This window comes from Pseudomonas sp. 31 R 17, assembly GCF_900004915.1.
Taxonomy (GTDB): domain Bacteria; phylum Pseudomonadota; class Gammaproteobacteria; order Pseudomonadales; family Pseudomonadaceae; genus Aquipseudomonas; species Aquipseudomonas orientalis_A.
This window is the reverse complement of the sequence record NZ_CVTN01000065.1, coordinates 735,864-793,534: the sequence shown is the minus strand read 5'-3', so window position 1 is coordinate 793,534 and position 57,671 is coordinate 735,864. Positions and strand designations below refer to the sequence as shown.

Sequence of the window (57,671 nt, the reverse complement as noted above, 5' to 3'; positions counted from 1 at the left end):
CAGGCTCAAGTAAGCGGCAAAGGTGGAAAACACCGTCAACCACACAATCGAAACCAGTACGTCGGTGTCGTGGGGAATGCTCAAGGTATCGGTGTACAGCACAGCGCCGGTGAAACCGATCAGGCTCAGCAGCGATTGGATAAACAGCGGTATGAGCAAACCAACATTCTCACTCTGCACCGAACGACGTTCGTACAGCGTCGCCAGGGTCAGCCCCAGCGCCGAGACCAGTGGCAGCCCATACATGGCCAGGCCTACCTCGGTTGCGCTATTGCTGTACTGCCCGGCGATCACAATTGCCACGCCGGCGAAGCTGATCACGAGCCCCACCCATTGCCAACCGCCGCTGCGTTCGGTGGCGCTGCCCGTCGACAATGCTGCGGTCATCAACGGCTGCATCGCCGCGATGATTGCCGCAATGCCTGGCGGCAAACCGTTCTGGATCGCCACATAGAGGCAGCTCAGGTACAGAAACTGCGACAGGCAACCGATCACCGCGTAGTGGCGGATCTGCGCCCATGAAACCTTCAACAACCTGACGTTCAGGAACAGCCCCAGGCACAACGATACCAACAGGAATCGCCAGAACAGCAGGTTGAACGCACCGCCTTCCTGAGTGCCGAGCTTGGCGCCGATATAGCCCGAACTCCATGACAGGACAAACGCCCCTTGCAACAGCAGCAATCCCAGGGTTGATCGCTTCATGCAGCCCTCCAGCCTTAGTCGATTGACTTCAAGGCTAGGGACAGGAGACTCTTCTGTATATTTGAATAATCTGCACCATCAATCCGCAAAAGTCGAACCATGGCCAAACAGTTGAATATCGATCTACTGCGTACCTTTCATGCCGTCGCGCGCTTTGGTCGCTTCAACGAAGCGGCCGAGCACGTGCACCGCAGCGCTTCCACCGTAACCACACAGATTCAGAAACTGGAAGACCAGGTCGGTCAGCGCCTGTTCAGCCGCAGCAACCAGGGCGTGGACCTGACGCTGTACGGCAGAAAACTGCTGGACGAAACCAGCGAATTTCTCAAAAGCCACGACCGCCTTCTGATCGCCCTCATGCCCCAGCGCATGCAGGGGAAGATCCGCCTGGGTGTGCCCGACACTTACGCGCCCGCCTTCATCCAGGCATTTGTGCCACGACTGATCGCCGACAATCCGCTGCTGGAGCTGGAAATCGAAGCGCGCACCAGTGGCGAACTGCTGAGTCTGTTCACGGCAAACCAACTGGACCTGGCCATCACCGTCAGCGCACGGCCGCTGGCACAGGGTGAGCGCCTGGGCTCGGTGCAACCGCTATGGGTGGCAGCCGAGCGGTTCAGTTCTCCGCCGAACGCGCCGCTACCCATCACCGTGCCCATCGCTGGTTGCCCGTATCGAGCGGCTGCGTTACAAGCGCTGAAAGATCACGGGGTTTACCATCGCGTACTGCTGGAAAGCCCCAATTCATCGGCGGTAGAGGCTTGCGTACGCAGCGGCGTGGCCGTGGGCCTGATGGAGGAAAGCCGCATGGGCGAAGGGCTGAGACACATGACCGAGCTGCCGGCCCTCCCCGCCCAGCATCTGTATCTGCTGTGCGACACCGCTAATGCACTGGCGCTGCATCTGTACGAGCAAGTCAGGCACTTCAGGGTGTGAACGCCGCACACAAAAAAGCCCGCTGACCGTCACCGGTTCAGCGGGCTTTTGCTTAAGCCTTACTTACAGCGCCAGATCAGACGCCGGCTTGCTCGGCTCAGCCGCAGGCTTGGCAGCCTCGGTGGCCTGTGGAGCAGCCAGTTGCGGGATCGCTGGCGGTGGCGTCAGTTGCAGCACACCAGCCGTGTAGGCCCATTCCTTGGCAACCGCTTCAGGGCTTTCGTTCAGCTTGGTGCCGTAGCTTGGCACGATCTGGTGCAGTTTTTCCTGCCAGGCCGGGCTTGCTACCTTGTCCTTGAAGACTTTTTGCAGCACGGTCAGCATGATCGGAGCTGCGGTCGACGCGCCTGGCGAGGCACCCAACAGGCCGGCAATGGAGTTGTCGGCGGAGCTGACTACTTCGGTACCGAGTTTCAGCACGCCGCCCTGCTCTTCATCACGCTTGATGATCTGCACACGCTGGCCGGCTTGCCACAGGCGCCAGTCCGATTGCTTGGCGTTCGGGAAGTATTCCTGCAGCGCCTTGAAGCGGTCGTCATCGGACAGCATCAGTTGACCGGCGAGGTACTCGACCAGTGGGTACTCACGAATACCGACCTTGGTCATCGGCCAGATGTTGTGGGTGGTGGTGCTGGTCAGCAGGTCCAGGTACGAGCCTTCCTTGAGGAACTTGGTCGAGAAGGTGGCGAATGGGCCAAACAGGATCACGCGCTTGCCGTCCAGCACGCGGGTGTCCAGGTGCGGAACCGACATCGGTGGCGAACCTACCGAAGCCTTGCCGTAGGCCTTGGCCAGGTGCTGCTCGGCGACGGTTGGGTTATCGGTCACCAGGAACGAGCCGCCAACCGGGAAGCCGGCGTATTCCTTGGCTTCAGGAATGCCCGACTTTTGCAGCAGGTGCAGGGCACCGCCGCCGGCGCCGATGAACACGAACTTGGCGTCGGTTTCAGTCTTGGTGCCGTCTTTCAGGTTTTTGTAGCTCACACGCCACGAACCGTCGTCGTTGCGGGTGATGTCCTGCACTTCGCTCGACAGTTTCAGGTCGAACTTGGGGGTGGTTTGCAGGTGGGCAACGAACTGGCGGGTGATTTCGCCAAAGTTCACGTCGGTGCCGATCGGGCTCCAGGTGGCCGCGATTTTCTGGTTGGGGTCACGCCCTTCCATCATCAGCGGGACCCATTTGGCGATCTGCGCCGGGTCTTCGGAATACTGCATGCCGGCGAACAGCGGGCTCGCCTTCAGCGCTTCATAACGTTTTTTCAGGAACTTGATGTTGTCATCGCCCCACACAAAGCTCATGTGCGGTGTGGAGTTGATGAACGAACGCGGGTTCTTCAACACGCCCTGCTGGACCTGCCAGGACCAGAACTGACGGGAGATCTGGAACGCTTCGTTGATCTCGACCGCTTTAGGGATCTCAACGTTGCCGTTCTTGTCTTCCGGGGTGTAGTTCAGCTCGGCCAGGGCCGAGTGACCGGTGCCGGCGTTGTTCCAGCCGTTGGAGCTTTCTTCGGCCACGCCATCGAGGCGCTCGACCATCTCCATCGACCAGTCCGGTTCCAGCTCATTGAGCCAGACACCCAGGGTCGCACTCATGATGCCGCCGCCGATCAGCAGCACATCGACTTTCTTTGCCTCTTCCGCGTGAACGGACGTGATCCCCATCGACAAAGCCAGCCCCAGCAGGGCAGTGTTTACTTTTTTAAACATCAGTAGCACCTATGATAAAACGCCATCCGCCCTGCCGCCCCTGATTGTTCAAGGCTGCAGGGTGGGCACACAAGGCCGATGGATCGACCTCACTGTTATGTCCCTTCTGCGCTGACTTCTTATCATTATTGGCTTCAGCTACCTGGGCGAGAGCCAACCGCTGGGACGTATACGGGTGTACGCACCAAGGAAAGCCTAGCTCAAGACGGCGCGCAGAATATCACGCCAAACAGCGTTTATGCGCCGTTTAGCCAATTGACACCGCTAAATCGCGGCTTTTATTGCGCCAGTGTCAAGACTGCCAGCCGCGACCTGGGGTCACAGGCCCGGAACTCTCGTGCTCGAGGCTGTTCTAGACACCTTCACAGTCGCCTGCGTAGCATCGGCGATTGTCTTTCGTGCACCTCAAACAGAGCGATCCATGTCTATCCAGCAAACACCCGGGCACCTGCTGCCCGCGCGCAGTGCCGCCAAAATGGAAGCGGCCATGGCCGTGGGCGCGTTCGCCATCGGCACCGGCGAATTCGCCATCATGGGCTTGATGCCCGACATCGCCCAGAACCTGGGCCTGAGCGAACCCCAAGTCGGCCACGCCATCAGCGCCTACGCCCTCGGCGTGATGGTCGGCGCCCCGCTGCTGGCCATCCTCGGCGCCAAGCTGCTGCGCAAACACATGCTGCTGTTGCTGATGGGCCTCTACGCCCTGGGCAACTTCGCCACCGCCTTCACCCCCACCTTCGGCTCGCTGGTGGCCTTCCGCTTTATCAGCGGCCTGCCCCACGGCGCCTATTTCGGCATCGCCGCCGTGGTCGCCTCCAGCATGGTGCCCACCGACAAACGCGCCGGCGCCGTGGCCCGGGTGATGATGGGCCTGACCCTGGCCATGCTGCTGGGCAACCCCATCGCCACCTTCCTCGGCCAGCACCTGGGCTGGCGCTCGGCGTTCGCCCTGGTCAGCGTGATCGCCCTGCTCACCATCGCCCTGGTCTGGCAATTCGTGCCCCACCGCCACGACGAAGAACGCAGCGACCCGCGCAAAGAACTGCGCGCCTTCACCAAACCCCAGGTCTGGATGGCCCTGTCCATCGGCGCGATTGGCTTTGCCGGGATGTTCTGCGTATTCAGCTACCTGGCGCCGACCATGCTGGAAGTGACCAAAGTGTCGCCGCAGTGGATTCCGTTTGGCCTGGCAGCATTTGGCGTGGGCGGCATCATCGGCAACATTGCCGGCGGCAAGCTGTTTGATCGCCTGCAATTTCGGGCCGTGGGCTTGATATTGGTGTGGTCGATAGCCGTGCTGCTGTTCTTCCCCTTCGCCGCCTCGTCGCTGTGGGGCGTACTGCTGAGCATGGGGTTGGTTGGGACCATGGTCGCATTGGCGGCGCCGTTGCAGATCCGCCTGATGGACATCGCCCACGAAGCCCCGAGCCTGGCGGCGGCGTCCAACCATGCGGCGTTCAACCTGGCGAATGCGCTGGGGCCGTGGTTCGGCGGGATGGCGATTACGGCAGGCCTGGGCTGGACCAGCACCGGCTACATCGGCGCCGCGACAGCCCTGGTCGGCCTGGGCCTCTACCTGATCGCCCGGCGCATGAAAGGCGGCAACTAGGTTTTCTGTAGGAGCGAGCTTGCTCGCGAAAATCGCCAACGATAACGCGGGCATCCTGATTCAACACCGCGCCCTCAAGTTTTTCGCGAGCAAGCTCGCTCCTACACGTCATCACTCAAGCGGGCTGCACAACAGCCCAGCGCGACATCAATCATCACGCAACAACCCCGACCCATACTCCCCGCCCGCTGCCAACAAAATTCATCTTGGCAGCTTTGCCGGGGCTATAGTCGCCAAACGCCTGACCACTGAAGATCAAACTGTGGGAGGGGGCTTGCTCCCGATAGCAATGGGTCAGTCAATACACCACTAACTGCCTCACCACCCCCATCAATCATCATGCAACAACCCCGCCCCATACTCCCCATAACTACTCCCCAACCCACTGCCGCCAAAATTCATCTTGGCGGCTTTGCCGGGGCTGTGGTCGCCGAATGCCTGGCATCCACCTGAAAAGCACGGGTCACTGCTCACAGCTGGTGAAGATGAACAAGCACTCAACATCAACGTGCCGGTGATCATCACAACTTTGACGAGGTTCGAGATCATGGTTTCAGTTCCCAATGGGCTGGAGGCGCTGGGGTCCTCGCTTGCAGGGAATCGTAGACCTCAACGGCGCAGGGAATTATGAAACTTTACTGCGCGACAGCATGAGTTCAGGTTGCCGCCTTTGGGCAAGGCGGCGAAGTTGAATGTCAGGCTTTGACTGAGGCGGTTACAGGCGCAACCTGCTCCTGGGCTCGATCAACGAGCAGCGAACTCAACTCGATCAACTGCTGAATGCCCAGGGCGATGGCACGTTGGGAGTCGTCGAGGTCGAACGCCAGGGTGGCGGCCATTTCGTTGGCGGATGCTAGGTTTTCGGCGGCGTTGGCCAGGAGGGTTTCGGGGTCGAGGGTTGGGTTGACGAGGAATAGGTTGTTGATTGGGTGATCGGCGGGCGCAGCGTCGTCGGATGGGGGCAAGTGATGATTGATTGCTCGCTGGGCTGCGGCTTGAAGCTTGGGATCGACAGACGGCGCCGCTTGATCAAGTGAAGAACTGCGTGTGTTGTTGTGCATGGGCGAAGCTCCAAATATTCACGGGAGTTAAAACGCCTTAGCAGTTCGGACTTCCACCTCCGGCCGCTGGGTTTGCAGCGGCTTGATGAGGTTAGTGATGGAGCGTCTGATGGGCAAGCTGAGAAAGGAGTGAGTAGTTTCCTATGGAGCTTCGTGAACTGACCATGATGTTAAAAGGCACGGGAAAGGGAGATAACACTCCCCCCACGCCCAACCCCTTTAAACCAGTCAATGTGCCATATGATGCGTACCCCCCACCCCCTGCAACGAAGCCCCGCCCACCTGCGCCACTTTCCCCGACGCAGGATTCACCCGAATGATGCTCATCATCCCCAGATCCTCGTGCCCCAGCAGATGGCAGTGAAAGACAAAGTCCCCCACCACCTCGCCGCGAAAATCCATTAACAGCGACACGCTCGGATACGGATCCTGCTTTCTGCCAGACCAAGCCGGCACCTCGATAGTGTCCAGGTATTGCCCCACAATCCCGGGCGCCTGCGGCTCTTTGCCGAAGTTATTCTGCCCCTGCACATAGAAGTGAATTTGATGGATGTGGAACACGTGGTTTTCGGTGCTGCGGTTCTCCACGGACCATTGTTCGACCGAACCCTGCGTGGTGGTAATGCTCGGCGGCTCGTCCGGGTTGAAAACATGGGGCGCCTGACCGTCAACCGTCATGTAGAACTCGCTCTGGTCGGCGTTTTCGGAAAAATACAAATTGCGCTGCGCCGCGATAGCGGCTTGCGCCAGCCCGGCGAAGCGGCGTCCCGCCGCGTCGGAAATCTGCCGCGTAGGCACGCTGGCGACTTTTGCCTCAACGCTGGGTACGGTGTTAAGCGTGATCAACGGACGAGTCGGATTGCAATCGCCATCGGCGCCCGTATTGATGTTAGCGGTCATCAGCCTGGCTTGTTGCACAGTGGCCGCGGGCATAACTGCCACAAACTCAACGCGCGACGCGGGCGGCAAACGGAAATGGTTAACCGCAATGCTCTGACCGGCTGCGCCAGTACCATCTTGCGAGTTGATTGGAACGCCATCAATGGCAATCAGGTTCAGCGTCTGTGGGACATTGTCGTAGACAAGGCTCAGATCAAGTATTGAATCGGCAGAAATATTGGCGACTCGCCAAAATTGTGCCTGTTCGGCCGAGACCGGCAGTACGGCAGGGACAAAAGAAACGCCGTTTTTATCTACGTATGAATTGACCGGAACATTATTCACCGTGACGTCGTGGAACGGCACGGCGACCCCACAGTTACCCTGCCCCTCTTTAAGGTCGTTGAGTTGGCGCTGATCACGCAGTACCAGGATCTGTTGCGGTAGTGCTCCGATTCCCGGAAAAAAACGCTCGATCCCGTCCACAATCAGTGCGCCGGTCGCCCCGCCCATAACCACCGGCTCGGAAATCCCGTGCACGTGAGGGTGATACCAGTACATCCCCGGCGGTTCGTCAGTGGGAAAATCCAGCGTGTAGGTAAAGGTTTCACCGGAATTGATGATGGTCTTGATCACCTCATCCCCGCCGCACGTCGGAGCGGTATTGGTTCCGTGATAGTGCAGGTTCACCGATGTGCTGTTCATGAATTTCGCGCCGCAGTTAGGCGGGTTGAGCGTCATCGGGTTAACGCCTTGAGGCGTATTGTTGGTAACCACCACTGTCAGCTTGTCACCGGGCAGTACGTGCAGCGTAGGATTTTGCAAGCCATTGGGCGTCATAAAGCAGTAAAGCGTACGCCCCTGCGCATCAACACTCTGCTGGTAGGAGAAGCTCACCGCGAGCGCACCGTTCTGACTGTATAGCGCGGGAGGCGTCACCACTTGCGCGCCTTCGGCAAACCTTGGACATCCACCCGGTATAGCCGCGATTGTCGCATCCTTGGACGCTATGGAACCGGATTGTGCCGGTGCAATGCCAGACATGGACAGGAGCGCTATGCATGCCAATGTTGCCAGGGCGTTATTTCTTAAAAGTCCGTTCATATTCACCTCGTCATTGAGGATGCCCGGTGCGGGCCTGCTTCATTTCATTATGAGAATTGAACAACTTTATGAGGTAGAGCGAACGCCAACGACACGGGGGTGCCCCGGCAACGTTCCCTGTCATATCCTGCCAACCCTGAACCAGATTAGTTGAACAGTTGCAGAGGCAATGAGAGTTTAAAGATCGTTAAGTTATAAACACGATAGCAAAATGACATCTTTCAACAATGCTTTATCTTCGAGGTACTGCTAGACCAATGACCTTCCGACCCCAATCTCCCGTCCCTCTCCTACGACCGGACGACACAGATGTGCTTTTCGACGGCACCTGCAAGCTTTGCAACGGCTGGGCACGGTTCATTATTCACCATGACCATGTTCATCGAATTCAGCTCGCAGCGGTTCAATCACCGGAAGGTCAAACACTATTAAAGTGGGCGGGGCTGCCGCAGGACCAATTCAACACCATTGTGCTCATTTCCAATGGCAGAGTGTCCGTGCGTTCCGAGGCGATGTTCGAGATTCTGGCGCGCCTGAGTGCTCAGTGGCGCTGGTTAACGGCTGCGCGAATCATCCCAATAGCACTGCGAGATTGGATGTACGACAAAATCGCGATAAATCGTTATAGGTTGTTTGGGAAGTACGACTCAGCTCGCCTTCCAGTGGAGGAGTGGGCATGATCCTTATGCCTATCTCAAAGATGTGCTGATGCGGCTGCCGACGCAGCGTGCCAGTGAGATCGGCCAACTGCTACCGCATCAATGGATGCCCGTCTGAGTCACGCAAGGTGCCTTCAGCGAGCGCTTATCACCAATGTCGCCTTGCCCCACGATCTCGGAGCCAACCTCAAAACTAGAACGCTATCGGCCAAGCACGCTCTCGAACCAATTGCAGTCCTGAAACTGGGCAGTAAACTCAAGCAGCTCTCGGTTGATCTGGTCAACTGTCCCAACTATCCCGCTCTCAGCCAATGAATAAGCATCTTCGAAATAGCCGCACAGGCTAAGAGCGTCAGGAAAGTCGTAATTCGACCGAGACCAGGATTGGTACAGTCCCTCTGATAAGACCTTTCCAAAATCAGGACCTACAAGGAGTTGTTCATGTGCCTTGGCGAGCACATAGGGCAATACCTCCGCGCGGCTCAAGGAAGGCGTCCCGATTCGAAGTAACTGGCTTGCAACGTCGTACCGATTCGAGTCTTTCATCAGTGCAAGCTCTATCAGTTCGTAGGCCGGATTTTCTCGTGCAATGATCTGATCATCCGCCCATTGCACAATGTCCGAGTCCTCAAGGACGCGTAGCTCTAACGCTTCTCTTAGATAAGCGATCTGGTTATCAACGCTGGGGCTGTAAATGTTCCTTTTCATGCTGCCTTCCCGATTTCCCTACCGGTAACTCTATCCTAATTCAGCGATGAAACCTTGTTGTCTGCTCCGAGAAACCCACGTGATAGAGATTCTAGAGACCGTGCCAACTGGAAGGCCGAAGGTGCACTCTGGTTCATTCCGATACGTCGTCCTGTCGATAAGGTCGCCAAATGACGAGTCCATGAGTAGCCGTCCGGGCAACATAACTTCCTGATGGTCTCCTGAGGATACGGCTCGGGAAGGTGTATTGGCCAGACGGTTAGCTATCAATTAGTGCGCCCATCTTTTAATGAATGTGAAGATCGTTTTCGTCCAACTTAAACTCGTCTTCCATACCGAGCTTCTTCATGATAGCTGGCAATACTTGGTGGATGACTCGCATCCCCACCAAAAGCTCATTCATATAAATATCTGGGTGTATACGTGAAGCATTTAGCCCTAGGCTTTCCGCCTCAGCTACGTGCCCGAGACCATCATGACCTCCGTGAACCAAGTCAAGAAGCTCAGCTCTTAGTGGAGCCCCAACTCGAAATGCTCTCGCCTTTACCAAACCAAGCCACTCTTCATAATCTCTTTCGACTTTATACTTAAAAGCCATAAAGCCAGGTGCAAACTCTGAAGCCATATTAACTTTAGAGGCAGCAAGCGACATGAGACACGGTTCAATATTTTCCGCAGGGGAGTCAAACAGTTCCATATCTTCATTGATCAGATCAGCTACATACGCAACGTAGAACCCGTAAACATCCGTAAAAGCCTTAAAAATATTATATATGGCAGATGAATATTGATTTCTATGAACCGCCTCCCAAAAGCTGTCATCTTCGTCATCATCGCCCCGCAGAATATCGAGTTCAATAGGAAACTCATTAGGAATGCTAACCCCCATCTCACGGAGAGTATCAAAAATATTCCAGCATAATAGACCGTTTTCATCCATTAAAGGCTCGGCCTCATACCCCGTCTCATCGTTAAAACGGGCCATTTCAGCTAAAGAATAGATGAGTTGCTCCCATTTGTTAGCATTTTCGCGAGAACCACTCCATAGAACAAACTCAGGATTCTGGTCACCAATCCCAGAAATCTCCCTTAACTTCTCTTCCATCTCAATAGAAAGGTGTTCTCCTTTTTTCCACTTACTAATCTGTGTAGCGGAGACGCCAAGTCGAAGAGCCAAGTCTTTTTGGGTACATCCAAGCGCTTCCAATGACAACTGAACGAGAGCCTCACTGTACATTTCACACCTATAGGATTTAGTAAAAACTGCCAACGATAAAGTGAATATATCCATTTATTTAGGTCACTGGAAGACATATTTACTAAAAAATGTGAATCTTGATTCAAATCATACGACTGGGAACGAATCACTTCCCGATACAACACTCGACGATCTGCTGGTTCAGGCCAGCGTTCCACGGTGTAAGATGCCCAACATCCGTCCACTATTGAGGCCGCCATGACAGGAATATCCCTAAACCTGCCGGAAGACCTATCCAACTCTCTCGCCGACCTGGCCAAAACCAACGGCCAGACAGTGAGCTACCTGGCAATGGACGTTCTTCGCGACTACATCGAGCACGAAAAAACGCTGACTACTCAGATCGAGTTGGCGATAAAAGACGCCGACGAAGGCAAATTCGCTACCGATGACCAAGTGTCGGCCATGCGCGCTAGGCGCTGGAGCAAGAATGCGGGTTGAGTGGCTTGAAAAAGCACTCAAAAATCTGGAAGACGAAGCGAGCTATATCGCTCTCGAAAATCCAAAAGCCGCTGACGACTTCTCCGATGCCATTTTCGCTAGCGTCGACAAGCTAGCTCAGTTTCCTTCCATGGGCCGTGAAGGTCGGGTAAAACACACCCGAGAATGGGCGGTACCCAACTGGTCCTATCTGATCCCGTATCGAGTACGCGGAGATCGCCTACAAATTCTTGGCATATTCCACACAAGGCAACGTCCGCGCTCGAAGTGGTGAAGGTCACAAAAAAATACGCACCTCCGCCCCTAAGACCCATCCCTGATAAACTGCGCACCATTCGCCTCGTTGACTCAGATCCCCCCATGCCCCTACAAACCGCCCCACTCTCCCGCCGCTTCTCCGTCGCCCCCATGATGGATTGGACCGACCGCCACTGCCGGTTCTTCCTACGCCTGCTCTCCAAACACGCCCTGCTCTACACCGAGATGGTCACCACCGGTGCGATCCTCCATGGCGATCACGAGCGCTTCCTGCGCCACAACGAAGCCGAGCACCCACTGGCCCTCCAACTGGGCGGCAGCGTCCCCGCCGACCTGGCCGCCTGTGCCCGCATGGCCGAGACCGCCGGTTATGACGAAGTGAACCTGAACGTTGGCTGCCCCAGCGACCGGGTGCAGAACAACATGATCGGCGCGATCCTCATGGCGCACCCTGCCCTGGTGGCGGACTGTGTGAAGGCGATGCGCGATGCGGTGTCGATTCCGGTGACGGTGAAGCACCGTATCGGCATCAATGGGCGGGACAGTTATGCCGAGTTGTGTGATTTTGTCGGGACGGTGAAGGACGCCGGTTGCACCAGTTTTACCGTGCATGCGCGCATTGCGATTCTGGAGGGGTTGTCGCCCAAGGAGAACCGGGACATTCCGCCGTTGCGTTATGACGTAGCGGCGCAGTTGACGCGGGAGTTTCCGGCGTTGGAGATCAATCTCAATGGCGGCATCAAGACGTTGGAGCAGTGCGAGGAGCATTTGCAGACGTTTGATGGGGTGATGCTGGGGCGGGAGGCTTATCACAATCCGTATCTGCTGGCGGAGGTGGATCAGCGGTTGTTTGGCAGTGAAGCGCCGGTGATCAGCCGGGCGGAGGCGTTGGCGCAGTTGCGGCCTTATATCGCGGAGCATTTGGCCAGTGGTGGGACGATGCATCACATTACTCGGCATGTGTTGGGGCTGGGCACAGGGTTCCCGGGGGCGCGCAAGTTCAGGCAGTTGTTGTCGGTGGATATTCATAAGGCGGCGGATCCGTTGGCGTTGCTGGATCAGGCTGGGGAGTTGTTGGAGGGGCGGTGACTGGTTGGCTTGCAGGGGGTCAGGTAGTTTTGGGTTGACGGATATATTGCTATCGGGGGCGAGCCCCCTCCCACATTGGGTGCCGTGTGTGTCAGGGGAGGTATCGGTGGCTGTGGAGGCGCTATCGGGCAGTTGGGTTGAACCTGCCATCGATTCTGGCCTCCTATTGAGCAGTACGGCCGGTATTTAACGGCTGTTTTCAGGTTGTTGCCCCGCGCAAACGACCGAACGCATTTGCGCCCTTGAGCGCCTGCCAGCGCTCGGGTAATGTCATCAGACCCACAGGACAGAGCACGCCCATGACTTCCAAGCTGGAACAACTCAAGCAATTCACCACCGTCGTAGCCGATACCGGCGATTTTTCCACCCTCGCCAAGCTCAAGCCGCAAGATGCGACCACCAACCCTTCCCTGTTGCTCAAGGCTGCGTCGATCGCAGGCTATGCCAAGCTGCTGGATGAGTGTGTGCAGGACTGCAATGGCGATGTTGGCCTGGCCAGTGACCGTTTTGCGGTGGCTGTGGGTCAAGAGATTCTTAAAGTTGTGCCGGGCCGTATTTCCACTGAGGTGGATGCCCGTCTGTCGTTCGACGAAGACGCGATTCTCAAGCGTGCGCACCGTCTGATCGATCTGTACGACAAGGCCGGCGTTAGCCGTGACCGTGTGCTGATCAAGATCGCCTCCACCTGGGAAGGCATCCGCGCCGCCGAGAAGCTGGAAAAGGAAGGCATCCAGACCAACCTGACGCTGCTGTTCTCCTTCGCCCAGGCCGTGGCCTGCGCTGAAGCGGGTGTGTTCCTGATTTCGCCGTTCGTGGGCCGTATCTACGATTGGTACAAGAAGGCCAACGGCAACGACTACACCGGTTCCGATGACCCGGGCGTGCAGTCGGTGACGCGCATCTACAACTACTACAAGGCCAACGGCTACAAGACGGTGGTGATGGGTGCGAGCTTCCGTAACCTGAGCCAGATTGAAGAACTGGCCGGGTGTGATCGCCTGACCATCAGCCCGGACTTGCTGGAGAAGCTGGCGGCGGATGAAGGCAAGCTGGAGCGCAAGTTGTCGCCCGGCCATGCCGGTGAGGCGCGCGTGCATATGACTGAAGCGCAGTTCCGTTGGGAATCCAACGAGGATGCGATGGCGACCGAGAAGCTGGCGGAGGGGATTCGTCAGTTCGCGCGGGACCAGGAGAAGCTGGAGGCGTTGCTGTCGGCCAAGCTGTAAAAGCGCAGGCAGCAAAAAGGGCGGCACCTGAGTGGGTGCTGCCCTTTTTTGTGGGCGCCGGTTTCAAGCCTGTCATGGATCAACTGTGGGAGGGGGCTTGCCCCCGATGGCAGGGTGTCAGTCAGCTTATTCATAACTGACACACCGCTATCGGGGGCAAGCCCCCTCCCACATTGGTATCTGTTTCGACAGGGAAGCCGTCAGTGGCGCTCGAGAGCGTTGACAAGATCGTGGAAGGCTTCGCGATTGGACTCGTTGAGGCCCATCAGGATCTTGTGCGCTTCCAGCACCTTGATCCGCACGATTTCCTCGGACTGATCCTGCGACGGCAGGTCGGTCAGGCATTCCGGGCAGGGGATCGGGCGGTCAACGATGTTGAACACCTGGTCAAAACCCATGGACTGCAACAGACGGGTGATGTCTTCGTGGGTGGTGACCACCGTCGGCAACAGGCCGACCTTCTGCCGCGACAGAATAGACAATTTGGCCAGCAGGCCCAGGGTGGTGCTGTCGATGCTGCGGGTTTCGGTCAGATCGATCACGATCGCCGAGAAGTTCAGCGCTGTGAAGATCCGCTCGATCGTCGCATCCAGCGCCGAACACAGGGTCAGGCGCACTTCACCGACAAATTTGAGGACGAAGGTCCCGTCTTGCTCGGCGAATTGGATTCTTCCGGTACTCATCAAAGATTCCTGCTCAACACCAATAGGGCGATATCATCCGGCATCTCCCCTAGCGTGGCCAATCCAAAAACCTGCCGCAGACCATCCAGGCTGCCGCCCGCCGACTTGACCTTTTGGGGCAAGGCGGCTTCTTTCTCTTTGAGTGTAGGCTCTGGAAGAAGGTCCAGGATGCCGTCGGACATCAGCGTCAGGCTGAAGGTCGGCGGCAGTTCCAGGATGTGGTCTTCGTAGGTGGCCTCATTGAACAAGCCCACCGGCAGGCCACGCCCTTCCAGGTAACGCACACTGTCAGGAGTGTATAAAACCGGCATCGGCAGGTGACCGCCAATGCTGTAGGTCAAAAGACCGGTTTCTTCATCGATCACGCCGCCAACCATCGTCACGTGCTTGCCCAGCTTGCAGCTGATCAGGCCCCGGTTGATGTGGCCCAGCACCTCGGAGGGGGTAAACTCCGGCAGGGTGCCATTGCGCTTGGATTCGAACAACAACCGCGTGGTCATGAACTTCAACAACACGGTGACAAACGCAGAGGATGCACCATGGCCGGACACATCGGCCAGATAGAACGCCACGCGCCGCTCATCCACACGGAAATAGTCGACAAAATCCCCCGACAGGTACAACGACGGGATGATCTGGTGCGCGAACTGGAAATCGTCGATGGTCCAGGGGCTCACCGGCAGCATGTTCATCTGCACCTGGCGACCGGCGTTCTGGTCTTCCTGGAGCAGGTTCAGGCTGGCTTCGAGCTCGCGGTTGGCAGTTTCGAGCTTTTCGCGGTAGCGCTGGTTTTCCTGGAGCAGGCGGGCACGGTCCAGGGCGCGACGCACCGAGTGTTCCAGCACCGCCAGGTCTTCCAGGGGCTTGATCAGGTAATCGGCGGCGCCCAGGCGCAAGGCTTCAACGGCGTCATTCATGACCCCGGCACCGGACACGACAATCACCGGTGTCTGCGGAGCACGCTCGGTCACCTGGCGAATCAGTTCGAGGCCGCCCATCTGGGGCATGCGCAGGTCGCAGATCACGAGGTCGGGCTGGTCGCGCTCGAATACCTGGAGACCCTGTTGGCCGTTGCCGGCCTGCAGGACGCTGAAGCCACTGTCTTCCAAATAGGCCGCGAGGCTCGCGCGCACTACTTCGTCGTCATCGATTATCAGCAGCGTGGCACTGGTTTTTTGCATGTGGGCAAACGGCGCCAGAATTAGGTTGGCGTAGGTGGCTCGGCAATGGCCGGGCTCACGTACTGGATTCGCTTTCTAGCCTCTCTGTCCTACAAAGCATTGGGATTTACCCCATGCACAACCGTAAAGCAGAGGTGCCCTTCTAAGGCGCAGACGGTACTCCCATCCGTGAGGGGTTTCAAGCTCATGCCGATGGTCGCCGAACGTCTTTACACGGCAAATCACCGGGAGTTATAAGAACGCTCATGACCACAACCCAAAGTAAGGATGGATGCTGTGAGCGAACATGAGCGCGACTACGCGGAAAAACGCGACTTCATCCGCATGCGGGTGGATGCCGATGTATCCTTGATCCACGCCGGGCAGGAAATTGCAGGGGTCTGCCTGGACCTTTCCAGCTCCGGCATGCAGGTGCAGGCACCTCGCCAGTTCAGCGTCGGTGACTTGCTGACCGTGCGCATCGATTCGGAGCACGCCGCACTCAGGGGTCTTGAGGCTGATACCGAGGTGGTGTGGGCCAAGGCCGTAGGCGATGAGCAGCAGCTGGGCCTGAAGATTTTGAAAATGCGCTGATCCACGCGCACAAAAAAAGGCGACCGTTCAAAGGTCGCCTTTTTCATTTCAAAACGTCACAGCTTAAAAGTCGTCGACAACCTTGCCGTCCTTGACCTTGAACTCACGGTTCTGCAGGTAAGCGTTACGGATAAAGGTGTACTTGTCGCCGCTGATCAGCTTTTCGCTGTCGAGCAGGCTGGCACGGGTGTCGACCACATTCAGGCCAAAGGTGCTGTTGCGCCAGCCGATATCGTTCATGTAGCGGTACGGTTGGGTGTAGCTGTCCACGTATTTGGACGGCGCATCACGCAAGGTGCTTGGGCCCATCAACGGGATCATCACGTAGGGACCGCTGCCGACGCCCCAGTAGCCGAGGGTCTGGCCGAAGTCTTCATCGCTGCGTTGCAGCCCCATTTTGGTGCCGACATCGATAAAGCCCAGCACGCCGAACGTGGTGTTGACCAGCAGGCGGGCCGTGTCGACGCCAGCATTGTGCGGCTTGAGCTGCAACACGTTGTTGGCCAGGTTGCCGACATCGCCGATGTTGCGGAAGAAGTTGTGAATGCCGTCCTGCACCAATTGCGGGGTGACGAACTGATAGCCCTGGGCGATTGGCTTGAGGGCATAGGTATCAACGGTGTCGTTGAAGGTGAAGATCGGGCGGTTGACGCTTTCCCATGGATCATCTTCCGTCGCGGCCTGGGCGGCGAACGGTGCCATTAGGACGGTGGCACACACCGACAACTGAGCGAAGTACTGGCTCCAGCGCATAGCTTTTGCTCCTTGAATAGTCTGTCATGGGCGCTATGCCCTGAATAAGGCGGCCAGTATATGACGGAAGTGTGGATTTAGGCAGCTGCAAGGAAACGACTTTCATAATTTGCACAAAATTCCTACAAATACGCGCCGATGTCATCCACCTGTCATGCCGCCCCGATAGCGTTGCAGCTATTTCAGGGACGTTCAGATGCCACATGCCGAAATCGCCGTCGCCACTGCCCCCGCGTTGACCGCCGTGTTGTTTGGCCTGAGTGGCTGCCTGGTGGATTTCGGTTCCCAGGCCCGGCGCGACTCACCCTCCCCCGACTCCCAGGCCACACCCGGCGCGCTGAAAATCCTGCGCAGCCTGAAGGAGCAAGGCGTGCCCTGCGCCTGGCTGGATGAACTGCCGCCCTCTGTCACTACGCCACTGGCCGCGTCCCTGCCCGCGTGGATCAAGGCCGCCTCACCCTCCACCATCCGCTGGCCGGCGCCCCACGCCTGCTGGCAAGCCTTGATGGAACTGAACATCGATCGCCTGGACGGCTGCGTGCTGGTCAGCGGCGAACCGCGCCTGCTGCAATCGGGCTTGAACGCCGGGCTGTGGACCATCGGCCTGGCCTCCTGCGGCTCGCTGTGCGGCGTGGCGCCGGAGCAATGGCAGGCACTGAGCGAAAAAGAACGCGAGCACAAGCGCGGCAAGGCCACCGTGGCGCTCTATGGATTAGGCGTGCACTCGGTGATCGACCACCTCGGTGAGCTCGACACCTGCCTGGCCGACATCCGCCTGCGCCGCCTCAAAGGCGAGAAGCCCTGACAAGGATCATGCACAGTGGGCGCCGGTGGATTAATCTACACGTCAGTTCGTAGACCTTTCCCGGCGTGCCGCGGTCTATGCCAGTGCCTATCGATAAAAGGAAAGAATGTCATGCCTGATCGCAAAAAACTGGAAGAACAGGTCGAGATCCTGCGCGGGCAGCTGGAACAGGAACCGCCGCTGCCGGAAGAAAAACGCGAAGCGCTGGAAGCCTTGATCGCCAAGTTTGAAGTGCAACTTGAACTGGAGCCGGCTACCCAGTCGCCCAGCATTTCCGACGACGTGAATCAAGCGGCCATAGAGTTCGACGCTGAACACCCGGTCATTTCCGGGACATTGCGCAACATCATGATCACCTTGGGCAACATCGGCATCTAACCTGCCCGCGAGCCTAGCGCAGATCCAAAATGTGGGAGGGGGCTTGCCCCCGATAGCGGAGTGTCAGTCACAGCATCTGTGTCTGAAACCCTGCAATCGGGGGCAAGCCCCCTCCCACATTGGGTTTTGTGTGCAGGCTTATTGACGCGCCAGGCGTACGTTCTGGAACACCACATCCTCGGTGCTGCGATACGGGTTGATGTCCAGCCCACCCCGGCGCACATACCGTGCGTACACGGTCAGTTTCTGCGGCTTGAGCAAGCGCTGCAGGTCGAGGAAGATGCGCTCCACGCACTGTTCGTGGAAGTCCGAGTGCTGACGGAAGCTCACCAGGTAAGCCAACAGGCTGGCGTGATCCAGCGCCGCACCGCGGTACTCCACCACCACACTGCCCCAATCGGGCTGGCTGGTGACCGGGCAGTTGGATTTGAGCAGGTGGCTGTGCACGCTCTCTTCCACCACACGCGAGTCATCACAGCGCAACAGTTCCGGGCGCGGATGTTCGTAGCTGCTGACGTTGATATCCAGGTCATCGATGCATACGCCCGGCAACGCCATCACGCCTTGCGCCTCGATCTCGGCGAGGCTGCGGATGCGCACGCTGACCGGCTTGCCGGCGGCGGCGCTGAGGTCGTTGCGCAGAGTCTCTTTCAGGCCATGGGTGTCGGGGAACGCGGTCTGGTTCAACGAATTGAGGTACAGCTTGAAGGACTTGGACTCGATGATATTCGGCGAGTCGGCCGGGATGCTGAACTCACCGATGGCCACCACCGGCTTACCGGACGGCAGCAACCAGGACAGTTCGAAGCAGTTCCAGAAATCCACACCCTTGTAGGGCAGGGTCTCGGCGCTCAGGCCCAGCTCGGCCCACTTGGCCGCGCGAGGGATCGGGAACAGCAACGAAGGGGTGTACGTGGAGATGTATTCACTGGACTTGCCCAGCGGCGAATGTTCGGCTGCGGGATGCATGGCGGAAACCTGGCTAAATAAACCGCGCCAGTCTACCAGCCTTTGCTCCCGCCCTTAAGGAACGCCTTACTCAACGGTCAGCGTGCCCACCATGCCCGCCTGGTAATGCCCGGGCAGATTGCAGGCGAACTCAAGGCCGGTGGCCTTGCTAAAGGTCCACGTCAGCTCGGCGGTTTTGCCGGGTTCGACCAACACGCTGTTCGGATCATCGTGCTTCATCGCGCCATGCTCCATTTTACTGTGGTCCATGGCCCCCATACCGGTCGCCGTGAGCATGCCGCTGGCCTGCATCTGTAACATTTCCTTCTGGTGTTCGGCGTGCATGGCCGCGTCGCCCAGGTTGAATTCATGCAGCAACCGGCCTTTATTGACCAACACAAAACGGACCGTCTCACCGGCCTTGACGTCGAGGGACTTGGGTGAAAAAGCCATGTCCTGCAAGGTCACTTCGACTGTGCGTGTGGCTTTGTCAGCCGCAGCGGGTTGGCCGAACGCATAGGTGTGGGCCGCATCGGCCATGGCATCGACGCTCAGCGCCAACAGGCAGCCCGCCACAAATAAAGGTGTACGCAACGCCATCTTTCACTCTCCACAATGGGTGACTCGCTGAGGGAGCACTTTAAGATGGCCACGCTGCCAGCCAACTGACTGCTAGATTACAACTTTGTCAGGTTGCCCCCTTACCCTTGAGCCCAAGGTATAAAGCCCGGCGCCCACCGTTGCCACGAGCCGCCCATGAAACTGCTGATCGTCGAAGACCAACCAAAAACCGGCCACTATCTGCGCCAGGGCCTGTCCGAAGCCGGGTTTACCACCGAGTTGGTGGCCGACGGCACCAGCGGCCAGCACCTGGCGCTGACCGGCGACTATGACTTGCTGATCCTCGACGTGATGCTGCCCGGTCGTGATGGCTGGCAAATCCTGCAAGCGGTGCGCAGCGCCGGTCTGGACATGCCGGTGTTGTTTCTTACCGCACGCGACGCGGTGGAGGATCGCGTGCACGGCCTGGAGCTGGGCGCCGACGATTACCTGGTCAAGCCCTTCGCCTTCTCCGAGCTGCTCGCCCGCGTGCGCAGCCTGTTACGGCGTGGTGGCAGCGCGCCGCAGGACACCCACCTGCAACTGGCCGACCTGCGCCTGGACCTGATCCGCCGCCGCGTCGAACGCAGCGGCCAGCGTATCGACCTCACCGCCAAGGAGTTTTCCCTGCTGGAGCTGCTGCTGCGCCGCCAGGGCGAAGTGCTGCCCAAGTCGCTGATCGCCTCGCAGGTGTGGGACATGAATTTCGACAGTGACACCAACATCATCGAAGTGGCGATCCGCCGCCTGCGCCTGAAAGTCGACGATGCCTTTCCCAACAAACTGATCCACACGGTGCGCGGCATGGGCTATGTACTGGAGGAGCGCTTCACGTGATCCAGCGCCTGTCCCTCGCCAGCCGCCTGGCACTGCTGTTTGCCGCGTGCACCGCCGTGGTTTCGCTGCTCGCCGGCGTGTTGTTCAACCACGCCAGCGAGGCGCACTTTATCGAGCTGGACCAGCAGCAATTGGACAGCCGGCTGGTGACGCTGCGCAACACGTTGCAGGGTGTCGACTCGCCGCAAGCCTTCGCCCGGCGCGAACCCCAATTGCGCGCCGACCTCAACCATCAACCCGACCTCACCTTGCGCGTCACCGCGGCCGGCCAGCGCTGGCTGGACCAGGCACCCGGCGTGGCGTTGCCCGAGGCACCCGGCCTGCACAGCCTGCAGCAGGCCGGCACCGCCTATCGCGTGTACAACGCGCCCTTGAGCCCCGGCCAACCTGGCTCAGCGCAGTTGACCCTGATACTCGACATCACCCACCACCAACATTTTCTGCAACGCATGCAGCGCTTGATCTGGCTGACCGTCGGCCTCTCGGCCCTGGCCACCGCGCTGCTCGGCGCCTGGGCGGCGCGCCGCGGGTTGCGACCCTTGCGGCGCATGGGCGAAGTCGCCGCCGGCGTGTCCGCCCATTCCCTGACGCAACGCTTGCCGCAGCACCAGATGCCGGCCGAACTGGCGGAGTTGGCGCAGACCTTCAATGCCATGCTGGGCCGCCTGGACGACGCGTTCCAGCGCCTCTCGGCCTTCTCCGCCGATATCGCCCACGAACTGCGCACACCGCTGTCGAACCTGCTGACCCAGACCCAGGTCATCCTCACCCAGCCGCGCCCACTGGAGGATTACCGCGAGGCGCTGCACAGCAACCTGGAGGAATTGCAGTGGATGGCGCAATTGGTCAACGACATGCTGTACCTGGCCAAAGCCGACCACGGCTTGCTGAACCCCAAGCGCGAGCCGTTGGCACTGGCTGATGAAGTCGAGGCGTTGCTGGAGTTTTTTGCGCTGCTGGCCGAAGACGCGCAGGTTTCGCTGGTGTGCGAAGGCCGTGCCCACGCGGCCGGTGATCGCGGCATGTTGCGCCGGGCCCTGTCCAATCTGTTGGAGAACGCACTCAGGTTTACCCCGGCGGGCGGCGAAGTGCGGGTGCGCCTGGCAGACGATGAGCGCGGCGTGAAGCTGACGGTGGAAAACACCGGCGAAGGTATTTCGAAAGATGTGTTACCCAAACTGTTCGATCGCTTCTACCGGGCCGATCCGGCGCGGCGCGAGGGCAGCAGCGAGCATGCGGGGCTGGGGCTGGCGATTACCCAGTCGATTGTGCGGGCGCATGGGGGGAGGATTTATTGTGAGTCCGAGGCGGGGTGGACGCGGTTTGTGATTGAGTTGCCCAAGGGAGATTGATGCAAGCTGGACCGGCCCTATCGGGGGCAAGCCCCCTCCCACAGTGGTCCCCATTTACTCAGGAGAAATGAGGTCAAAATGTGGGAGGGGGCTTGCCCCCGATGGCGCCCTCAAACGCTACGAATACCTGAGCGCATGCGCCGGCTCGATCTTCGCCGCCCGATACGCCGGGTAAATCGTCGCCAGGAAGCTCAGCACAAACCCCGCCGAGCAAATCAGCAACACATCGCCACCTTGCAGTTCGGAAGGCAGGTTGCTGACAAAATACACATCCGAACTGAAGATATGCTGCCCGCTCACCCGCTCCAGCCAGCCCACCAGTTCGCTCACGTTCAGCGCCGCAATCACGCCCAGCACGCCGCCGATCAGGGTGCCGACCACGCCGATCACCGTGCCCTGCACCATGAAGATCGCCATGATCTGCCGAGGCGTGGCGCCGATGGTGCGCAGGATCGCGATGTCGGCGCCCTTGTCGTTCACCACCATGATCAAGGTGGCGATGATGTTGAAGGCGGCCACCGCGACAATCATCAGCAGCAACAGGCCGATCATGGTCTTTTCCATCTTCATCGCACTGAACAGGCTGCCCTGGGTGTGGGTCCAGTCGTCGGCCTTATACGCCGCGCCGAGGCTGGCGGCGATGTCCGCCGAAACCTTCGGCGCCGCGTACAGGTCGGTCAGCGCCAGGCGCACGCTCTGTACCTGGTTGGGTTGCCAATGCTGTATTTCGGCCGCATCGGCCATGTTGATCAAGGCCATGGAACCGTCCAGCTCGGCGCCCACCTTGAAGATACCCACCACGTTCAAACGCTGCATGCGCGGGGTAATACCGCCCGGCGCGGTGCTGATTTCCGGCACGATCAAGGTCAGTTTGTCGCCCACGTTGAGGCGGAAGCGGCGCGCGGTGATGTCGCCGATCACCACACCGAACTCGCCGGGTTTCAGGTCCTCCAGTTTGCCGCGCACGATGTGCTTGGCCACGATCGACACCTTGCCTTCCTGGGCCGGGTCGACGCCGCTGATCTCAATCGGCTGCATCGCGCCCTTGTAGGAGAACATGCCGTCCATCTGAGTGAAGGGTACCGCCGCCGTCACTTGCGGGTTCTTCATCGCGGCAGCGGCCACCGGCTGCCAGTCATCAATCGGCTTTACGCCGACGATGGTGGCGTGAGGCACCATGCCAAGGATGCGCGAGCTCATTTCGCGCTGGAAGCCATTCATCACCGAGAGCACCACGATCATCGCCAATACGCCCAGGGCGAGGCCGATCATCGAGGTCATCGAGATAAACGAGACAAAACGGTTGCGGCGTTTGGCGCGGGTATAGCGCGTGCCGATGAAAATCGATAACGGTCTGAACATTCGCGTGCACCGCCTGAAAAAATAAAAAAGCCCGGCCTCGAAAAACCGGGCTTGCAGCCACTCAGATAGCGACCAGATGACCTTCCTGCAAATGCAGTACGCGGTCCATCTGACGGGCCATGCTCATGTCATGGGTCACCACCAGGAACGCGGTGCGCATCTGGGTGCTCAGCTCCAGCATCAAGTCCTTGATGCCCTGGGCGGTGTGGGAGTCGAGGTTGCCGGTGGGCTCGTCGAGCATCACCAGGCCTGGGTTGTTCACCAGCGCACGGGCGATGGCCACACGCTGGCGCTCACCACCGGACAGCTCGGCCGGCTTGTGCTCCAGGCGATGGCCGAGGCCGACGCGCTCCAGCAAGGCGGTGGCACGCCGGCGCGCCTCGGGGATCGCGGTCTTGCCGATCAGCAGCGGCATGCACACGTTTTCCAGGGCGGTGAATTCCGGCAGCAGGTGGTGGAACTGGTACACAAAACCCAACGAGCGGTTGCGCAACTGGCCACGGGCCTTTTCACCGAGGGCCGAGAGTTCTTCACCGGCCAGCCACACGCTGCCCTGGGACGGCGTGTCGAGGCCGCCCAACAGGTTCAGCAAAGTGCTTTTGCCGGAACCGGAACTGCCGACGATCGCCACGCGCTCGCCCGGGTGCAGTTCAAGTTGCAGGTTGGCCAGCACCACCACCGATTCCGGGCCTTCCTCGTAGGATTTGCCCAGGTTGCGGCAGCTCAGGATTGCTTTTTCACTCATGCCCGATTCACTCATAACGTAATGCCTGTGCTGGCTGGGTACGTGCCGCGCGCCAGGCTGGATACAGGGTGGCAAGGAAACTCAGGACCAACGCGGCCCCGCCCACCATCAACACGTCCTGGGCCTGAACCTGGGACGGCAAGTAGTCGATGAAGTAGACGTCGGCGTTGAGGAATTTGTGACCGAGCACTTTTTCAAGCAGGGCGATGGCGGCGCTGACATTCAACGCGGCGAGAATGCCGACGGCGGTACCGATCAGGGTGCCGACCACGCCGATCACGGTGCCCTGCACCATGAAGATCGCCATGATCTGCCCCGGCGTGGCGCCCAGGGTGCGCAGGATGGCAATGTCGCCCTTCTTGTCGTTCACCACCATCACCAGCGTGGAGATAATGTTGAAGGCGGCCACGGCGACGATCAGCAACAGCAGCAGGCCGATCATGGCTTTTTCCATGCGGATGGCCTGGTAGAGGTTGCCGTGGGTGCGGGTCCAGTCGCGGGCGTAGTACTGGGATTCGCCCAGATGCTGGGCGATTTCCCAGGCACCGCGCGGCGCGTCGAACAGGTCGTTGAACTTCAGGCGCAGGCCCTGCACCTGGTCCGGCTGCCAGCGGTGCAGGCGGGCCAGGTCCGTGAGGTTGGTCAAGCCGAGGTAGCCGTCGATCTCGCCGGCGCCCACATGAAAGGTGCCGACCACGGTAAACCGCTTCATGCGCGGGAACATGCCGGCCGGGGTCACGGTGACCTCCGGCGCGACGAAGGTCAGCTTGTCGCCAACGCTTACGCCGAGCTTGGCCGCAGCCTTGTCGCCGATGATGATGCCGAAGCTGCCGGGCGCGAGGTCATCGAGCCGGCCCTGCAGCATGAACTTGTCGATGATCGAGACGTTGCGCTCCTGGGCCGGGTCGACGGCGTTAAGCAGGATTTTCTGCACCTTGCCGTCATTGGTCAGCAACCCCTGCATCTGGGTAAACGGCGCAACGGCCAGCACCTTGGGGTTCTGCTTGACCTTGGCGGCCAGGATTTGCCAGTCGCTGATGGGCGCATCGCCCTCGATGGTCGCGTGGGGCACCATGCCCAGCACGCGGGTGCGCATCTCATGATCGAAGCCGTTCATCACCGACAGCACCACGATCATCACGACCACGCCCAGGGCGAGACCGATCATCGAGGTCAGGGAAATGAACGACACAAAATGATTGCGACGCTTTGCACGGGTATAACGCGTGCCGATAAATACGAAGAGAGGTCTGAACATGTCGGGGCTTGTTCGGAGGAAAAGAAGACGTCCCGGTGGCGGGGTCTGGTCAGCAGCTTTACACTCAGACCATTACCGTTACCTGGGGTTCGCCATGTCGACATTAGATGAAGAAGAGCGCCGCGAATACTACCGTATCGACGACATGATCGCACTCCAAATCAAAAGCCTGTCGGCGCCCGACGCCGCGAGCAAGGAAGTGTTGCTGGATGATTCGCCGCTGTTCAATCTGCTCAGCGAATTGCACCTCAGCGAGTTCGAAGCCCAGCACCTGCTGCGCCAGATCAACGAAAAAGACCGCAGCCTGGCGGCATTCCTCAAAGTGCAGAACAAGCGCCTGGACCTGCTCAGCCAGGTCATGGCCCGCGGGCTGCTCAATGAGGTGGGCGCGCCGCAGCCGGTGATCCTGTCCGAAGGCGGCATCGACTTTCAGCACCCTGCCCCACTGGCGCCCGACACGCACCTGGCGGTCAAGCTGGTGCTGATGCCCCAGGCGCTCGGCCTGCTGCTGCGCGCGCGGGTGACCCATTGCAATCCCAAGGGCGACGGCTTTGACGTGGGCACGGAATTCGAATCCATGACCGACGCCCAACGCCAACTGCTGGCACGCTACATCCTGCAGAAACAGGCCCAGGAACGCCGCCTGGCGCGAGAACAAAGCGACGATCTCTGAATGCGTATTCACGACGCCAGTCATCCTGGCGCAAAGGAGCAACTGTGACCCTGATTTACGGCCATCGCGGTGCCAAAGGCGAAGCACCGGAAAATACCCTGACCAGCTTTCAGGAATGCCTCAAGCACGGCGTACGCCGCTGCGAACTGGACCTGCACCTGTCCATGGACGGCGAGCTGATGGTCATCCACGACCCTACCCTCAAGCGCACGGCCGACCGACGCGGCAAAGTCGTCGAGTACTCGGCGGCCGACCTGATGAAGATGGACGCGCGCAAAGGCGGCCCGGGCTGGGTCAGCCCTTGCCCGATCCCGCGCCTGGAAGAGTTGTTCGAAAAGTGCGACTTCGATCACTGGCAGTTGGAAGTCAAAAGCGCTTCGCGCACCCGCGCCGCCACCACCGTGCTGGCAATCCGCGAGATGGCCGTGCGCTTTGGCCTGATGGACAAAGTCACCATCACCTCAAGTTCGCGGGAAGTGCTCAAAGCGGCGATTGAACTGACCCCCGACCTGTCACGCGGGCTGGTGGCCGAATATGCCTGGCTCGACCCACTGAAGGTCGCGCAGAACTATAGCTGTGAGTACCTGGCGTTGAACTGGACGTTGTGCACCCCCGAGCGGCTGGAAAAAGCCCAGCGCCAGGGTTTGCATGTATCCGTGTGGACGGTCAACGAACCCGCGCTGATGCGCAGGCTCGCCGACTTCGGCGTAGATAGCCTGATTACAGACTTTCCCGGTTTGGCCACTGCCACCCTCGGGAATTACTGAAATCGGTCTCCCCGGCCGGCTCAGGCCACCGGCCGGAGCCGCTTAAAAAAGCCGGTTGAGGCCGTCGTAGGCCGCTACCCGATAGGCTTCGGCCATGGTCGGGTAGTTGAACGTGGTGTTGACGAAATACTTGAGCGTATTCAGATCACCCGGCTGGTTCATGATCGCCTGGCCGATGTGCACGATCTCCGATGCCTGATAGCCGAAGCAGTGCACGCCGAGCACTTCCAGGGTTTCGCGGTGGAACAGGATCTTCAGCATGCCCTGGGGCTCACCGGCAATCTGCGCACGCGCCATGCTCTTGAAGAACGCCTTGCCCACTTCGTAAGGCACCTTGGCCTTGGTCAGTTCGTGCTCGTTCTTGCCGATCGAGCTGATCTCGGGAATGGTGTAGATGCCGGTCGGCACGTCGTTCACGTAGCGCCAGCTGCCGTTGTCGACAATGCTGCCGGCCGCCGAACGGCCCTGGTCATGGGCGGCGCTGGCCAGGCTTGGCCAGCCGATCACGTCACCGGCGCCGTAGATGTTGGTCACGCAGGTGCGGTAGTTCTCGTCCACCTCGATCTGGCCACGGCTGTTGACCTTGACCCCGATGTTTTCCATACCCAGCTTGTCGGTGTTGCCGGTACGGCCGTTGCACCACAGCAAGGCGTCGGCCTTGATCTTCTTGCCGGACTTGAGGTGCAGGATCACCCCGTTGTCCAGGCCTTCGACGCGCTCGTACTCTTCGTTGTGGCGCACGGTGATGTTGTTGTTGCTGAAGTGGTAGCTCAACGCCTGGGAAATTTCCGAGTCGAGGAAGCTCAGCAACTGGTCACGGTTATCCACCAGTTCCACCAGTACACCCAGGCCGCTGAAGATCGAGGCGTATTCGCAGCCGATCACGCCGGCGCCGTAGATGATCAGCTTGCGCGGGGTGTGGCCCAGGCTCAGGATGGTGTCGCTATCGTAGATACGCGGGTGGTGGAAATCGATGTCCGCCGGGCGATACGGGCGCGAGCCGGTGGCGATGATAATGTGCTTGGCCACCAGTTTTTCGACCACGCCGTTGGCACAGACCACTTCGACGGTCTGCTCGTCGGCGAAGCTGCCGGTGCCGAAGAACAGGTCGACGCGGTTGCGGGCATAGAAGCCGGTGCGCGACGCGACTTGCTTGGAGATGACTTTCTCGGCGCTTTTCAACACGTCCGGGAACGAGAACCAGCGCGGCTCGCCAATCGCCCGGAACATCGGGTTGGTGTTGAATTGCATGATCTGGCGCACGGAGTGACGCAACGCCTTGGACGGGATGGTACCCAGGTGGGTGCAGTTGCCGCCGACCTGGCGACGGCTGTCGACCATCGCCACCTTGCGCCCTGCCTTTGCAGCGTTCATCGCCGCGCCTTCTCCAGCCGGGCCGGAACCCAGTACCACCACGTCGTAGTTGTAGACAGCCATGCGTACTCCTCAGAACAGGCCAGGCGTACGGTTGGACGCCTGGCTAAATCATGCCGCGGCCAGCGGGCATGAAGGACAATTTGGCTCAAGTGTGTGAACCGGGGCACAGTCTATATAAGGCTCAACGCCGCGCACATTAACCCTTGGTCGCGTCATAGGCCAGTGTTGCCATACTAACAGGGCGCAAAGCAGCGTCGATTCAAGGATCAGCCATTATGCGACAACTCTTTATCGGTTTGATGCTGATGATCTCGATCACGGCCCAGGCCAGTGATACGGACCGACTCAAGCAGGCCGGCTTCCCCGCGCAGGTCGAGGGATTGGCGCTGAAAAACCAGGCGGTGCTCAACTATCTCTGGGCGGATGTGTATGCGGCGGCGCTGTACGCGCCGGCTGATCTGAGCGCAAGGCAAGCCTGGGACCAGCAGAAAGCGTTACGCCTGGTGTTGTATTACTTTCGCAACATCGATCGCTCGGATGTGATCAAGGCGGCCAGCGCCACCCTGGAACGCCAGCAAGCCAATGCCGGCTTGAATCCGGAGATAGCCAGGCTGCACGCGCGCTTTCGGGATATTCGTAGCGGTGACCGCTATGCCCTGGATTTTCGCCCGGGCCGGGGTTTGAACCTCGAGATCAATGACCAGGTGGTGTTCAGCAGTAGCGATGATGCGCTGGCGAGGGCTTACCTGGGTATCTGGCTGGCACCTGAAGGGTTGTCTGATGAATTGCGCGACAAGTTGCTGGATTGATGTGTCGGCTGTAGCACCGCCATCGGGGGCAAGCCCCCTCCCACAGTTTGATTTGCGAACACATACCAATGTGGGAGGGGGCTTGCCCCCGATGAGGCCCTCCCAGACACCACAAAACCCCCAGGCACAAAAAAGCCCCGAACCAGTCGGGGCCTTTTCATTCAACACTCAGGCTTAACGCGGAAACGCCGGCGGGTTGACCCCAGCCATGTCTTCCATCACGCGAACCACCTGGCAGCTGTAGCCGAACTCATTGTCGTACCACACGTACAGCACAACGCGGTTGTCCTGGCTGATGGTCGCCTCGGCGTCCACCACACCGGCGTGGCGCGAGCCGACGAAGTCGGTGGACACCACTTCCTGGGAATTGACGAAGTCGATCTGCTTGTGCAGGTCGGAGTGCAGCGCCATGTAGCGCAGGTACTCGTTCATCTCTTCACGGGTGGCGGCTTTCTCAAGGTTCAGGTTGAGAATGGCCATCGACACGTTCGGCGTCGGCACACGGATCGCGTTACCGGTCAGCTTGCCGGCCAGCTCAGGCAGAGCCTTGGCGGCGGCGGTGGCGGCACCGGTCTCGGTGATCACCATGTTCAGCGCGGCGCTGCGGCCACGGCGGTCGCCCTTGTGGAAGTTATCGATCAGGTTTTGGTCGTTGGTGTACGAGTGAACCGTCTCGACGTGGCCGTTGACGATGCCGAACTTGTCATTCACAGCCTTGAGCACCGGCACGATGGCGTTGGTGGTGCAGGAAGCGGCGGACACGATCTTGTCGTCAGCGGTGATTTCGGCATGGTTGATGCCGTGCACGATGTTCTTGAGCTTGCCCTTGCCAGGCGCGGTCAGGACAACGCGGTCGACACCCGGGCAGGCCAGGTGCTGGCCCAGGCCCTCGGCATCACGCCATACGCCGGTGTTGTCCACCAGCAGCGCGTCCTGGATGCCGTACTGGGTGTAATCCACCTCGGACGGGTTCTTCGCGTAGATCACCTGGATCAGGTTACCGTTGGCGGTGATGGTGTTGTTTGCTTCGTCGATAACGATGGTGCCGTTGAACGGACCGTGTACCGAGTCGCGGCGCAACAGACTGGCGCGCTTGGTCAGGTCGTTCTCGGCGCCTTTGCGCACCACGATGGCCCGCAGGCGCAGGCCGTCGCCGCCGCCGGTTTTTTCGATGAGGATGCGCGCCAGCAGGCGGCCGATACGACCGAAGCCGTAGAGCACCACGTCGGTGCCTTTGCGGGCAGCGGCGCTTTGCTGGCCGATTACCTCGGCCATTTCTTCACGCACGAACTGCTCGGCACTGCGACCGGCGCCTTCCTTGCGGAATTTGTAGGCCAGCTTGCCCAGGTCGACCGAAGCCGCGCCGAGCTTGAGCTCGCTCATGGCCTTGAGCAACGGGAATGTTTCGTGGACGGAGAGTTCGCTGTCGTCGGCAGAACGGTGGCGCGCAAAGCGGTGCGCCTTGAGAATCGCGATGACGGACTGATTGATCAGGCTGCGGCCATAGATCGAGCTCACCACATTGTTATTGCGGTACAGCTGACCGATAAGCGGAATCATCGCTTCAGCGAGTGCTTCACGGTCGATCCATTCACCAAGACACTGGTCGGGCTTCTGAGTCACGGGAACCTTCCACATGTAGGGGCTGAAAAAAGGGGCTACATTATGTCGCCCGACTGACCGTTGAGCAATGCGCTACAGGCAACAAAAACCCCTTGCAAAAAAATACCACCGCGCTACAGCCCAGGAAATACGCGGGTTCCAGAAGACCACTCGTTTGACAAGCAGGCCGACTTGTCCGTAACCCTCCTAAACATTCGCGCATTTTGGCACTACATATTGAGTCAAAACCCGCGATTGTTTGTCTTAGCCACTACATTTCCAACAAACCGTAATAGGCACAGTCAGCAACTGACAGGCGGCACCTCTGGCCGTTACAATTACCGACTTTGTCGCAACGCTTGGAGCTCAACCTTCCGTGCCCGTTCTGCGTCTACCGCTACTCCCTGCCGCGGCAGGTAAACAGCATTGGGGCAACCTGCCCGGTGCCGCCCTGAGCCTGGCCATTGCCGAGGCTGCCAGCGCAGCCAAGCGCTTTACCCTGCTGCTGACCGCCGACAGCCAAAGCGCCGAACGGTTGGAGCAGGAGCTGAGCTTCTTCGCCCCCGATTTGCCGGTGCTGCACTTTCCCGACTGGGAAACCCTGCCCTACGACCTGTTCTCGCCGCACCAGGACATCATTTCCCAGCGCATCGCCAGCCTGTACCGCCTGCCGGAACTGGCCCACGGCGTGCTGGTGGTGCCGATCACCACCGCCCTGCACCGCCTGGCGCCGACCAAATTCCTGCTGAGCAGCAGCCTGGTGCTGGATGTCGGCCAGAAACTCGACGTGGAGCAGATGCGCACGCGCCTGGAGGCCACCGGCTACCGCTATGTCGACACGGTGTACGAACACGGCGAATTCACCGTACGCGGTGCATTGATCGACCTGTTCCCGATGGGCAGCAAGTTGCCGTATCGCATCGACCTGTTCGATGACGAGATCGAAACGCTGCGCACCTTCGACCCGGAAAACCAGCGCTCCATCGATAAAGTCGAGTCGATCAAGCTGCTGCCGGCGCGGGAATTTCCCCTGCAAAAAGATGCGGTCACGCGCTTCAAGGCGCGCTTTCGCGAACGCTTCGATGTGGACTTCCGTCGTTGCCCGATCTTCCAGGACTTGAGCAGCGGGATTACGCCGGCCGGTATCGAGTACTACCTGCCGCTGTTCTTCGACGAAACTTCCACGCTCTTCGATTACCTGCCCCAGGACACCCAGGTGTTCTCGCTGCCGGGCATCGAGCAGGCGGCGGAAAATTTCTGGAACGACGTGCGCAACCGCTATGAAGAGCGCCGCGTCGACCCATCCCGACCTTTATTGCCCCCCGCCGAGCTGTTCCTGCCGGTGGAAGACTGCTTCGCGCGCCTGAAAAACTGGCCGCGCGTGGTCGCCAGCCAGCAGGATGTGGACGCCGGCAGCGGCCGCGAGCGCTTCCCCGCAGCGGCGCTGCCGGATTTGGCGATCCAGGCCAAAGCCACACAGCCGCTGGAAGCGCTGTCCAACTTCCTCGGTGACTTCCCCGGCCGCGTGCTGTTTACCGCCGAATCCGCCGGGCGTCGCGAAGTGCTGCTGGAGTTGCTGGAGCGCCTGAAGCTGCGCCCGAAAACCGTCGACAGCTGGCCGGATTTTGTAAAAAGCAAAGAGCGCCTGGCAATCACCATCGCGCCGCTGGACGAAGGGCTGCTGCTGGATGACCCGGCCCTGGCATTGATCGCCGAAAGCCCGCTGTTCGGCCAGCGTGTGATGCAGCGTCGCCGTCGCGAAAAACGCGCCGACGCCAATAACGATGCGGTGATCAAGAACCTCACCGAGCTGCGCGAAGGCGCGCCGGTGGTGCACATCGACCACGGCGTCGGCCGCTACCTCGGTTTGCAGACCCTGGAAATCGACAACCAGGCCGCCGAATTCCTCACCATGGAATACGCCGAAGGCGCCAAGCTCTACGTGCCGGTGGCCAGCCTGCACTTGATCGCGCGCTACACCGGCAGCGACGACGCGCTGGCGCCCTTGCATCGCCTGGGCTCCGAGACCTGGCAGAAAGCCAAGCGCAAGGCCGCCGAACAGGTGCGCGACGTGGCCGCCGAACTGCTCGACATCTACGCCCGCCGCGCCGCGCGCGAAGGGTATGCGTTCGCCGACCCGAAAGCCGACTACGCCACCTTCAGCGCCGGCTTCGCCTTCGAAGAAACCCCGGACCAGCAAACCACCATCGAAGCCGTGCGCGCCGACATGCTCGCGCCCAAGCCGATGGACCGCCTGGTGTGCGGCGACGTGGGCTTCGGCAAGACCGAAGTGGCCATGCGCGCCGCCTTTATTGCGGTGCATGGCGGCAGGCAGGTGGCGATCCTGGTGCCGACCACCCTGCTCGCCCAGCAGCACTACAACAGCTTCCGCGACCGCTTTGCCGACTGGCCGGTGACGGTGGAAGTGATGAGCCGCTTCAAATCGGCCAAGGAAGTCAGTGCCGCGATTGCCGACCTGGCCGAAGGCAAGATCGATATCGTGATCGGCACGCACAAGCTGCTGTCGGACGATGTGAAGATCAAAAACCTGGGCCTGGTGATCATCGACGAAGAACACCGCTTTGGTGTGCGCCAGAAGGAGCAACTCAAGGCCCTGCGCAGCGAAGTCGACATTCTTACGCTCACGGCGACGCCGATTCCACGTACGCTGAATATGGCCGTGTCGGGCATGCGCGACCTGTCGATCATCGCCACGCCGCCGGCGCGCCGCCTGTCGGTGCGCACCTTCGTGATGGAGCAGAACAAAAGCACGGTCAAGGAAGCGCTGCTGCGCGAATTGCTGCGCGGTGGCCAGGTGTATTACCTGCACAACGACGTGAAGACCATCGAGAAGTGCGCCGCCGACCTCGCCGAGCTGGTGCCGGAAGCTCGCATCGCCATCGGCCACGGGCAGATGCGCGAGCGCGAACTCGAACAGGTGATGAGCGACTTCTACCACAAGCGCTTCAACGTGCTGATCGCCTCGACCATTATCGAGACCGGTATCGACGTGCCGAGCGCAAACACCATCATCATCGAGCGCGCCGACAAGTTCGGCCTGGCCCAGTTGCACCAACTGCGCGGCCGCGTCGGGCGCAGCCACCACCAGGCCTATGCCTACCTGCTGACGCCGCCGCGCCAGCAAATTACCAGCGATGCGGAAAAACGCCTGGAAGCCATCGCCAACACCCAGGACCTGGGCGCCGGCTTTGTACTGGCCACCAACGACCTGGAAATCCGTGGCGCCGGCGAACTGCTCGGCGACGGCCAGAGCGGGCAGATCCAGGCGGTGGGTTTCACGCTGTACATGGAGATGCTCGAACGCGCGGTGAAAGCCATTCGCAAGGGCGAGCAACCGAACCTCGATCAACCGCTGGGCGGTGGCCCGGAAATCAACCTGCGCCTGCCGGCACTGATTCCCGAAGACTACCTGCCGGATGTGCATGCGCGGCTGATCCTGTACAAGCGCATCGCCTCGGCCACCGACGAAGAAGGCCTCAAGGACCTGCAGGTGGAGATGATCGACCGCTTCGGCCTGCTGCCGGAACCGATCAAGAACCTGGTGCGCCTGACCCTGCTCAAGTTGCAGGCCGAGCAGTTGGGCATCAAGAAGGTCGACGCCGGGCCGCAAGGCGGGCGTATCGAATTCGAAGCCCAGACGCCGGTGGACCCGTTGGTGCTGATCAAGCTGATCCAGGGCCAGCCCAACCGCTACAAGTTCGAAGGGGCTACGCTGTTCAAGTTCATGGTGCCGATGGAACGTGCCGAAGAACGCTTCAACACCCTGGAGGCGCTGTTTGAGCGCCTCATTCCGAAATCTGCTTGAAGGACGCCTCCATGCGCGTGTTCCGCATTCTGAGCCTGTTGTTGGTGGTACTCGCGCCTCCAGCCTTTGCCGACAGCCCCTACCAGGTGGAAATGATCCTGGTGCGTCAGAATGCGGAGCCGCTGATCAACAGCCGCGCCGCCCCGGAAAACTGGGATGGCGGTGCACCGCGCCTGGGCGAGCGCATGAGCCCGCCGCGCCTGGGTAACATCGTCGACAAGCTGCGCGCCGATTCCAACTACACCGTGCTCGCGCACAAAGCCTGGGAACAGAACCTGGGCGAGCAGCCGGTGCGGATCGCAATCACCGACGGCCAGGAGCAATTCGGCCAATTCCCGATTCAAGGCGTACTGAACCTGCAACTGGGACGTTTCACCGACATCGATGCCGACTTCTGGATCAACCGGTTCGACGCCAACGGCAGCGTGATCGCCAGCGAACACTTGAGCCAGAAAGAGGTGCGCACCAAGAACAACCAGCTCAATTACCTGGATGGCGGCCACCTGGCGCTGCTGATCAAGATCACCTCGCTGACCGCCAAGCCCCCCAGCGCACCACCGCCCGACCTGCAGGACTGATCCAGCGCCATGCCCCTGACGTCATCGCTGACCAAACCCCTGGCCCCGTCATGGGCCAATCGCTTCAAAGAGCAAAGCCTGGAGCGCGGGCGCCGTTATGCGCTGGAGAATCGGGTGCGCATCGTCGAGTCCGGCGACAGCACCATCACGGCCAGTTGCGAAGGTTCGGGCGGCAACGTGTACCGGCAGACCATCTCGTTGCGCGAATCGGCCAAGGGTATGCTGATCCTGGTGGACAGCCGCTGTACCTGCCCGGTGCACACCAATTGCAAACACATCGCGGCGGTGCTGCTCAAGGTCCAGGAAACCCTGGCCTACCCGGCGGCGGCCCAGGATGCCGAGCTGCTGGGCAAACTCCAGGCGGTCCTCGACAACCGCGTGGTGCTGCCGCAGGTGGTCATGGAAGACGTGCGCCCCGTGCCGCGCCTGTGGCTGGCCAGTGTGGAGTTCAGCGCCTTCGAACCACGCAATGGCAAGATGCAGCGTTACATCCAGCATCGCGCGGCGCTGTCGTTCAACTACCAGGGCAATTACGTCAGCGGGCAAAAGAACGCCGACATCATCGTGCGCCAGGAAACCCAGAGCCTGCGCATCAAGCGCCATCCGGAGCTGGAACAACCGTATCGCGAGCAACTGCGCCTGCTCGGCTTCAAGATCGCCACGCGCCAGAGCAAGGCCCTGCCGGAGAGTGCCGGCGAACTGTTCGAGATGGTCAATGACAGCGCCTGGTTGAATTTCACCCTCAACGCATCCCCCGCGCTGCGGGCCGAGGGCTGGGAGCTGCAGATCGATGAAGACTTCGGTTTCGACCTGAGCCCCGTGGACGACTGGTACGCCAGCGTCGATGAAGCCCCCGAGCGTGACTGGTTCGACCTGGAGCTGGGAATTATCGTCAACGGCGAACGGCTGAGCCTGCTGCCGATCCTGCTCAACTTGATGCGCTCCCACACCGAGATCCTCAATCCGGAAAAACTCGCCCGACGTCGCGATGATGAACTCATCCTGGTGAATATTCCCGGCCTGCCCAACGGCCACGGTCCGCTGCAGGTGGCGCTGCCTTATGGGCGCTTGAAACCGGTGCTGGCGACCCTCGGCGAGTTCTACCTGCAGGAAGCCGGCACCACCACGTTGCGCCTGGCCAAGGCCGACGCGATCCGCCTGAACCCGCTGGAAGACCTGCCGCTGCAATGGGAAGGCGGCGAGAAGATCCGCAACTTTGCCCAGCGTCTGCGCGACATCAAGGATTTCACCTGCGTGGCGCCGGAAGGGTTGAACGCAACCTTGCGCCCTTACCAGTTGGAGGGCCTGAGCTGGATGCAGTCGCTGCGCCAATTGGAGGTGGGTGGAATTCTTGCGGATGACATGGGCCTGGGTAAAACCTTGCAGACCCTTGCGCATATTCTTACGGAGAAAGCCGCCGGGCGCCTGGACAGGCCGTGCATGGTCGTCATGCCCACCAGCCTGATCCCCAACTGGCTCGATGAAGCCGCGCATTTCACCCCGCAACTGAGGGTACAGGCGCTGTACGGTGCCGGGCGCAAGAAGCATTTCGCCAACCTGCAGGACTACGACCTGCTGCTCACCACCTACGCCCTCCTGCCCAAGGACATTGGGCAACTCGCCGCCCTGCCCTTGCACGTGCTTATTCTCGATGAAGCCCAATACATCAAGAATCCCACCAGCAAGGCGGCTCAAGCGGCCCGTGAGCTCAATGCGCGGCAACGCCTGTGCCTGAGCGGTACGCCGCTGGAAAACCACCTGGGCGAACTGTGGTCGCTGTTCCACTTCCTGCTGCCGGGCTGGCTGGGCGACGTGAAAAGCTTCAACCGCGATTACCGCGTGCCGATTGAAAAACGCGCCAGTGAAGTGCGACTGCAGCACCTCAACGGTCGGATCAAGCCGTTCCTGCTGCGCCGCACCAAGGAGCAGGTGGCCACGGAACTGCCGCCCAAGACCGAGATCATCCACTGGGTCGATCTTAATGAAGCACAGCGCGACGTGTACGAAACCATGCGCCTGGCCATGGATAAAAAGGTCCGCGACGAGATTACCCGCAAGGGCGTGGCGCGCAGCCAGATCATCATCCTTGAGGCACTGCTCAAATTGCGCCAGGTGTGCTGCGATTTGCGCCTGGTCAACGACGCCACCCTGCCCGCCCGTGGCAGCAGCTCGGGCAAGCTCGACAGCCTGATGCAGATGCTTGAGGAATTGTTTGCCGAGGGGCGGCGGATTCTGCTGTTCTCGCAGTTCACCTCGATGCTGAGCTTGATTGAGGTCGAACTGAAGAAACGCGACATCGCCTACGCCTTGCTGACCGGCCAGACCCGTGATCGGCGCACACCGGTGAAGAACTTCCAAAGCGGCAAGCTGCAGATTTTCCTGATCAGCCTCAAAGCGGGCGGCGTCGGCCTGAACCTGACCGAAGCCGACACCGTGATCCACTACGACCCGTGGTGGAACCCCGCCACCGAAAACCAAGCCACCGACCGTGCGTATCGCATCGGGCAAGAGAAGCCGGTGTTCGTCTACAAAATGATTGCCCGGGGCACGGTGGAGGAGAAAATCCAGCACTTGCAGAAGGAGAAGTCCGACCTGGCGGCAGGCGTGCTGGATGGGCGGACCACCGGGGACTGGCAGTTGGGTAATGAGGATATCGAGGCGCTGTTTGCGCCGTTGCCCAATAAGCAGGAAAAACGCTGACTGTTGGATCGCCATCGGGGGCAAGCCCCCTCCCACATTTGTATGTATTCACAATTCAATGTGTGGGAGGGGGCTTGCCCCCGATGGGCGCGACGCGGTCATCAGCCAGGCAAAGGCGCAAACAGCGCCTCAATATCCCGCTGCTCCAGCTTCCAACCCGCACTGGCGCCACCTTCCAGCACCCCATCGGCCAATGCAGCCTTCTCCAACTGCAACGCCTGAATTTTTTCCTCCACCGTGCCCCGCGCAATCATCTTGTAAACGAACACCGGTTTGTCCTGCCCGATGCGATACGCACGGTCGGTGGCCTGGTTTTCCACCGCCGGATTCCACCACGGATCGTAATGGATCACGGTATCCGCAGCGGTCAAGTTCAAGCCCGTCCCGCCCGCCTTCAGGCTGATCAGGAATAACGGTGTCTTGCCGTCCTGAAAGTTTTTCACGGGCGTACGCCGATCAAGGGTGTCACCGGTCAGGAGCGAGTACTCGACCCCGCGTTGTTTGAGCTCTTGTTCAATCAATGCCAGCATCGAGGTGAACTGCGAAAACAACAAAATCCGCCGTCCCTCGCTGAGTAACTCTTCCAGCATTTCCATCAAGCTACCCAGCTTGCCAGTGCCGGCCTTGGCAGCCTTGGTCATCGGTGCCGATTTGACCAACCGCAGGTCACAGCACACCTGGCGCAGTTTGAGCAGGGCTTCAAGAATGATGATCTGACTGCGGGCTACCCCGTGGCGACTGATCTCATCGCGCACCTTTTTATCCATGGCCACACGCACGGTTTCGTAGACATCCCGCTGTGCGTCGCTCAGCTCGACCCAATGCACGATTTCGGACTTGGGCGGTAATTCCGTGGCAACCTGCTCCTTTTTTCGCCGTAATAGAAACGGTTTGATACGCGCAGTGAGGTGCTGCATACGCTGAGCGTTGCCGTGCTTCTCGATGGGCGTGCGGTAATCGCGATTGAAGGTCTTGCTATCCCCCAACCAGCCCGGCAACAGGAAGTGAAACAATGACCACAACTCGCCCAAGTGGTTTTCCAACGGTGTACCGCTCAAGCACAAGCGCTGGCCGGCCTCCAACTGACGAGCAGCCTGGGCCGCCTTGCTGTTGGGGTTCTTGATATTTTGCGCTTCGTCGAGGATGAGCACGCTCCAGCGCTGAGCCAGCAAGACTTCAAGGTCACGCGGCAACAGTGCATAGGTGGTGAGTACCAGGTCGTAATCGGTCAAGCGCGCGAAGTCAGCCTGACGCTGCGCACCGTGCAGCGCCAGGACTTTGAGCTGTGGCGTGAACCGTGCGGCTTCGTCCATCCAGTTCGGGATCAGGCTGGTGGGCATCACTGCCAAAGCGGGGGTCTGCAAGCGGCCGGCCTGTTTTTCACAGAGCAGGTGTGCAAGGGCTTGCAGGGTTTTTCCCAGGCCCATGTCATCCCCAAGAATCCCGCCGACTTCCAGCTCGCGCAGGGTTTGCATCCAGTTGAGCCCCTCGAGCTGATAGCCTCGAAGTTCGGCGTTCAGGCCCTGAGGTGCAGATACATGAGCATGGGTGGAGCTTTTGAGACGCTTGGCGAAATCACGCAGTCGCTCGCCACCCTGCCAGACCAGGGGTATTGCATCCAGATCACTGAGCCGTGCCGCATCCGGCGCACTAAGCCGCAGTGCATCGCCTTCAGGTGCACGCAGGTAGAGTTCGCCGAGGGTCGCCATCAGAGGCTTGATACGACCGTAGGGCAGCGCGACTCTGGTATCAGTGCGGGCACCCAGACTGACCAATACGCGCTCGTCATCATCACGTTCGGCCATGTAGGTGGCGTCAAGCAGCTTGGGTTGACGCCGCATCAAGTCGAGCATGATGGGCAACAGGCTGTGCCGCTCGCCATTGACCTCAATGCCCAGCTCAAGGTCGAACCACTCGTGACCGGGTGACTCTTCAATGTCCGCGTACCAGCCGTCAACAGCCTCCACATTGTAATAAAACCCCGGTTGAATGACGACGTCCCACCCTGCTTCACGCAGAACCGGCAGCTGGCTTTCAACAAAAGCCAGCCAGGCTTCATCGTTGGGAAGATCGAACATCTCTCCTGCACCGACAGGCAGTGCACCGCTTTTGCGATTGACCGTTTTAAAGCCGATTTTCGTGAGCGTCTTGCGCAGGGCTTTTTCAGCCGCGGGCTTGCGTTGGATGCGTTGGGTTTCGGTGCCGCTGAGAAACAGGATGTCCTCAGTGCCCTTGCCGCTGACCAGGCTTGTGTCGTAACGGAAAGCCAAGGCAGCGCGGTGTTCCAGGCTGGGCATCCGCCGATAGTCGGCCTGGCTGTACACGTAGGATTCGTCGCTTCCCAATGTAAGGCACCCTTGGGGCTCCAACGTATCCACGACGCGCTCGGTCAGCTCGCGCGGCGGAGGAATCGCCTTGGACGCCGCGCTGATGCGATGACTGAATAAGGCGACTTGCTCAGCAGGAATCACCGGCAAGGCGCAAAGATGCATGGCCAGATTTTCATCCAGCCCGTGCTCGACCACCCCGATCGTCATGTTATCGAGGTCAAGATAATGAAGCGGCTTGAGGGGCAGCACTTCGTCCAACTCGCGCCCGTCGCTGATCCAGCGGGGCAAATAATTGCCATCGGGCATCACGGCCCAATCGAAACGAGCGGTGCAGACCGGGCCAGGGTTAAGCGCCAGTCCCGGGCTCAGCTCAAGAAACAAGCGTTGGGTTTTCAGCGCCAATTGGAGAATTTCGGCCCCCATCTCGCCGGCCAACTGAAAGCTGCTGCCATAGCTCCCATAAGACCGGCCCAACATCAGCAGTCGACCAATCCGCGTATCCAGCTCATGCATATAGCCAGGGGCACGCCGCAATGTTTCGTCCATCGAATACAGCGGTTTGATATCGCTGTAGTCACCTTTTTTCGTCACGCGCGCCCGGTACACCTCCAATGACCAGCCATTGGAATACACATCGGGAGTGATTTGGTACAGCAAGCAGGTACCGGTATTCCTGGGCTGAGTCTCACCCTCCTGGCCGGGCTTGGGGATAGTCTCAAGCCAGCTTTCGAGCTGCGGGCTCAGACGGTCAGCCACCTGCTTTTTCGGTTCGTTCAGCTCGTCATACAGCGCGGTCAACGTAAACAGGGTCGCAGCGGCGTGCTTGCAATTGATCGCCACAGGGCAAGAACACACGCATCTGATGCCCGCCCAACGGGATGTGGCGCCCTCCAGGGTAATCGCCAGGCTATAGACATTGCGGCCAGACCCGCTGCAATGTGCAATCAGTCTGTTGTGTCCGAACTCTTTGATCTCAAGACGCTTCTCGCGAGCATACTCAAACCCGCGCTCCAGCGAACGAGAGTCAAAGAGCTCCTGCCAATCCAACTCAACAATACGTGCAATCAGGTCATTCATGGAGCAGAACTCTACAGCCGTCAGCAACGGGTTTTAAAGCAGGGCAACTCCTACACTGCGGTAAGAGACAGCTACAGCCACATCCAGACACTTCCTACACCAAGCATCTTAAACAGCACAGGCGACGTTTATTCAATCAGTTGCGCGTCTCGCAACGCTGTGATGGCCGTCAGCCAACGTGGATCCTGTTTGTAATCAGTCGATGCAACCGCCTGCCCACGCATACGCGCAATCCGCGCCGACGGTGTGACCTTCATCCGCTGCGCCGCGCTCAGCGCCAGCTCGGCAGCCGCACGGTCATTGCACACCAGCCCCATGTCACAACCCGCCGTCAGTGCCGCCTCGATTCGACTCGCCGCATCGCCCACCACATGGGCGCCCGCCATGGACAGGTCATCACTGAAGATCACCCCGTCGAACTGCAACTCGCCGCGCAGGATGTCCTGCAACCAGCGGCGTGAGAAACCGGCCGGCTGGCTGTCCACCTGCGGGTAGATCACATGCGCCGGCATCACGGCGGCCAATTGCTTGCTCAGGCGCGCGAACGGCACCAGGTCATTGGCGCGAATCTGTTCAAGGCTGCGCTCGTCATTGGGAATCGCGACGTGGGAATCGGCCTCGGCCCAGCCGTGGCCGGGAAAGTGCTTGCCGGTGGCCGCCATGCCGGCGCTGTTCATGCCACGGATAAAGGCACCGGCGAGCACGGCGGCGCGCTCGGGATCGCCTTCGAACGAGCGGGTGCCGACCACGGCGCTGCGCTGGTAATCGAGGTCCAGCACGGGGGCGAAACTCAGGTCGAGGCCCACGGCCAGCACTTCGGTGGCCATGACCCAGCCACACTGTTCGGCCAGGTGCTCGGCATTGGGGTTATCCGCCAGCGCGCGCATGGCCGGCAGGCGCACGAAGCCCTGGCGCAGGCGCTGCACGCGTCCGCCTTCCTGGTCGACCGCCAGCAGCAGGTCCGGGCGCACCGCACGGATCGCCGCACTCAACTCGCGGACCTGGCGCGGGTGCTCGATATTGCGCGCAAAAATGATCAAGCCGCCCACTTCAGGTTGGCGCAACAGATGGCGATCCTCGGCCGTCAGCCAGGTACCGGCAACGTCGACCATCAAAGAACCTTGCAGGGCAGCAGTCATAAACCTTCCTTAAATAACGCGCACAACCCGTCACTCCTACCAGGTACAGTAAGCACAACGGGTTGCGCGTAAATAGCTGAAATCGGCATGGCGGCTAGCTTAGCGGATGCAAGCGGCCACGCACACCCGCAACGGTCAAACCTTGGCGAGGGCCGGCGTGGATTTGCTGCGCGGGCGCAATTGGGCCACGGCCATGGCCTGATCGGTCACGCCGGTTTCGGCGCGCATGCCTGCGGCGAGGAACGGCACCATCAGGCGCATCACCTGCTCGATGGAGGTATTGACGCCGAAATCGGTCTCGGCAATCGCGCGCAATGCCTTGATCCCGGACATGCTGAAGGCGGCGGCGCCGAGCATGAAGTGCACGCGCCAGAACAGTTCGATGGGCGGGATACGCGGGGCCGCTTCGTTGACCAGCAACATATAGCGACGGAACACCTTGCCGTACATGTCTTCCAGGTAACGTCGCAAGTGGCCCTGGCTCTGGCTGAACGCCAGGCCCAGCAGACGCATGAAGATCGACAGGTCATTGCCGCTGCGTGGTTGAACCACCAGCGCTTGCTCAACCAGGATTTCCAGCAGCTCTTCCAGGCTGGGCTTGTTGTCGGCTTTGGCCTGGCGACGTTCGAGTTCACGGTCGAGACTGGCGCAGAACGGCCCCAGAAAACGCGAGAACACCGCCTGGATCAGGGCCTTTTTTGAGCCGAAATGATAATTCACGGCGGCCAGGTTGACCCCAGCCTTGCTGGTGATCAGCCGCAATGAAGTTTCAGCAAATCCTTTTTCCGCGAACAACTGCTCGGCAGCATCGAGAATGCGTTCAACGGTTTCCGACTGGGCCATGGCTACTCCGCCTGACAAACACTTGTTTGAAACATACGTTTCAGGGTATGTCTTGTCAAGCCTGCGCGCCCATTTTCCGGCCGGGCAGTCACCTGTTTCGTCGCTATTTAATCACATCCTCCACCGCCTGTAGGCAGCGCTGTCTTCGCCTCCCGGCGCAGCTGATGAATGACCGTCCAGCGGAGCCGCAAAAAAGGATGATTGCCAAGCGCGATTCACTGTATATAATCCCAGTCACTGTATAAAAAGACAGAGCGATCAACATGCTAAAACTGACGCCACGCCAAGCTGAGATTCTGGCTTTTATCAAGCGCTGCCTTGATGACAACGGTTACCCACCGACACGCGCCGAAATTGCGCTGGAACTGGGTTTCAAGTCTCCCAACGCCGCTGAAGAACACCTCAAGGCCCTCGCTCGCAAAGGCGCGATCGAGATGACCCCGGGGGCTTCACGCGGTATTCGCATCCCTGGCTTCGAAGCCAAGGCCGACGAATCGACACTGCCGATCATTGGTCGAGTGGCCGCCGGTGCGCCGATCCTGGCGCAACAACACGTCGAGGAATCCTGCAACATCAACCCGACCTTCTTCCATCCTCGCGCCGACTACCTGCTACGTGTGCATGGCATGAGCATGAAGGACGTGGGCATTTTCGACGGCGACCTGCTGGCCGTTCACACCACCCGTGAAGCCCGCAATGGCCAGATCGTCGTGGCCCGGATCGGCGATGAGGTCACCGTCAAACGCTTCAAGCGTGAAGGCAGCAAGGTCTGGCTTATGGCCGAGAACCCGGAGTTCGCGCCCATTGAAGTGAACCTCAAAGACCAGGACCTGGTGATCGAAGGCTTGAGTGTCGGCGTCATTCGCCGCTAAAGGAGACATCATGCAGCTCGTGCACACCCCACAACACACACAACTGTCGCTGTTCGAGGCCTTCATGGCTCAACCCCTTGCGCCCATCCTCAAGGAAACGGTCGAAGCGCCCTGGAGCTGCGAACCCGAGGTATTCAGTGAATTGTCGTTGCGTGGTGCTGCCGGGAGCTGCTTGAGCCTGCTGGCGCCAATCCTTCGCGAACTCAGTGAAGAGCAGGACGCGCGCTGGTTGACCTTGATCGCCCCGCCCGCCAGTCTGACTCAGGCCTGGCTACGGGATGCCGGCCTCAACCGCGAAAGGATTCTGTTGCTGCAGCCACGGGGCGCGCAAAGTGCTCAACAATTGACGTGTGAAGCCTTGCGCCTGGGCCGTAGCCATACCGTGGTGAGCTGGTTGAACCCGTTGAACGCAACGGCCAAGCAGCAGTTGATCAGTGCCGCACACACAGGTGATGCGCAGAGTTTGAATATTCGACTGGGATAAGGGATGAGCGGGTTACAACTGGCTCAGTGAAGAACCCTTGGACCATCGTCCTTTTCCGGCTCGCCTTCAGCCAGGCGACCGGCCATTTGCACCCCAACGCTCAACATCGCTTTAGCCACTTCCACATGCTGGCCTTGCAGGAACGCTTTTGCGTCTTCGGAGAAGTCCAGGGTAACCAGAGAACCTTCGTCCTCAGCCCGGCGCAGCTCGATTCGGCCGTCAGGCAGTTCAACAATTTCCAGAAAGGACGTTGGCATAAAAGTCTGTTCTCCACGAAAGCGCGGGATTATATCAGTGTTGTGGCGTGCAGGCTTGCCCGCTCAGCACTCGGCCAGGCCTTCGCGAAAGCGCAATGCCAGCTTTTTCAGCTCCTGGCGCCAGCTTTCCAGCTCTTCGCGGCTCAAGGGCTTGGGTTCATCCGTCTCCAATGCAACCGCCACGATCAATGGCTGCGTCACATCGCCCTTGGGTACATGGGGGACGCGGGGCGGCTGGAACATGTCGGCATGTGCCTTGAGCAGGCGTGCCAGCCAACTGTCCGGACTCTGGGCCATTTCCACCAGCTCGGCCAATTCCGGGATAGCCATGGTTTCCAACACTTCGCGGGTCATGATCATTTCCGCACGGGGCGAACCTGCCTGGGGCAGACGGTAGAACCCGGCGATTTCATGGCATAGACCCAGCAAGGCGCCGTACAGGTGAAACAAAGCGGCTTCACGGCCCGCCTGGACCAGCGCAATGGCATTCATCTCCTTCCCCACCTCGGCACGGCCAAGGGCTTCCAGGGACAAACCCGCAAAGTAAATTTTCTGATTGGTACGGGTATAGAGTTCGTTGGCCATGACGGCAATCTCCACAACGAATTAGGCCTGATGCTGGCTTGTAGGAGCGAGCTTGCTCGCGAAAAACTTTAGAGCACCACTGTGTATCAGATTTCTCGCGTCATCGTTAACGACCTTCGCGACCTTCGCGAGCAAGCTCGCTCCTACACACCAAGAAAAGGCCGCCTATAAAGGCGGCCTTTGTATTTCCAGGATGACTCAATCAAGCGCCCTGGCGCTTGTCCTCGACCTTCCACTTGCCACCGTCGTAGAACGCTTTCCAGCCGGTAGGCTTGCCGTCGACTTCGGTCTGCACGTACTGCTCCTTGGTCTTGCGGCTGTAGCGGATCACGGCTGGGCGACCATCCGGGTCCTTCTTCGGCGCTTCACACAGGAAGTGGTACTTGGGATCGATCTCGTCCTTGTGCGGCACGATCTCCAGCACCAGCGGTGCACGGGTCTCGCGGTTTTTCGGGAACTGGCTGGCGGCCAGGAACAGGCCCGAAGCACCGTCGCGCAGGATATAGGTGTCGTTGACCTTCTCGCACTTGAGCTCGGGCATCTTCACCGGGTCCATCTTCGGCGGCGCCGCATCACCGCTTTTCAGCAGTTTGCGGGTGTTCTTGCAGGTCGGGTTGGTGCAACCGAAGAACTTGCCGAAACGCCCGGTCTTGAGCTGCATCTCGCTGCCGCACTTGTCGCACTCCAGGCTCGGACCTTCGTAGCCCTTGATGCGATAGGTGCCCTCTTCGATCTCGTAGCCGTTGCAATCCGGGTTGTTACCGCAGATGTGCAGCTTGTGCTTTTCATCCAGCAGATAGGCATCCATCGCCGTGCTGCAGATCGGGCAACGGTGCTTGCCACGCAGTACCAGCGACTCGGATTCGCCCTCGTCGTCCGCGGCGATTTCATCGCCCGGCACCAGGTTGACGGTAGCCTTGCAGCGCTCTTTCGGCGGCAGGCTGTAGCCCGAGCACCCCAGGAACACGCCGGTGGATGCCGTACGAATTTGCATCGGCCGGCCGCAGGTGAGGCACGGAATGTCGGTCATGACCGGCTGGTTGGCGCGCATGCCACTCTCGGGGCTCTCGGCCACCTCGAGTTTCTTCTTGAAGTCGCCGTAGAACTCGTCCAGCACGTTTTTCCAGTCGCGTTCGCCCTGGGCCACGTCGTCGAGGTTCTCTTCCATGCCGGCGGTGAAACCGTAGTCCATCAGGTTGGAGAAGCTCTCGGACAGACGCTCGGTGACGATATCGCCCATCTTTTCCGAATAGAAGCGACGGTTGTGCAGCGCCACGTAGCCACGGTCCTGAATCGTGGAGATGATCGCCGCATAGGTCGAAGGACGACCGATACCGCGTTTCTCCATCTCCTTGACCAGGCTGGCTTCCGAATAGCGCGCCGGCGGCTTGGTGAAGTGCTGGGACGGATCAAGCTTGATCAGCTTCAACGTATCGCCCTGCGCCATATCCGGCAGCACATCGTCGTCGCCTGGCTTGGCGATTTGCGGCATTACGCGGGTATAACCGTCGAACTTGAGGATGCGGCCCTTGGCACGCAGCTCAAAGTCGCCCGCCCCCACGCTGACCGTGGTGGACAAATATTGCGCCGGCAGCATCTGGCAGGCCAGGAACTGGCGCCAGATCAGCTCGTAGAGGCGTTCAGCGTCGCGCTCCATGCCGCTGAGCTTGCTCGGCTCGGTGTTGGCGTCGGAGGGGCGAATCGCTTCGTGAGCCTCCTGTGCGCCTTCCTTGCTGCTGTAGACGTTGGGCTTTTCCGGCAGGTACTTCTTGCCGAATTCGCTTTCGATATAAGTACGCGCCATCGCCACCGCGTCTTGCGACAGGTTGGTCGAGTCGGTACGCATGTACGTGATGTAGCCCGCTTCGTACAGACGCTGGGCCATCATCATGGTCTTCTTCACACCAAAGCCCAGGCGGTTGCTCGCGGCCTGTTGGAGGGTGGAGGTGATGAACGGCGCCGACGGCTTGCTGCTGGTCGGTTTGTCTTCACGCTTGACGATGCTGTAGCTGGAGGCCTTGAGCTTCTCCAGTGCAGCCATGGCCTGGGCTTCGTTCAGCGGCTTGAACGCCTCGCCTTTCTCGCGGGCCACTTCAAAGCGCACGTTGTTGCCCTTGGCAGTGCCGAGGTCAGCGTGGACTTCCCAGTATTCTTCGGGGTTGAACGCACGAATTTCGCGCTCACGCTCCACCACCAGCTTGACCGCAACCGACTGCACACGGCCGGCCGACAGGCCACGGGCGATTTTCGCCCACAGCAGCGGCGAAACCATGTAGCCCACCACGCGGTCGAGAAAACGCCGGGCCTGTTGCGCGTTGACACGGTCGATGTCCAGTTCGCCCGGCTTGGAGAAGGCTTCCTGGATGGCTTTCTTGGTGATTTCGTTGAACACCACGCGCTTGTAGCGGCTGTCGTCGCCGCCGATGGCTTCCCGCAGGTGCCAGGCAATAGCCTCCCCTTCGCGGTCCAAGTCCGTTGCGAGATAGATGGTGTCGGCATCCTTGGCGAGCCGGCGCAGCTCTTCGATGACCTTTTCCTTGCCCGGAAGGATTTCGTACTTGGCCTTCCAGCCATGGTCCGGGTCAACACCCATGCGTGAGACCAGCTGCTTGCGCGCTTTCTCTTTAGGGGTGAGCACCGGACCTTCGCCCGCAGCCGCCTTGCCGCGCTTGGCGGCTGGCTCCTTGCTGGCGCTAGCCGAACCGCTGGTGGGCAGGTCTCGGATATGGCCGATACTCGACTTCACCACGTACTCGTTGCCCAAGTACTTGTTGATGGTCTTGGCCTTAGCCGGGGATTCCACAATGACCAGCGATTTGCCCATGGATCGGAAAATTCCTGAATTCGAGAAGTGAAAGGCAGTTGGCGCCTGTCGCGGCAACGCTATATATAGTGGCAACAAGATGAGGTCAAGCGCAGCATTCTGCGCGACCTGCCGTTATTGCCCTGAAAAAAGACTGGGTTCGGCCTGGACCAAAGCAAAGCGCGGGACCTGCTCGCCGTCAACTTCGACGGTCTCCAGGAACATACTCAAGGGACGCACCCAAAAGCCGTATTCGCCATACAGTGCTTGGTAAAACACCACTTCTTCTTCGGTTTCGGAGTGCCGTGCCACGCTGAAAACGCGGTACTGCGGCCCCTTGTAATGTTGGTAGAGCCCTGGTTCGACTTTCATGCTCTGGCCCTCGTACAAAATTTGTTGAAAAAAAATATAAAAATTCCAAAAAACAAAAACCGGGGCACTGGGCCCCGGCTTCCGTCAAGCGAACGATTAAACGCGTTCGAAGACGGTGGAAATGCCTTGGCCGAGACCAATGCACATGGTTGCAACCCCAAGGTTGCCGCCATTTTGCTTCATCACGTTAAGCAATGTGCCGGAGATGCGGGCACCGGAGCAACCGAATGGGTGGCCCAGGGCAATCGCGCCGCCGTGCAGGTTAACCTTCTCATTCATCTTGTCGAGTACTTTCAGATCTTTCAGCACTGGCAGGGCCTGTGCGGCGAAGGCTTCGTTGAGCTCGAAGAAGTCGATATCGGAGATGGTCAGGCCTGCGCGCTTCAAGGCTTTTTGCGTGGCCGGTACTGGACCATAGCCCATGATCGCCGGGTCCACACCCGCTACGGCCATCGAGCGAATCACCGCCAGCGGCTGGATGCCCAGGTCCTGGGCACGCTGCGCCGACATCACGATCATGCACGAAGCGCCATCGGTGATCTGCGACGACGTACCGGCTGTCACGGTGCCGCCCTTGGGATTGAACGCCGGCTTGAGCGCCGCCAGGCTTTCCAGGGTGGTGTCCGGACGGATGGTCTCGTCGTAGTCGAACAGTTTCAGGAAACCGTTTTCGTCATAGCCGTTCATCGGGATGATTTCATCCTTGAACTTGCCTTCCACGGTCGCCTTGTGGGCGAGTTGGTGGGAGCGCAAGCCGAACGCGTCCTGGGCTTCACGGGTGATGCCGTGCATTTTGCCGAGCATTTCCGCGGTAAGGCCCATCATGCCCGAGGCCTTTGCCGCGTACAGCGACATGTGCGGGTTAGGGTCGACGCCGTGCATCATGCTGACGTGGCCCATGTGCTCCACGCCGCCGACCACGAACACATCGCCGTTGCCGGTCATGATCGCTTGCGCAGCGGTGTGCAGCGCGCTCATCGACGAACCGCACAGGCGGCTCACGGTCTGGCCGGCCGCGGTGTGCGGGATCTGCGTCATCAACGACGCCATGCGCGCGATGTTCCAGCCCTGCTCCAGGGTCTGGTTGACGCAGCCCCAGATCACGTCTTCGACCTCGTTCGGGTCAACCTTGACGTTGCGTTCCAGCAGCTTGCTGATCAGGTGCGCCGACATGTCTTCGGCGCGGGTGTTGCGGTGCATGCCGCCCTTGGAGCGGCCCATCGGCGTGCGACCGAAGTCGACAATCACGACGTCTCTTGGATTCAAGCTCATAAATATTCTCGCTCTAGTCGATTGGGCGCTTAACCGAAGAAGCTCTGGCCGTTCTTGGCCATCTCACGCAGCTTCGCGGTCGGGTGGTACAGCGGGCCCAAATCAGCGTATTTGTCAGCCAGGGCAACGAACTCGGCCACACCGATCGAGTCGATGTAACGCAGCGCACCACCACGGAATGGAGGGAAACCAATACCGTACACCAGGCCCATATCGGCCTCGGCGGCGGTCTCGACGATGCCGTCTTCCAGGCAACGTACGGTTTCCAGGCACAGGGCGATCATCATCCAGTTGATGATGTCCTCGTCCGACACCTCACGCTGTTCGTAGATGACCGGGGCCAGCACTTCGTGCACCGACGGGTCGGCCACTTTCTTCTGCTTGCCCTTCTTGTCGGCCTCGTAGGCGTAGAAACCCTTGCCGTTCTTCTGGCCCAGGCGCTTGGCCTCGTACAGCGCGTCGATCGCCGAACGACGGTCGTCTTTCATGCGGTCCGGGAAACCTTCAGCCATGACGTCGCGACCATGGTGGCCGGTGTCGATGCCGACCACGTCCATCAGGTACGCCGGGCCCATGGGCCAGCCGAATTTCTCCATGACCTTGTCGATGCGCACGAAGTCCACACCGGCGCTGACCAGCTTGGCGAAACCGCCGAAGTACGGGAACAGCACACGGTTGACCAAAAAGCCCGGGCAGTCGTTGACCACGATCGGGTTCTTGCCCATTTTCTTGGCGTAGGCAACGGTGGTGGCCACCGCCTGTTCACTGGACTTCTCGCCACGGATCACTTCCACCAGCGGCATCATGTGCACCGGGTTGAAGAAGTGCATGCCGACGAAGTTTTCCGGGCGCTTGAGGGCCTGAGCCAGCAGCGAGATGGAAATTGTCGAGGTGTTGGAGGCCAGGATGGTGTCGTCTTTGACCTGGGCCTCGACTTCAGCCAATACCGCCTGCTTGACCTTCGGATTCTCGACAACCGCTTCGACCACCAGATCGACGTGGCCGAAATCGCCGTAGGACAGCGTAGGACGAATGCCATTAAGCACTTCAGCCATTTTCGCAGCGGTCATGCGACCTTTATCAACGCGGCCTACCAGCAGCTTGGCGGCTTCCGCCAGGCCCTGCTCGATACCGTGCTCGTTGATGTCTTTCATCAGGATCGGCGTGCCTTTGGACGCCGATTGATAGGCGATACCGCCGCCCATGATACCGGCGCCGAGTACGGCGGCCTGCTTCACGTCGCGGGCGATTTCGTCGTAGGCCTTGGCCTTTTTCTTCAGCTCCTGATCGTTCAGGAACAGGCCGATCAAGCTCTGCGCAGCAGAGGTCTTGGCGAGCTTGACGAAACCGGCAGCTTCGATTTCCAGCGCCTTGTCGCGACCGAAGTTCGCGGCTTTCTGGATGGTCTTGATCGCTTCAACCGGCGCCGGGTAGTTCGGGCCGGCCTGGCCAGCCACGAAACCCTTGGCGGTTTCGAACGACATCATTTGTTCGATGGCGTTGAGCTTGAGTTTTTCCAGCTTCGGCTGACGCTTGGCCCTGTAGTCAAATTCGCCGCTGATGGCGCCCTTGATCAGGTTCAGCGCGGCTTCGGCCAACTTGTCCGGGGCAACCACAGCATCGACAGCACCGACTTTCAGCGCGTCTTCAGCACGGTTTTCCTTGCCGGCGGCAATCCATTCGATGGCGTTGTCGGCACCGATGATGCGCGGCAGGCGCACGGTACCGCCAAAGCCCGGGTAGATACCCAACTTGACTTCAGGCAGGCCGATTTTGGCAGTGGCCGACATGACGCGGAAGTCCGCCGCCAGGCACATTTCCAGGCCGCCGCCCAGGGCGATACCGTTGATTGCAGCCACGGTGGGTACGTTGAGGTCTTCGAAATCGCTGAAGATCTTGTTGGCTTCAAGGTTGCCAGCCACCAGCTCGGCATCGGGCAGCTTGAAGTTGTCGACGAATTCGGTGATGTCAGCGCCGACGATAAACACGTCCTTGCCGCTGGAGACGATCACGCCCTTGACCGAAGCATCTGCTTTGATGGTGTCTACGGCCTGACGCAGTTCGTTCAGGGTTAGACGGTTGAACTTGTTGACGGACTCACCCTTGAGGTCGAATTTCAATTCGACGATGCCACTTTCAAGAGCCGTAACCGTGATGGCTTTACCTTCGTAAATCATCAACTGATCTCCACGATATGGAAGCTGAACAGTACACACCGGACGCTGGCCTCTGGTTGGACATTGACACCTGCATCAATGCTCACGCCAATCCGCCAGGCACACCCGCCAGTGCGATAGTCGGGGTTATGTCAGAGCTGTCTGTAGGACAAACGCTCAATTCATACGCCCGTTTGATTTGGGTACGCCACCTTCATCCAATTCCGGGCAATTGTCAATCGCTCCAAAGACTAGGAAAAACGCGACTTTCCAGTCAGTTCAGAACCCGAAGCGCAGGATAGCAAGCCGTCAATATTTAACTATTCACAGGATCAATAATAGGAAAGATAGGGGGAAAGCCTGTACAGAAAGGGATAGACGGCTAGGCTAACCGCAACTTGAGGATCTACCGGCCTGCCTGGCCAACTCCAGCCCGATGATGAGTCGGGCTTTTTATTGCCCGGCCTTCCGGTTTTTCTGTAGGAGCGAGCTTGCTCGCGAAAATCGCCAACCATAACGCAGCGGACTCAGGTTTAACGCGTCGCTCTCGGGTTTTTCGCGAGCAAGCTCGCTCCTACAATGAGTGGGTCATGTCAGGCCAGGGCTTTGAGCAGTGCATCAATATCCTTCAACACGCTCGCATCGCCCTTCTCGCCCCAGTACAACGCGATCATCTGCTTGTCCGCCTCGACCTTGTAGACGTTGGCCGGCAGCGTTGAAAAATACGGCAACAACTTCTCGTCCACGCACACCTCGCGCCATTGGTTGACCCATACCCCCGGCTCCCACTGCCAGTAACTCCAGATGGCCGGCGCGCTGCCGCGTCGTGGCCGGCAGTACTGCGCGCAGGGGCTCGGCGGCTCTTGCTTGAGCCAGTGCGGCCACGCCTGGGGCGCCAGTTGCATGGCCAGCCCGATGCGGCGCGCCTCCATGCGCAGCGCCATGCGCCCGCTCTGATGGCGCGAGGGGCGCAGCCATGCCAGAGGGCTCAGCACCACGACAAGGATTGACACCACTATCCAGACCGTCATATGTGTACTCCCGAATTTCTAGATGAGCGGATTTGACCTGACGCAACCGCATCCGCTTGGAAAGCAGCCATACTGAACTTATTGCAGTCCCCCTGGAGGAACGCCCCATGCCCTACACACATATTCTGGTCGCCGTCGACCTGACCGAAGAGTGCGATCCAGTGATCAAGCGTGCGCAGGAATCGTCCATCGCCAATGGCGCCAAACTGTCGCTGGTGCATATCGTGGAGCCGATGGCCATGGCCTTCGGCGGCGATGTGCCGATGGATCTTTCCCAGTTGCAGCAACAGCAATTTGACCAGGCCAAGGAGCGTCTTGAGCGATTGATAGTCAAATATCCTCACCTGACTAAAGACGCCTGCCACCTCACCTACGGCCAGCCGCGCCAGGAAATCCATCAACTGGCCAAGGAACAGGGCTGCGACCTGATCGTGGTCGGCAGCCATGGCCGCCATGGCCTGGCGCTGCTGCTGGGCTCTACTGCCAATGATGTGCTGCATGGCGCGCCGTGTGATGTCCTGGCCGTCAAGTTGGTCAAAGACACCAGCAAGTAAGACCGATGAAGATCAAATGTGGGAGGGGGCTTGCCCCCGATAGCATTCTGTCAGTTGATATATCTGGTGACTGATACACCGCTATCGGGGGCAAGCCCCCTCCCACATTTGGATCGCATTTCCTATAAAAAACCCGGTGCTCATCAAGTGAGCACCGGGTTTTTTAATGCTTTGAAATCACTCAGGCATCCAGCTCGGCCCAACGCTCAACCAGCGCTTCCAACTCCTGGTTCAACGTCTCCAGGGTGGCGATGACTTTGGCGGTTTCCGCCGCCGGGCGCTGGTAGAAACCGGCGTCAGCCATCTCTGCCTCTACTGCGGCAATCTGCTGTTCCTTGGCGTCGATATCACCCGGCAAGGCTTCCAGCTCGCGCTGCAGCTTGTAGCTGAGCTTTTTCTTGGCCGAAGGCGCAGCTTCCTGTGCCGGAGCAGCAGCGGCCACGGGCGCGACGACCGCAGAGGTCAGGTCGGCCTTGCCGGACTTGCTTTCGGTCACGCCCAAAAGGCGCGGCGAACCGCCCTGGCGCAGCCAGTCCTGATAACCACCGACGTACTCGCGCACCTTGCCCTCGCCTTCGAAGACCAGGGTGCTGGTGACCACGTTGTCGAGGAATGCCCGGTCGTGGCTGACCATCAATACGGTGCCGTTGAAGGTCAACAGCACTTCTTCGAGCAACTCGAGGGTTTCCACGTCGAGGTCGTTGGTCGGTTCGTCGAGTACCAGCAGGTTCGCCGGCTTGCTGAATAGCTTGGCCAGCAGCAGGCGCGCGCGCTCGCCACCGGACAAGGCTTTCACCGGGGTACGCGCACGTTGCGGGCTGAACAGGAAGTCGCCCAGGTAGCTGAGGACGTGGCGGCTCTGGCCGTCGATGTCGATAAAGTCGCGACCTTCGGCGACGTTGTCGATCACGGTTTTCTCCAGGTCCAACTGGTGGCGCAGCTGATCGAAGTAGGCGACGTCGATACGCGTGCCCTCTTCCACCGTGCCGCTGGTCGGCTGCAGACCGCCGAGCATCAGCTTGAGCAAAGTGGTCTTGCCGGTGCCGTTGGCGCCCAGCAGACCGATACGGTCGCCGCGCGCCAGGACCATGGAGAAGTCCTTGATCAGGAACGGACCTTCCGGGTGATGGAAGCTGACGTTCTCCAGCACCATGACCTGCTTGCCCGACTTGTCGGCCGTATCGAGCTGGATATTGGCCTTGCCGGTACGCTCGCGACGTTCGCTGCGCTCAACCCGCAGTGCTTTCAACGCGCGTACACGGCCTTCGTTACGGGTGCGACGCGCCTTGATGCCCTGGCGGATCCAGACTTCTTCCTGGGCCAGTTTCTTGTCGAACAGCGCGTTGGCGGTCTCTTCAGCCGAGAGTGCGGCTTCCTTGTGCACCAGGAAGCTGGCGTAGTCGCCGTTCCAGTCGATCAGGCCGCCACGGTCCAGTTCGAGGATGCGGGTGGCCAGGTTTTGCAGGAAGGAACGGTCGTGCGTGATGAACAGCACGGCGCCCTGGAAATCCTTGAGGGCTTCTTCCAGCCAGGCGATAGCGCCGATATCCAGGTGGTTGGTCGGCTCGTCGAGCAGCAGCAGATCCGGTTCGGACACCAGGGCCTGGGCCAGCAGCACGCGACGACGCCAGCCGCCGGACAACTGGGCGAGGGTCTTGTCGGCCGGCAGTTGCAGGCGGCTCAGGGTGCTGTCGACCAGTTGCTGCAAGCGCCAGCCATCGCGGGCTTCGAGGTCTTGCTGGACGTGCATCAGCTTGTCCAGGTCGGCTTCGGTGACGCAGTTCTGCGCCAGGTGATGGTATTGCGCAAGCAATTCGCCAACGCCGTCCAGGCCTTCGGCGACCACGTCGAACACTGTCCGCTCGTCGGCTACCGGCAATTCCTGCGGCAATTCGCCAATCTTGAGGCCCGGAGCGCGCCAGACAGAGCCCTCATCGGGCTTCTGGTCGCCTTTTACCAGCTTCATCATGCTCGACTTGCCGGTGCCGTTGCGGCCGATGATGCACACCCGCTCACCACGGGCGATCTGCCAGGACACCTTGTCCAACAACGGCATAGCGCCGAAAGCAAGGGACACATCGCTGAATTTGAGCAGGGTCATACGCTTCTCCAAAAACTGGGCGCGCATTCTACCTGAGTTGAGGGTGGGATGCGGCCTGCATTTTCGCTGCCGACACGTTCTGCAGGACATTTGCCGCGAACTTGAACCAACCGGCCGGCAAAGCTTTCGCCGGCCGCTGGCAAAAGGCTAAGCTAGGGGCAATCAGTGTCGGCGATGCCGGTGCTAGTCGTGATTTCTCTGCACGGACGTCTCATGCGCAGTCGCCTTTTCAACTTTTTATCCTGTCTGCTTCTTTCCACCACCGCCGTTCAATCTGCCCAGGCCGTGGACCTCACCACCCAACGTCAATATTACGATGAAGCCAAGCGCGCCCTCGCCAAGGGTGACAGTGGCCCCTACATGCAATACAGCCAGGCCCTGGCCGACTACCCGCTGACGCCGTACCTGGCGTATGACGAACTGACCGCACGCCTTAAAACCGCGAGCAACCAGGAAATCGAACAGTTTCTCGCCAAAAACGGCGACCTGCCCCAGGCCAACTGGATGAAGCTGCGCTGGTTGCGCTGGCTGGCCGAACGGGGTGATTGGCAGACCTTTGAAAAGTACTACGATACCAAGCTCAATTTCGTCGAGCTGGACTGCCTGCACGGCCAGTACCAACTGACCCACAACTTCAAGGCCGAAGGCTACAAGACCGCCGAGAAGCTGTGGATGACCGGCAAATCCCAGCCGGCCGCCTGCGATGTGACCTTTGGTCAGTGGGCATCCGACGGTCAGTTGACCGAGCAGAAAATCTGGGACCGCACCAAGCTTGCCGCCGAAGCACGCAACTACGCACTGGCCAACAGCCTGGTGAAAACCCTGCCGACGCTCGGCGCCCAAGGCCGCCTGATGATCGACGTGGCGCAAAAACCCGACATGCTCGGCGACCCGTCGCGCTTCCTGCCGGCCACCGAGGCCATGTCCGACGCCGTGGGCCTGGGCCTGCGCCGACTGGCCCGCCAGGACCCGGACAAGGCCATGGCCCTGCTGGACGGCTACGCCAGCAGCATGCACTTCTCCCGTGACGAAAAAGTCTCGATTGCCCGGGAAATCGGCCTGACCCTGGCTCGTCGCTACGACCCTCGCGCCTTGGACGTGATGACTAAGTACGACCCGGAGTTGCGTGACAACACCGTTTCGGAATGGCGCCTGCGCCTGCTGCTGCGCCTGGCGCGCTGGGAAGATGCCTACCAACTCACCCGCAAGCTGCCCCAGGACCTGGCCACCACCAACCGCTGGCGCTACTGGCAGGCGCGTAGCCTGGAGCTGGCCGAACCGAAAAACCCGCAGGCGCTGGTGCTGTATAAAAACGTGGCCAAGGAACGCGACTTCTACGGTTTCCTCGCCGCCGACCGCTCCAAGACCCCTTACCAGTTGAACAACAAGCCGCTGGTGATGAGCCAGGCGCTGGTCAATAAAGTGCGCAATACCCCAGGCGTGCGCCGTGCCCTGGAGTTCTATGCCCGTGGCCAGATCGTCGATGGCCGCCGCGAGTGGTACCACGTCAGCCGTCACTTCAACCGTGATGAAATGGTCGCGCAGGCGAAGCTGGCCTACGACATGAAGTGGTACTTCCCGGCGATCCGCACGATCAGCCAGGCGCAATATTGGGACGACCTGGACATCCGCTTCCCGATGGCCCACCGCGACACCCTGGTGCGCGAGGCCAAGGTGCGCGGCCTGCATTCGAGCTGGGTGTTCGCAATTACCCGCCAGGAAAGCGCCTTCATGGACGATGCCCGCTCCGGTGTCGGCGCCAGCGGCCTGATGCAATTGATGCCCGGCACCGCCAAGGAAACCGCGCGCAAGTTCAGCATTCCCCTGGCTTCCCCGGCCCAGGTACTGGACCCGGACAAAAACATCCAGCTCGGCGCCGCCTACCTGAGCCAGGTGCACAGCCAGTTCAACGGCAACCGTGTGCTCGCTTCCGCCGCCTACAACGCCGGCCCCGGCCGCGTGCGTCAATGGCTGCGCGGTGCCGATCACCTGAGTTTCGACGTGTGGGTGGAAAGCATCCCGTTCGACGAAACCCGCCAGTATGTGCAAAACGTGCTGTCTTATTCGGTGATCTACGGGCAGAAGCTCAATTCGCCGCAGCCGTTGGTGGATTGGCATGAGCGGTACTTCGACGACCAATAAGGCATTGAATCTGCCGAATACCTGATGTGGGAGGGGGCTTGCCCCCGATAGCCATAGGTATCTACACAACGCTGTAGCGCTCAACCGTAACCACGATGCGAAGCGAGCAGCTCTTGATCTGCTTTTGATCTTAGGCGCCCCGTTAAACCACGCTGGCCGAACGCAGGCTTGAATCCGTGGGCAACCCGGCAGGACGCCGGGTT

Annotated in this window: 50 protein-coding genes and 1 pseudogene (1 of these 51 only partly in view); 23 read left to right on the top strand and 28 right to left on the bottom strand. The window is 59.9% G+C overall.

The window, feature by feature from the left end; all coding sequences use genetic code 11:
* Positions 1-705, bottom strand: the 5' portion of a protein-coding gene (locus BFP89_RS15840) for a DMT family transporter (RefSeq protein ID WP_065886376.1). 195 nt of this gene lie to the left of the window's left edge; only the first 705 of its 900 coding nucleotides appear in the window; the start codon lies at positions 703-705; the stop codon falls past the left edge of the window.
* A gap of 99 nt (positions 706-804) precedes the next feature.
* Here BFP89_RS15840 and BFP89_RS15835 point away from each other — a divergent pair, with 99 nt between their 5' ends.
* Positions 805-1,641 carry a LysR family transcriptional regulator gene (locus BFP89_RS15835; protein ID WP_065886375.1) on the top strand — a complete coding sequence of 279 codons (837 nt, stop codon included), beginning with the start codon at positions 805-807 and terminating at the stop codon, positions 1,639-1,641.
* Between the two features lie 63 nt (positions 1,642-1,704).
* On the opposite strand, the gene mqo is transcribed toward BFP89_RS15835, so the two are convergent.
* Positions 1,705-3,351 carry a malate dehydrogenase (quinone) gene (mqo, locus tag BFP89_RS15830; protein WP_065886373.1) on the bottom strand — a complete coding sequence of 549 codons (1,647 nt, stop codon included), beginning with the start codon at positions 3,349-3,351 and terminating at the stop codon, positions 1,705-1,707.
* A 421-nt stretch (positions 3,352-3,772) separates the two neighbouring features.
* On the opposite strand from mqo, the gene BFP89_RS15825 reads away from it, so the two are divergent.
* On the top strand, positions 3,773-4,960 hold the full coding sequence (locus tag BFP89_RS15825) for an MFS transporter (RefSeq protein WP_065886371.1): 1,188 nt from the start codon (positions 3,773-3,775) through the stop codon (positions 4,958-4,960).
* Positions 4,961-5,290: 330 nt separating this feature from the next.
* On the opposite strand, the gene BFP89_RS27575 is transcribed toward BFP89_RS15825, so the two are convergent.
* The 3 genes from BFP89_RS27575 to BFP89_RS15815 form a co-directional block, all read right to left on the bottom strand.
* A complete protein-coding gene (locus tag BFP89_RS27575; RefSeq protein ID WP_083208072.1) occupies positions 5,291-5,509 on the bottom strand; it encodes a hypothetical protein in 219 nt (72 codons plus the stop codon).
* 146 nt (positions 5,510-5,655) lie between these two features.
* A complete protein-coding gene (locus BFP89_RS15820) occupies positions 5,656-6,021 on the bottom strand; it encodes a DUF6124 family protein (protein ID WP_065886370.1) in 366 nt (121 codons plus the stop codon).
* 228 nt (positions 6,022-6,249) lie between these two features.
* Positions 6,250-8,004 carry a multicopper oxidase family protein gene (locus BFP89_RS15815; protein ID WP_083208071.1) on the bottom strand — a complete coding sequence of 585 codons (1,755 nt, stop codon included), beginning with the start codon at positions 8,002-8,004 and terminating at the stop codon, positions 6,250-6,252.
* Between the two features lie 257 nt (positions 8,005-8,261).
* On the opposite strand from BFP89_RS15815, the gene BFP89_RS15810 reads away from it, so the two are divergent.
* Positions 8,262-8,684, top strand: a complete 423-nt coding sequence (locus tag BFP89_RS15810; protein ID WP_065886368.1) for a thiol-disulfide oxidoreductase DCC family protein — start codon at positions 8,262-8,264, stop codon at positions 8,682-8,684.
* Positions 8,674-8,781, top strand: a pseudogene (locus BFP89_RS27570) (transposase domain-containing protein); the annotation flags it as partial. The gene BFP89_RS15810 and the pseudogene BFP89_RS27570, both read left to right, overlap by 11 nt.
* 83 nt (positions 8,782-8,864) lie before the next feature.
* Here the strand turns inward: BFP89_RS27570 and BFP89_RS15805 are convergent.
* On the bottom strand, positions 8,865-9,371 hold the full coding sequence (locus BFP89_RS15805; protein WP_065886367.1) for a hypothetical protein: 507 nt from the start codon (positions 9,369-9,371) through the stop codon (positions 8,865-8,867).
* A 286-nt stretch (positions 9,372-9,657) separates the two neighbouring features.
* On the bottom strand, positions 9,658-10,662 hold the full coding sequence (locus BFP89_RS15800) for a helix-turn-helix domain-containing protein (protein WP_256097356.1): 1,005 nt from the start codon (positions 10,660-10,662) through the stop codon (positions 9,658-9,660).
* A gap of 165 nt (positions 10,663-10,827) precedes the next feature.
* On the opposite strand from BFP89_RS15800, the gene BFP89_RS15795 reads away from it, so the two are divergent.
* From BFP89_RS15795 to tal, 4 genes are all read left to right on the top strand, one after another.
* Positions 10,828-11,070, top strand: a complete 243-nt coding sequence (locus BFP89_RS15795) for a CopG family ribbon-helix-helix protein (RefSeq protein ID WP_065886365.1) — start codon at positions 10,828-10,830, stop codon at positions 11,068-11,070.
* Entirely contained in the window at positions 11,060-11,344 is a 285-nt protein-coding gene (locus BFP89_RS15790) for a type II toxin-antitoxin system RelE/ParE family toxin (protein WP_065886364.1), read from the top strand. Before BFP89_RS15795 ends, BFP89_RS15790 begins: the two co-directional genes overlap by 11 nt.
* Before the next feature lie 86 nt (positions 11,345-11,430).
* Positions 11,431-12,417, top strand: coding sequence for a tRNA dihydrouridine(20/20a) synthase DusA (gene dusA, locus BFP89_RS15785; protein ID WP_065886363.1), 987 nt, complete (start codon positions 11,431-11,433; stop codon positions 12,415-12,417).
* 299 nt (positions 12,418-12,716) lie between these two features.
* Positions 12,717-13,643, top strand: coding sequence for a transaldolase (gene tal / locus BFP89_RS15780; RefSeq protein ID WP_065886362.1), 927 nt, complete (start codon positions 12,717-12,719; stop codon positions 13,641-13,643).
* 200 nt (positions 13,644-13,843) lie between these two features.
* Here the strand turns inward: tal and rssC are convergent, their stop codons facing one another.
* Both rssC and rssB read right to left on the bottom strand, forming a co-directional pair.
* On the bottom strand, positions 13,844-14,326 hold the full coding sequence (gene rssC, locus BFP89_RS15775; protein ID WP_017848891.1) for an anti-sigma factor antagonist RssC: 483 nt from the start codon (positions 14,324-14,326) through the stop codon (positions 13,844-13,846).
* Positions 14,326-15,507, bottom strand: a complete 1,182-nt coding sequence (rssB, locus tag BFP89_RS15770; RefSeq protein ID WP_057722957.1) for a two-component system response regulator RssB — start codon at positions 15,505-15,507, stop codon at positions 14,326-14,328. The genes rssC and rssB overlap by 1 nt, the downstream gene beginning before the upstream one ends.
* 276 nt (positions 15,508-15,783) lie before the next feature.
* On the opposite strand from rssB, the gene BFP89_RS15765 reads away from it, so the two are divergent.
* Complete coding sequence (locus BFP89_RS15765) at positions 15,784-16,080, top strand: PilZ domain-containing protein (RefSeq protein ID WP_065886361.1); 297 nt, start codon at positions 15,784-15,786, stop codon at positions 16,078-16,080.
* A gap of 63 nt (positions 16,081-16,143) precedes the next feature.
* Here the strand turns inward: BFP89_RS15765 and BFP89_RS15760 are convergent, their stop codons facing one another.
* Complete coding sequence (locus BFP89_RS15760) at positions 16,144-16,782, bottom strand: MlaA family lipoprotein (RefSeq protein ID WP_370671219.1); 639 nt, start codon at positions 16,780-16,782, stop codon at positions 16,144-16,146.
* Between the two features lie 247 nt (positions 16,783-17,029).
* Between BFP89_RS15760 and BFP89_RS15755 the strand changes: the two genes are divergently transcribed.
* A complete protein-coding gene (locus BFP89_RS15755; protein WP_065886359.1) occupies positions 17,030-17,638 on the top strand; it encodes a phosphatase in 609 nt (202 codons plus the stop codon).
* 111 nt (positions 17,639-17,749) lie between these two features.
* Entirely contained in the window at positions 17,750-18,016 is a 267-nt protein-coding gene (locus tag BFP89_RS15750; protein ID WP_065886358.1) for a DUF4404 family protein, read from the top strand.
* A 138-nt stretch (positions 18,017-18,154) separates the two neighbouring features.
* Here the strand turns inward: BFP89_RS15750 and queF are convergent, their stop codons facing one another.
* Together queF and BFP89_RS15740 are read right to left on the bottom strand one after the other, a co-directional pair.
* Positions 18,155-18,985, bottom strand: coding sequence for an NADPH-dependent 7-cyano-7-deazaguanine reductase QueF (gene queF / locus BFP89_RS15745; RefSeq protein ID WP_065886357.1), 831 nt, complete (start codon positions 18,983-18,985; stop codon positions 18,155-18,157).
* A gap of 66 nt (positions 18,986-19,051) precedes the next feature.
* Positions 19,052-19,564 (bottom strand): copper-resistant cuproprotein CopI, encoded by a 513-nt coding sequence (locus BFP89_RS15740; protein WP_065886356.1) that lies wholly within the window; start codon positions 19,562-19,564, stop codon positions 19,052-19,054.
* Positions 19,565-19,720: 156 nt separating this feature from the next.
* Between BFP89_RS15740 and BFP89_RS15735 the strand changes: the two genes are divergently transcribed.
* The gene (locus BFP89_RS15735) at positions 19,721-20,401 is read left to right on the top strand and encodes a heavy metal response regulator transcription factor (protein ID WP_065886355.1); all 681 of its coding nucleotides are present in this window, start codon (positions 19,721-19,723) and stop codon (positions 20,399-20,401) included.
* A complete protein-coding gene (locus tag BFP89_RS15730; protein WP_065886354.1) occupies positions 20,398-21,753 on the top strand; it encodes a heavy metal sensor histidine kinase in 1,356 nt (451 codons plus the stop codon). Before BFP89_RS15735 ends, BFP89_RS15730 begins: the two co-directional genes overlap by 4 nt.
* Before the next feature lie 117 nt (positions 21,754-21,870).
* Here BFP89_RS15730 and BFP89_RS15725 read toward each other — a convergent pair whose 3' ends face one another.
* The 3 genes from BFP89_RS15725 to BFP89_RS15715 all read right to left on the bottom strand — a co-directional run bounded on the left by BFP89_RS15725 (position 21,871) and on the right by BFP89_RS15715 (position 25,118).
* Entirely contained in the window at positions 21,871-23,115 is a 1,245-nt protein-coding gene (locus BFP89_RS15725; RefSeq protein WP_065886353.1) for a lipoprotein-releasing ABC transporter permease subunit, read from the bottom strand.
* A 61-nt stretch (positions 23,116-23,176) separates the two neighbouring features.
* On the bottom strand, positions 23,177-23,860 hold the full coding sequence (lolD, locus tag BFP89_RS15720; protein ID WP_163001694.1) for a lipoprotein-releasing ABC transporter ATP-binding protein LolD: 684 nt from the start codon (positions 23,858-23,860) through the stop codon (positions 23,177-23,179).
* Between the two features lie 7 nt (positions 23,861-23,867).
* Positions 23,868-25,118, bottom strand: coding sequence for a lipoprotein-releasing ABC transporter permease subunit (locus BFP89_RS15715; protein ID WP_065886351.1), 1,251 nt, complete (start codon positions 25,116-25,118; stop codon positions 23,868-23,870).
* 94 nt (positions 25,119-25,212) lie between these two features.
* Here BFP89_RS15715 and BFP89_RS15710 point away from each other — a divergent pair, with 94 nt between their 5' ends.
* Complete coding sequence (locus BFP89_RS15710; protein WP_065886350.1) at positions 25,213-25,791, top strand: PilZ domain-containing protein; 579 nt, start codon at positions 25,213-25,215, stop codon at positions 25,789-25,791.
* Positions 25,792-25,835: 44 nt separating this feature from the next.
* Complete coding sequence (locus BFP89_RS15705) at positions 25,836-26,558, top strand: glycerophosphodiester phosphodiesterase (protein WP_065886349.1); 723 nt, start codon at positions 25,836-25,838, stop codon at positions 26,556-26,558.
* Between the two features lie 42 nt (positions 26,559-26,600).
* Here BFP89_RS15705 and sthA read toward each other — a convergent pair whose 3' ends face one another.
* Positions 26,601-27,995, bottom strand: a complete 1,395-nt coding sequence (gene sthA, locus BFP89_RS15700; protein ID WP_065886348.1) for a Si-specific NAD(P)(+) transhydrogenase — start codon at positions 27,993-27,995, stop codon at positions 26,601-26,603.
* A gap of 215 nt (positions 27,996-28,210) precedes the next feature.
* Here sthA and BFP89_RS15695 point away from each other — a divergent pair, with 215 nt between their 5' ends.
* A complete protein-coding gene (locus tag BFP89_RS15695; protein ID WP_065886347.1) occupies positions 28,211-28,744 on the top strand; it encodes a chalcone isomerase family protein in 534 nt (177 codons plus the stop codon).
* A 174-nt stretch (positions 28,745-28,918) separates the two neighbouring features.
* On the opposite strand, the gene BFP89_RS15690 is transcribed toward BFP89_RS15695, so the two are convergent.
* Entirely contained in the window at positions 28,919-30,382 is a 1,464-nt protein-coding gene (locus BFP89_RS15690; RefSeq protein ID WP_065886346.1) for a glyceraldehyde-3-phosphate dehydrogenase, read from the bottom strand.
* Positions 30,383-30,722: 340 nt separating this feature from the next.
* On the opposite strand from BFP89_RS15690, the gene mfd reads away from it, so the two are divergent.
* From mfd to BFP89_RS15675, 3 genes are read left to right on the top strand one after another with little or no spacing between them, the layout of a single operon-like run.
* On the top strand, positions 30,723-34,172 hold the full coding sequence (gene mfd, locus BFP89_RS15685) for a transcription-repair coupling factor (RefSeq protein WP_065886345.1): 3,450 nt from the start codon (positions 30,723-30,725) through the stop codon (positions 34,170-34,172).
* 11 nt (positions 34,173-34,183) lie between these two features.
* Positions 34,184-34,750: a CsiV family protein gene (locus BFP89_RS15680; RefSeq protein ID WP_065886344.1), complete on the top strand. Its 567-nt coding sequence runs from the start codon at positions 34,184-34,186 to the stop codon at positions 34,748-34,750.
* 9 nt (positions 34,751-34,759) lie between these two features.
* Positions 34,760-37,450 (top strand): DEAD/DEAH box helicase, encoded by a 2,691-nt coding sequence (locus BFP89_RS15675; RefSeq protein WP_065886343.1) that lies wholly within the window; start codon positions 34,760-34,762, stop codon positions 37,448-37,450.
* A 101-nt stretch (positions 37,451-37,551) separates the two neighbouring features.
* Here the strand turns inward: BFP89_RS15675 and BFP89_RS15670 are convergent, their stop codons facing one another.
* The 3 genes from BFP89_RS15670 to BFP89_RS15660 all read right to left on the bottom strand — a co-directional run bounded on the left by BFP89_RS15670 (position 37,552) and on the right by BFP89_RS15660 (position 42,839).
* Positions 37,552-40,857, bottom strand: a complete 3,306-nt coding sequence (locus BFP89_RS15670; protein WP_065886342.1) for a DEAD/DEAH box helicase — start codon at positions 40,855-40,857, stop codon at positions 37,552-37,554.
* Between the two features lie 128 nt (positions 40,858-40,985).
* On the bottom strand, positions 40,986-41,996 hold the full coding sequence (nagZ, locus tag BFP89_RS15665) for a beta-N-acetylhexosaminidase (RefSeq protein ID WP_065886341.1): 1,011 nt from the start codon (positions 41,994-41,996) through the stop codon (positions 40,986-40,988).
* Positions 41,997-42,131: 135 nt separating this feature from the next.
* Positions 42,132-42,839 (bottom strand): TetR/AcrR family transcriptional regulator, encoded by a 708-nt coding sequence (locus BFP89_RS15660; RefSeq protein ID WP_065886340.1) that lies wholly within the window; start codon positions 42,837-42,839, stop codon positions 42,132-42,134.
* 263 nt (positions 42,840-43,102) lie between these two features.
* On the opposite strand from BFP89_RS15660, the gene lexA reads away from it, so the two are divergent.
* Together lexA and sulA are read left to right on the top strand one after the other, a co-directional pair.
* Positions 43,103-43,711 carry a transcriptional repressor LexA gene (lexA, locus tag BFP89_RS15655; protein ID WP_017137423.1) on the top strand — a complete coding sequence of 203 codons (609 nt, stop codon included), beginning with the start codon at positions 43,103-43,105 and terminating at the stop codon, positions 43,709-43,711.
* Positions 43,712-43,721: 10 nt separating this feature from the next.
* Positions 43,722-44,195 carry an SOS-induced cell division inhibitor SulA gene (gene sulA, locus BFP89_RS15650; protein ID WP_065886339.1) on the top strand — a complete coding sequence of 158 codons (474 nt, stop codon included), beginning with the start codon at positions 43,722-43,724 and terminating at the stop codon, positions 44,193-44,195.
* A gap of 23 nt (positions 44,196-44,218) precedes the next feature.
* Here sulA and BFP89_RS15645 read toward each other — a convergent pair whose 3' ends face one another.
* From BFP89_RS15645 to BFP89_RS15615, 7 genes are all read right to left on the bottom strand, one after another.
* Positions 44,219-44,452 (bottom strand): hypothetical protein, encoded by a 234-nt coding sequence (locus BFP89_RS15645; RefSeq protein WP_026136850.1) that lies wholly within the window; start codon positions 44,450-44,452, stop codon positions 44,219-44,221.
* Between the two features lie 63 nt (positions 44,453-44,515).
* Positions 44,516-45,037, bottom strand: coding sequence for a DUF6586 family protein (locus BFP89_RS15640; RefSeq protein WP_065886338.1), 522 nt, complete (start codon positions 45,035-45,037; stop codon positions 44,516-44,518).
* Between the two features lie 202 nt (positions 45,038-45,239).
* Positions 45,240-47,861 carry a type I DNA topoisomerase gene (topA, locus tag BFP89_RS15635; protein WP_065886337.1) on the bottom strand — a complete coding sequence of 874 codons (2,622 nt, stop codon included), beginning with the start codon at positions 47,859-47,861 and terminating at the stop codon, positions 45,240-45,242.
* A 114-nt stretch (positions 47,862-47,975) separates the two neighbouring features.
* Positions 47,976-48,212 carry a DUF1653 domain-containing protein gene (locus BFP89_RS15630; protein WP_065886336.1) on the bottom strand — a complete coding sequence of 79 codons (237 nt, stop codon included), beginning with the start codon at positions 48,210-48,212 and terminating at the stop codon, positions 47,976-47,978.
* Between the two features lie 96 nt (positions 48,213-48,308).
* Positions 48,309-49,484 (bottom strand): acetyl-CoA C-acyltransferase FadA, encoded by a 1,176-nt coding sequence (gene fadA / locus BFP89_RS15625; RefSeq protein WP_024074080.1) that lies wholly within the window; start codon positions 49,482-49,484, stop codon positions 48,309-48,311.
* Between the two features lie 29 nt (positions 49,485-49,513).
* A complete protein-coding gene (gene fadB / locus BFP89_RS15620; protein WP_065886335.1) occupies positions 49,514-51,661 on the bottom strand; it encodes a fatty acid oxidation complex subunit alpha FadB in 2,148 nt (715 codons plus the stop codon).
* 572 nt (positions 51,662-52,233) lie between these two features.
* Entirely contained in the window at positions 52,234-52,671 is a 438-nt protein-coding gene (locus tag BFP89_RS15615; protein WP_065886334.1) for a hypothetical protein, read from the bottom strand.
* Positions 52,672-52,778: 107 nt separating this feature from the next.
* Here BFP89_RS15615 and BFP89_RS15610 point away from each other — a divergent pair, with 107 nt between their 5' ends.
* Complete coding sequence (locus BFP89_RS15610) at positions 52,779-53,225, top strand: universal stress protein (protein ID WP_065886333.1); 447 nt, start codon at positions 52,779-52,781, stop codon at positions 53,223-53,225.
* A gap of 181 nt (positions 53,226-53,406) precedes the next feature.
* Here BFP89_RS15610 and BFP89_RS15605 read toward each other — a convergent pair whose 3' ends face one another.
* The gene (locus tag BFP89_RS15605; protein ID WP_065886332.1) at positions 53,407-55,326 is read right to left on the bottom strand and encodes an ATP-binding cassette domain-containing protein; all 1,920 of its coding nucleotides are present in this window, start codon (positions 55,324-55,326) and stop codon (positions 53,407-53,409) included.
* 213 nt (positions 55,327-55,539) lie between these two features.
* Between BFP89_RS15605 and BFP89_RS15600 the strand changes: the two genes are divergently transcribed.
* Entirely contained in the window at positions 55,540-57,468 is a 1,929-nt protein-coding gene (locus BFP89_RS15600; RefSeq protein WP_065886331.1) for a transglycosylase SLT domain-containing protein, read from the top strand.
* Positions 57,469-57,671 lie beyond the last annotated feature (203 nt).

Bases quoted from the DNA above. Each gene is read 5' to 3' on its own strand.
- BFP89_RS15835 (WP_065886375.1), top strand. From the start codon at position 805: ATGGCCAAACAGTTGAATATCGATCTACTGCGTACCTTTCATGCCGTC.
- mqo (WP_065886373.1), bottom strand. From the start codon at position 3,351: ATGTTTAAAAAAGTAAACACTGCCCTGCTGGGGCTGGCTTTGTCGATG.
- BFP89_RS15825 (WP_065886371.1), top strand. From the start codon at position 3,773: ATGTCTATCCAGCAAACACCCGGGCACCTGCTGCCCGCGCGCAGTGCC.
- BFP89_RS27575 (WP_083208072.1), bottom strand. From the start codon at position 5,509: ATGATCTCGAACCTCGTCAAAGTTGTGATGATCACCGGCACGTTGATG.
- BFP89_RS15820 (WP_065886370.1), bottom strand. From the start codon at position 6,021: ATGCACAACAACACACGCAGTTCTTCACTTGATCAAGCGGCGCCGTCT.
- BFP89_RS15815 (WP_083208071.1), bottom strand. From the start codon at position 8,004: ATGAACGGACTTTTAAGAAATAACGCCCTGGCAACATTGGCATGCATA.
- BFP89_RS15810 (WP_065886368.1), top strand. From the start codon at position 8,262: ATGACCTTCCGACCCCAATCTCCCGTCCCTCTCCTACGACCGGACGAC.
- BFP89_RS15805 (WP_065886367.1), bottom strand. From the start codon at position 9,371: ATGAAAAGGAACATTTACAGCCCCAGCGTTGATAACCAGATCGCTTAT.
- BFP89_RS15800 (WP_256097356.1), bottom strand. From the start codon at position 10,662: ATGGATATATTCACTTTATCGTTGGCAGTTTTTACTAAATCCTATAGG.
- BFP89_RS15795 (WP_065886365.1), top strand. From the start codon at position 10,828: ATGACAGGAATATCCCTAAACCTGCCGGAAGACCTATCCAACTCTCTC.
- BFP89_RS15790 (WP_065886364.1), top strand. From the start codon at position 11,060: ATGCGGGTTGAGTGGCTTGAAAAAGCACTCAAAAATCTGGAAGACGAA.
- dusA (WP_065886363.1), top strand. From the start codon at position 11,431: ATGCCCCTACAAACCGCCCCACTCTCCCGCCGCTTCTCCGTCGCCCCC.
- tal (WP_065886362.1), top strand. From the start codon at position 12,717: ATGACTTCCAAGCTGGAACAACTCAAGCAATTCACCACCGTCGTAGCC.
- rssC (WP_017848891.1), bottom strand. From the start codon at position 14,326: ATGAGTACCGGAAGAATCCAATTCGCCGAGCAAGACGGGACCTTCGTC.
- rssB (WP_057722957.1), bottom strand. From the start codon at position 15,507: ATGCAAAAAACCAGTGCCACGCTGCTGATAATCGATGACGACGAAGTA.
- BFP89_RS15760 (WP_370671219.1), bottom strand. From the start codon at position 16,782: ATGGCACCGTTCGCCGCCCAGGCCGCGACGGAAGATGATCCATGGGAA.
- BFP89_RS15755 (WP_065886359.1), top strand. From the start codon at position 17,030: ATGCCACATGCCGAAATCGCCGTCGCCACTGCCCCCGCGTTGACCGCC.
- BFP89_RS15750 (WP_065886358.1), top strand. From the start codon at position 17,750: ATGCCTGATCGCAAAAAACTGGAAGAACAGGTCGAGATCCTGCGCGGG.
- queF (WP_065886357.1), bottom strand. From the start codon at position 18,985: ATGCATCCCGCAGCCGAACATTCGCCGCTGGGCAAGTCCAGTGAATAC.
- BFP89_RS15740 (WP_065886356.1), bottom strand. From the start codon at position 19,564: ATGGCGTTGCGTACACCTTTATTTGTGGCGGGCTGCCTGTTGGCGCTG.
- BFP89_RS15735 (WP_065886355.1), top strand. From the start codon at position 19,721: ATGAAACTGCTGATCGTCGAAGACCAACCAAAAACCGGCCACTATCTG.
- BFP89_RS15725 (WP_065886353.1), bottom strand. From the start codon at position 23,115: ATGTTCAGACCGTTATCGATTTTCATCGGCACGCGCTATACCCGCGCC.
- lolD (WP_163001694.1), bottom strand. From the start codon at position 23,860: ATGAGTGAAAAAGCAATCCTGAGCTGCCGCAACCTGGGCAAATCCTAC.
- BFP89_RS15715 (WP_065886351.1), bottom strand. From the start codon at position 25,118: ATGTTCAGACCTCTCTTCGTATTTATCGGCACGCGTTATACCCGTGCA.
- BFP89_RS15710 (WP_065886350.1), top strand. From the start codon at position 25,213: ATGTCGACATTAGATGAAGAAGAGCGCCGCGAATACTACCGTATCGAC.
- sthA (WP_065886348.1), bottom strand. From the start codon at position 27,995: ATGGCTGTCTACAACTACGACGTGGTGGTACTGGGTTCCGGCCCGGCT.
- BFP89_RS15695 (WP_065886347.1), top strand. From the start codon at position 28,211: ATGCGACAACTCTTTATCGGTTTGATGCTGATGATCTCGATCACGGCC.
- BFP89_RS15690 (WP_065886346.1), bottom strand. From the start codon at position 30,382: ATGTGGAAGGTTCCCGTGACTCAGAAGCCCGACCAGTGTCTTGGTGAA.
- BFP89_RS15680 (WP_065886344.1), top strand. From the start codon at position 34,184: ATGCGCGTGTTCCGCATTCTGAGCCTGTTGTTGGTGGTACTCGCGCCT.
- BFP89_RS15675 (WP_065886343.1), top strand. From the start codon at position 34,760: ATGCCCCTGACGTCATCGCTGACCAAACCCCTGGCCCCGTCATGGGCC.
- BFP89_RS15670 (WP_065886342.1), bottom strand. From the start codon at position 40,857: ATGAATGACCTGATTGCACGTATTGTTGAGTTGGATTGGCAGGAGCTC.
- nagZ (WP_065886341.1), bottom strand. From the start codon at position 41,996: ATGACTGCTGCCCTGCAAGGTTCTTTGATGGTCGACGTTGCCGGTACC.
- BFP89_RS15660 (WP_065886340.1), bottom strand. From the start codon at position 42,839: ATGGCCCAGTCGGAAACCGTTGAACGCATTCTCGATGCTGCCGAGCAG.
- lexA (WP_017137423.1), top strand. From the start codon at position 43,103: ATGCTAAAACTGACGCCACGCCAAGCTGAGATTCTGGCTTTTATCAAG.
- sulA (WP_065886339.1), top strand. From the start codon at position 43,722: ATGCAGCTCGTGCACACCCCACAACACACACAACTGTCGCTGTTCGAG.
- BFP89_RS15645 (WP_026136850.1), bottom strand. From the start codon at position 44,452: ATGCCAACGTCCTTTCTGGAAATTGTTGAACTGCCTGACGGCCGAATC.
- BFP89_RS15640 (WP_065886338.1), bottom strand. From the start codon at position 45,037: ATGGCCAACGAACTCTATACCCGTACCAATCAGAAAATTTACTTTGCG.
- topA (WP_065886337.1), bottom strand. From the start codon at position 47,861: ATGGGCAAATCGCTGGTCATTGTGGAATCCCCGGCTAAGGCCAAGACC.
- BFP89_RS15630 (WP_065886336.1), bottom strand. From the start codon at position 48,212: ATGAAAGTCGAACCAGGGCTCTACCAACATTACAAGGGGCCGCAGTAC.
- fadA (WP_024074080.1), bottom strand. From the start codon at position 49,484: ATGAGCTTGAATCCAAGAGACGTCGTGATTGTCGACTTCGGTCGCACG.
- fadB (WP_065886335.1), bottom strand. From the start codon at position 51,661: ATGATTTACGAAGGTAAAGCCATCACGGTTACGGCTCTTGAAAGTGGC.
- BFP89_RS15615 (WP_065886334.1), bottom strand. From the start codon at position 52,671: ATGACGGTCTGGATAGTGGTGTCAATCCTTGTCGTGGTGCTGAGCCCT.
- BFP89_RS15610 (WP_065886333.1), top strand. From the start codon at position 52,779: ATGCCCTACACACATATTCTGGTCGCCGTCGACCTGACCGAAGAGTGC.
- BFP89_RS15605 (WP_065886332.1), bottom strand. From the start codon at position 55,326: ATGACCCTGCTCAAATTCAGCGATGTGTCCCTTGCTTTCGGCGCTATG.
- BFP89_RS15600 (WP_065886331.1), top strand. From the start codon at position 55,540: ATGCGCAGTCGCCTTTTCAACTTTTTATCCTGTCTGCTTCTTTCCACC.